This window comes from Amycolatopsis sp. NPDC049691 (assembly GCF_040675005.1).
Classification (GTDB): domain Bacteria; phylum Actinomycetota; class Actinomycetes; order Mycobacteriales; family Pseudonocardiaceae; genus Amycolatopsis.
This window is the reverse complement of the sequence record NZ_JBFANX010000037.1, coordinates 1-57671: the sequence shown is the minus strand read 5'-3', so window position 1 is coordinate 57671 and position 57671 is coordinate 1. Positions and strand designations below refer to the sequence as shown.

44 protein-coding genes and 1 riboswitch (1 of these 45 running past the window's edge) are annotated in these 57671 nt (G+C 71.5%); of the genes, 27 read left to right on the top strand and 17 right to left on the bottom strand.

Annotation, left to right across the window (positions count from 1 at the left end; genetic code table 11):
- Window positions 1–232 carry the 3' end of an LLM class F420-dependent oxidoreductase gene (locus tag AB0J40_RS45870; protein WP_364466703.1) on the top strand. The gene continues 731 nt to the left of window position 1, outside the view, so only the last 232 of its 963 coding nucleotides appear in the window; the start codon falls outside the window, past its left edge; the stop codon is at window positions 230–232.
- 83 nt (window positions 233–315) lie between these two features.
- Window positions 316–2088 carry a cytochrome c oxidase subunit I gene (ctaD, locus tag AB0J40_RS45865; RefSeq protein WP_364466701.1) on the top strand — a complete coding sequence of 591 codons (1773 nt, stop codon included), beginning with the start codon at window positions 316–318 and terminating at the stop codon, window positions 2086–2088.
- Between the two features lie 33 nt (window positions 2089–2121).
- Here the strand turns inward: ctaD and AB0J40_RS45860 are convergent, their stop codons facing one another.
- Window positions 2122–2850 (bottom strand): GAF and ANTAR domain-containing protein, encoded by a 729-nt coding sequence (locus tag AB0J40_RS45860; RefSeq protein WP_364466699.1) that lies wholly within the window; start codon window positions 2848–2850, stop codon window positions 2122–2124.
- 298 nt (window positions 2851–3148) lie between these two features.
- Here AB0J40_RS45860 and AB0J40_RS45855 point away from each other — a divergent pair, with 298 nt between their 5' ends.
- Entirely contained in the window at window positions 3149–3514 is a 366-nt protein-coding gene (locus AB0J40_RS45855; RefSeq protein ID WP_364466697.1) for an STAS domain-containing protein, read from the top strand.
- A gap of 143 nt (window positions 3515–3657) precedes the next feature.
- Here the strand turns inward: AB0J40_RS45855 and AB0J40_RS45850 are convergent, their stop codons facing one another.
- Window positions 3658–3864, bottom strand: coding sequence for a hypothetical protein (locus AB0J40_RS45850; RefSeq protein WP_364466695.1), 207 nt, complete (start codon window positions 3862–3864; stop codon window positions 3658–3660).
- 179 nt (window positions 3865–4043) lie between these two features.
- Between AB0J40_RS45850 and AB0J40_RS45845 the strand changes: the two genes are divergently transcribed.
- From AB0J40_RS45845 to ligD (AB0J40_RS45830), 4 genes are all read left to right on the top strand, one after another.
- Window positions 4044–4241 carry a hypothetical protein gene (locus AB0J40_RS45845; protein WP_364466693.1) on the top strand — a complete coding sequence of 66 codons (198 nt, stop codon included), beginning with the start codon at window positions 4044–4046 and terminating at the stop codon, window positions 4239–4241.
- A 125-nt stretch (window positions 4242–4366) separates the two neighbouring features.
- Window positions 4367–5305 carry a Ku protein gene (locus AB0J40_RS45840; protein ID WP_364466691.1) on the top strand — a complete coding sequence of 313 codons (939 nt, stop codon included), beginning with the start codon at window positions 4367–4369 and terminating at the stop codon, window positions 5303–5305.
- The gene (ligD, locus tag AB0J40_RS45835) at window positions 5302–6252 is read left to right on the top strand and encodes a non-homologous end-joining DNA ligase (RefSeq protein WP_364466689.1); all 951 of its coding nucleotides are present in this window, start codon (window positions 5302–5304) and stop codon (window positions 6250–6252) included. Before AB0J40_RS45840 ends, ligD (AB0J40_RS45835) begins: the two co-directional genes overlap by 4 nt.
- Entirely contained in the window at window positions 6249–7112 is an 864-nt protein-coding gene (gene ligD, locus AB0J40_RS45830; RefSeq protein ID WP_364466687.1) for a non-homologous end-joining DNA ligase, read from the top strand. The genes ligD (AB0J40_RS45835) and ligD (AB0J40_RS45830) overlap by 4 nt, the downstream gene beginning before the upstream one ends.
- On the opposite strand, the gene AB0J40_RS45825 is transcribed toward ligD (AB0J40_RS45830), so the two are convergent.
- Entirely contained in the window at window positions 7105–7737 is a 633-nt protein-coding gene (locus AB0J40_RS45825) for a UdgX family uracil-DNA binding protein (RefSeq protein WP_364466685.1), read from the bottom strand. The two genes, ligD (AB0J40_RS45830) and AB0J40_RS45825, sit on opposite strands and share 8 nt — an antisense overlap.
- Window positions 7738–7826: 89 nt before the next feature.
- On the opposite strand from AB0J40_RS45825, the gene AB0J40_RS45820 reads away from it, so the two are divergent.
- Complete coding sequence (locus tag AB0J40_RS45820) at window positions 7827–8243, top strand: CBS domain-containing protein (RefSeq protein WP_364466683.1); 417 nt, start codon at window positions 7827–7829, stop codon at window positions 8241–8243.
- Window positions 8244–8286: 43 nt separating this feature from the next.
- Window positions 8287–9414: a malic enzyme-like NAD(P)-binding protein gene (locus AB0J40_RS45815; RefSeq protein WP_364466681.1), complete on the top strand. Its 1128-nt coding sequence runs from the start codon at window positions 8287–8289 to the stop codon at window positions 9412–9414.
- Here AB0J40_RS45815 and AB0J40_RS45810 read toward each other — a convergent pair.
- The 6 genes from AB0J40_RS45810 to AB0J40_RS45785 all read right to left on the bottom strand — a co-directional run bounded on the left by AB0J40_RS45810 (window position 9411) and on the right by AB0J40_RS45785 (window position 16547).
- Window positions 9411–9719, bottom strand: a complete 309-nt coding sequence (locus AB0J40_RS45810; protein WP_364466679.1) for a DUF3040 domain-containing protein — start codon at window positions 9717–9719, stop codon at window positions 9411–9413. The two genes, AB0J40_RS45815 and AB0J40_RS45810, sit on opposite strands and share 4 nt — an antisense overlap.
- A gap of 80 nt (window positions 9720–9799) precedes the next feature.
- Entirely contained in the window at window positions 9800–11566 is a 1767-nt protein-coding gene (locus AB0J40_RS45805) for an IlvD/Edd family dehydratase (protein ID WP_364466677.1), read from the bottom strand.
- A gap of 407 nt (window positions 11567–11973) precedes the next feature.
- A complete protein-coding gene (locus AB0J40_RS45800) occupies window positions 11974–13386 on the bottom strand; it encodes a GH1 family beta-glucosidase (RefSeq protein ID WP_364466675.1) in 1413 nt (470 codons plus the stop codon).
- Window positions 13383–14255 (bottom strand): carbohydrate ABC transporter permease, encoded by an 873-nt coding sequence (locus tag AB0J40_RS45795; RefSeq protein WP_364466673.1) that lies wholly within the window; start codon window positions 14253–14255, stop codon window positions 13383–13385. The genes AB0J40_RS45800 and AB0J40_RS45795 overlap by 4 nt, the downstream gene beginning before the upstream one ends.
- Window positions 14252–15241: a sugar ABC transporter permease gene (locus AB0J40_RS45790; RefSeq protein ID WP_364466671.1), complete on the bottom strand. Its 990-nt coding sequence runs from the start codon at window positions 15239–15241 to the stop codon at window positions 14252–14254. Before AB0J40_RS45790 ends, AB0J40_RS45795 begins: the two co-directional genes overlap by 4 nt.
- 4 nt (window positions 15242–15245) lie before the next feature.
- On the bottom strand, window positions 15246–16547 hold the full coding sequence (locus tag AB0J40_RS45785; protein ID WP_364466669.1) for an extracellular solute-binding protein: 1302 nt from the start codon (window positions 16545–16547) through the stop codon (window positions 15246–15248).
- Window positions 16548–16797: 250 nt separating this feature from the next.
- Here AB0J40_RS45785 and AB0J40_RS45780 point away from each other — a divergent pair, with 250 nt between their 5' ends.
- The 4 genes from AB0J40_RS45780 (at window position 16798) to AB0J40_RS45765 (ending at window position 24447) form a co-directional block, all read left to right on the top strand.
- Complete coding sequence (locus AB0J40_RS45780) at window positions 16798–17793, top strand: LacI family DNA-binding transcriptional regulator (RefSeq protein WP_364466711.1); 996 nt, start codon at window positions 16798–16800, stop codon at window positions 17791–17793.
- Between the two features lie 355 nt (window positions 17794–18148).
- Complete coding sequence (locus tag AB0J40_RS45775) at window positions 18149–21076, top strand: glycoside hydrolase family 48 protein (protein ID WP_364466666.1); 2928 nt, start codon at window positions 18149–18151, stop codon at window positions 21074–21076.
- A gap of 10 nt (window positions 21077–21086) precedes the next feature.
- Complete coding sequence (locus AB0J40_RS45770; protein ID WP_364466664.1) at window positions 21087–22607, top strand: cellulase family glycosylhydrolase; 1521 nt, start codon at window positions 21087–21089, stop codon at window positions 22605–22607.
- A gap of 31 nt (window positions 22608–22638) precedes the next feature.
- The gene (locus AB0J40_RS45765; protein WP_364466662.1) at window positions 22639–24447 is read left to right on the top strand and encodes a glycoside hydrolase family 6 protein; all 1809 of its coding nucleotides are present in this window, start codon (window positions 22639–22641) and stop codon (window positions 24445–24447) included.
- A 57-nt stretch (window positions 24448–24504) separates the two neighbouring features.
- On the opposite strand, the gene AB0J40_RS45760 is transcribed toward AB0J40_RS45765, so the two are convergent.
- Both AB0J40_RS45760 and AB0J40_RS45755 read right to left on the bottom strand, forming a co-directional pair.
- On the bottom strand, window positions 24505–25026 hold the full coding sequence (locus AB0J40_RS45760) for a GNAT family N-acetyltransferase (protein WP_364466660.1): 522 nt from the start codon (window positions 25024–25026) through the stop codon (window positions 24505–24507).
- A gap of 54 nt (window positions 25027–25080) precedes the next feature.
- Window positions 25081–26352, bottom strand: a complete 1272-nt coding sequence (locus tag AB0J40_RS45755) for an ABC transporter substrate-binding protein (RefSeq protein WP_364466658.1) — start codon at window positions 26350–26352, stop codon at window positions 25081–25083.
- A 116-nt stretch (window positions 26353–26468) separates the two neighbouring features.
- Here AB0J40_RS45755 and AB0J40_RS45750 point away from each other — a divergent pair, with 116 nt between their 5' ends.
- Window positions 26469–27683: a LacI family DNA-binding transcriptional regulator gene (locus AB0J40_RS45750; protein WP_364466656.1), complete on the top strand. Its 1215-nt coding sequence runs from the start codon at window positions 26469–26471 to the stop codon at window positions 27681–27683.
- Between the two features lie 29 nt (window positions 27684–27712).
- Here the strand turns inward: AB0J40_RS45750 and AB0J40_RS45745 are convergent, their stop codons facing one another.
- Window positions 27713–28741: a lytic polysaccharide monooxygenase gene (locus tag AB0J40_RS45745; RefSeq protein ID WP_364466654.1), complete on the bottom strand. Its 1029-nt coding sequence runs from the start codon at window positions 28739–28741 to the stop codon at window positions 27713–27715.
- A gap of 191 nt (window positions 28742–28932) precedes the next feature.
- Here AB0J40_RS45745 and AB0J40_RS45740 point away from each other — a divergent pair, with 191 nt between their 5' ends.
- Together AB0J40_RS45740 and mgrA are read left to right on the top strand one after the other, a co-directional pair.
- Window positions 28933–30126 carry an AGE family epimerase/isomerase gene (locus AB0J40_RS45740; RefSeq protein WP_364466652.1) on the top strand — a complete coding sequence of 398 codons (1194 nt, stop codon included), beginning with the start codon at window positions 28933–28935 and terminating at the stop codon, window positions 30124–30126.
- Window positions 30127–30157: 31 nt separating this feature from the next.
- Window positions 30158–31153 carry an L-glyceraldehyde 3-phosphate reductase gene (gene mgrA, locus AB0J40_RS45735; protein WP_364466650.1) on the top strand — a complete coding sequence of 332 codons (996 nt, stop codon included), beginning with the start codon at window positions 30158–30160 and terminating at the stop codon, window positions 31151–31153.
- Here mgrA and AB0J40_RS45730 read toward each other — a convergent pair.
- Entirely contained in the window at window positions 31150–32286 is a 1137-nt protein-coding gene (locus tag AB0J40_RS45730) for a cellulose-binding domain-containing protein (protein WP_364466648.1), read from the bottom strand. The two genes, mgrA and AB0J40_RS45730, sit on opposite strands and share 4 nt — an antisense overlap.
- Window positions 32287–32709: 423 nt before the next feature.
- On the opposite strand from AB0J40_RS45730, the gene AB0J40_RS45725 reads away from it, so the two are divergent.
- A complete protein-coding gene (locus AB0J40_RS45725; RefSeq protein WP_364466646.1) occupies window positions 32710–34203 on the top strand; it encodes a cellulase family glycosylhydrolase in 1494 nt (497 codons plus the stop codon).
- Window positions 34204–34261: 58 nt separating this feature from the next.
- Here AB0J40_RS45725 and AB0J40_RS45720 read toward each other — a convergent pair whose 3' ends face one another.
- On the bottom strand, window positions 34262–36958 hold the full coding sequence (locus AB0J40_RS45720) for a cellulose binding domain-containing protein (protein WP_364466644.1): 2697 nt from the start codon (window positions 36956–36958) through the stop codon (window positions 34262–34264).
- 346 nt (window positions 36959–37304) lie between these two features.
- On the opposite strand from AB0J40_RS45720, the gene AB0J40_RS45715 reads away from it, so the two are divergent.
- A complete protein-coding gene (locus AB0J40_RS45715; protein WP_364466642.1) occupies window positions 37305–38690 on the top strand; it encodes a sugar porter family MFS transporter in 1386 nt (461 codons plus the stop codon).
- A 90-nt stretch (window positions 38691–38780) separates the two neighbouring features.
- Window positions 38781–39965 carry a GNAT family N-acetyltransferase gene (locus AB0J40_RS45710; protein WP_364466640.1) on the top strand — a complete coding sequence of 395 codons (1185 nt, stop codon included), beginning with the start codon at window positions 38781–38783 and terminating at the stop codon, window positions 39963–39965.
- An 8-nt stretch (window positions 39966–39973) separates the two neighbouring features.
- Here the strand turns inward: AB0J40_RS45710 and AB0J40_RS45705 are convergent, their stop codons facing one another.
- Window positions 39974–40828, bottom strand: a complete 855-nt coding sequence (locus AB0J40_RS45705; protein WP_364466638.1) for a TIGR03619 family F420-dependent LLM class oxidoreductase — start codon at window positions 40826–40828, stop codon at window positions 39974–39976.
- Between the two features lie 205 nt (window positions 40829–41033).
- A riboswitch (S-adenosyl-L-homocysteine riboswitch) is annotated at window positions 41034–41112 on the top strand.
- Between the two features lie 14 nt (window positions 41113–41126).
- On the opposite strand from AB0J40_RS45705, the gene metH reads away from it, so the two are divergent.
- Entirely contained in the window at window positions 41127–44750 is a 3624-nt protein-coding gene (gene metH / locus AB0J40_RS45700) for a methionine synthase (RefSeq protein ID WP_364466636.1), read from the top strand.
- On the opposite strand, the gene AB0J40_RS45695 is transcribed toward metH, so the two are convergent.
- Window positions 44732–45883 (bottom strand): FAD-dependent monooxygenase, encoded by a 1152-nt coding sequence (locus AB0J40_RS45695; RefSeq protein WP_364466634.1) that lies wholly within the window; start codon window positions 45881–45883, stop codon window positions 44732–44734. The two genes, metH and AB0J40_RS45695, sit on opposite strands and share 19 nt — an antisense overlap.
- A 199-nt stretch (window positions 45884–46082) precedes the next feature.
- Here AB0J40_RS45695 and AB0J40_RS45690 point away from each other — a divergent pair, with 199 nt between their 5' ends.
- Window positions 46083–47966, top strand: coding sequence for a hypothetical protein (locus tag AB0J40_RS45690; RefSeq protein ID WP_364466632.1), 1884 nt, complete (start codon window positions 46083–46085; stop codon window positions 47964–47966).
- Between the two features lie 18 nt (window positions 47967–47984).
- Here the strand turns inward: AB0J40_RS45690 and AB0J40_RS45685 are convergent, their stop codons facing one another.
- Window positions 47985–49391, bottom strand: a complete 1407-nt coding sequence (locus AB0J40_RS45685; RefSeq protein ID WP_364466630.1) for a hypothetical protein — start codon at window positions 49389–49391, stop codon at window positions 47985–47987.
- Window positions 49392–49520: 129 nt separating this feature from the next.
- Here AB0J40_RS45685 and AB0J40_RS45680 point away from each other — a divergent pair, with 129 nt between their 5' ends.
- From AB0J40_RS45680 to AB0J40_RS45655, 6 genes are all read left to right on the top strand, one after another.
- Entirely contained in the window at window positions 49521–49943 is a 423-nt protein-coding gene (locus tag AB0J40_RS45680) for a hypothetical protein (protein WP_364466628.1), read from the top strand.
- A 4-nt stretch (window positions 49944–49947) separates the two neighbouring features.
- Window positions 49948–50553 (top strand): hypothetical protein, encoded by a 606-nt coding sequence (locus AB0J40_RS45675; protein ID WP_364466626.1) that lies wholly within the window; start codon window positions 49948–49950, stop codon window positions 50551–50553.
- Between the two features lie 135 nt (window positions 50554–50688).
- Window positions 50689–53253, top strand: a complete 2565-nt coding sequence (locus AB0J40_RS45670; RefSeq protein ID WP_364466624.1) for an AAA family ATPase — start codon at window positions 50689–50691, stop codon at window positions 53251–53253.
- 130 nt (window positions 53254–53383) lie between these two features.
- Complete coding sequence (locus AB0J40_RS45665) at window positions 53384–54373, top strand: glycoprotein (protein ID WP_364466622.1); 990 nt, start codon at window positions 53384–53386, stop codon at window positions 54371–54373.
- A gap of 47 nt (window positions 54374–54420) precedes the next feature.
- Window positions 54421–56262, top strand: a complete 1842-nt coding sequence (locus AB0J40_RS45660; RefSeq protein WP_364466620.1) for a dynamin family protein — start codon at window positions 54421–54423, stop codon at window positions 56260–56262.
- The coding region (locus AB0J40_RS45655; protein WP_364466618.1) for a dynamin family protein at window positions 56259–57671 on the top strand (1413 nt) is incomplete at its 3' end. The genes AB0J40_RS45660 and AB0J40_RS45655, both read left to right, overlap by 4 nt.

Below are 57671 nucleotides of genomic sequence, written 5' to 3'. Positions count from 1 at the left end.
CGCCGAGCTGCCCGGCCCGGCCGGGTTCGCCGGGGCCACGCAGTTCGTCCGCGAGGACGACGTCGCCGGCTCGATCCCGTGCGGCGCGGACGTCGAGCCGATCGTCGAGGGCCTGCGCGAGTTCGAGCGGGCCGGTTTCACCGACGTCGCCCTGGTCCAGATCGGCGGCGACCAGCAGGACGGCTTCCTCGACTTCGCCGAAAAGGAGCTGCTCCCGGCACTGCGGGAGTAATTGCACCCGTTCGGGGGAACGCGGCGCGTGGTCATCAGGAGTAGTACGCGGGTACGGGACAGTCCGGCGACAAGGAGTTGCGGATGACCGAGGTGAAGCCGGCGCCGAGCCTGCGGGCGGTGCCGCTGGCGGTGGCGCGGCGGGGACCGAAGGGCGGGACGCTGCTCGCCCTGTTCCGGACCACCGACCCGAAGACGATCGGGCTGCTGTACCTGACGACGTCGTTCGCCTTCTTCATGGCGGGCGGCGCGATGGCGCTGCTGATGCGGGGCGAGCTGGCCCGGCCGGGACTGCAGTTCCTTTCCCCGGAGCAGTACAACCAGCTGTTCACCATGCACGGCACGATCATGCTGCTGCTCTACGCCACCCCGAACCTGTTCGGGTTCGCCAACTACATCCTGCCGCTGCAGATCGGCGCGCCGGACGTCGCGTTCCCCCGGCTCAACGCGTTCGCCTACTGGCTCTACCTGTTCGGCGGGCTGATCGTGATCAGCTCGTTCCTCACCCCGGGCGGCGCGCCCGACTTCGGCTGGACGGCCTACACGCCGCTGTCCAACGCGATCCACTCGCCGGGCGTCGGCGGGGACCTGTGGATCATGGGCCTGATCGTGTCCGGGCTGGGCACGATCCTGGGCGGGGTCAACATGGTCACCACGATCGTGACCCTGCGCGCGCCCGGGATGACCATGTGGCGGATGCCGATCTTCACCTGGAACATCCTGTTCACCGCCGTGCTGATCCTGCTGGCGTTCCCGATCCTCACGGCCGCGCTGTTCGGCCTGGAGGCGGATCGCCGGCTCGGGGCGCACGTGTTCGACCCCGAGAACGGCGGGGCGATCATGTTCCAGCACCTGTTCTGGTTCTTCGGGCACCCCGAGGTCTACATCGTGGCGCTGCCGTACTTCGGGATCGTCACCGAGATCGTCCCGGTGTTCAGCCGCAAACCGCTCTACGGCTACCGGCTGATGGTGTTCGCGACCGTCGGGATCACCGGGCTGTCGGCGGTCGTGTGGGCGCACCACATGTTCGCCACCGGCGCGGTGCTGCTGCCGTTCTTCTCGATCATGACGTTCTTCATCGCGGTGCCCACCGGGATCAAGTTCTTCAACTGGATCGGCACGATGTGGAAGGGGCACCTGACCTTCGAGACCCCGATGCTGTGGTCGGTCGGGTTCATGGTGACGTTCCTGTTCGGCGGCCTCACCGGCGTCATCCTGGCTTCGCCGCCGCTGGACTTCCACGTCACCGACTCCTACTTCGTCGTCGCCCACTTCCATTACGTCCTGTTCGGCACGATCGTGTTCGCGACGTTCGCCGGCATCTACTTCTGGTTCCCGAAGATGACCGGCCGGATGCTCGACGAAGGCCTCGGCAAGTGGCACTTCTGGACGACGTTCATCGGGTTCCACACGACGTTCCTGATCCAGCACTGGCTGGGCGACATGGGTATGCCGCGCCGGTACGCGGACTACCTGACCTCGGACGGCTTCACGACGCTGAACACGATCTCGACGATCGGCGCGTTCATCCTGGGCGCGTCGACGCTGCCGTTCATCTGGAACGTCGTGAAGAGCTACCGCTACGGCGAGCAGGTGCTGGTCGACGACCCGTGGGGTTACGGCAACAGCCTCGAATGGGCGACGACGTGCCCGCCGCCGCGGCACAACTTCGTGGACCTGCCGCGGATCCGGTCGGAGCGGCCCGCCTTCGAGCTGCACCACCCGGAGGCGGTGGAGCGCATGAAGGAGGAGCGCTACATCCGGTCGAAGCGGGCCAAGACCAAGGCGCTCGACCCGGGCGCGGAGCCTGCCGGGTCGAGGGAAGGCCACGCGGGCTCGGCGGGCTCGTCCCGCTGACGGGGCACGCCGGCCGGAGCGCGCGGACCCGGCCTAGTTCGTCGTCGCGACCGCCGCGACGAATTCCGCCGCCACTTCGTGGAGCTTCCGGTTGCCGTCCTGGGACCGCTTCACCAGGCGCTGGAACGCCTCCTCCGCGGTGATCCGGTGCGCGGCCATCAGGATCCCCTTGGCCTGGTCGATCACCGCGCGCGTTTCGAGGGCCCGGTTCAGCTGGTCGATCAGCTCGCGGGCCGCGAAGTACCGGCGGGCGCTGCGCAGCCCGATCACCACCGTCGCCGTGTACAGCTCGAGGATCTTCGTGCCCAGCTCACTGAACCCGTGCTCGCCGAAGCCGAAGAGGTTCACCGCGCCCGACATGTCGTCGTCCACGGTCAGCGGCGCGGCCAGGAAGCTGGCCACCCCGAGCTGTTCGGCCGCGGACACGAACTGCGGCCACACGTCCCCGACCGCCCCGATGCCGACGCGGACCGGCTGCCCGGTCTCGGCGGCGCGCAGGCACGGCCCGTCCCCGATCCGGTACTGCTCGCGGTCGAAGTTCACCGCCCGCTGGTCGGTGCTGGCCACCGTTTCGGGCACGCCGTCGCGGACCAGCGTGATGCTCGCCATGTCGGCCCCCGGCACGACCTGCACGGCGTGGTCGCACACCGCCTGCAGCATCTGCCCGAGGTCGAGCTCGGTGTCCAGCATCGCGGTCAGCGACTCCATCGCGACCGTGACCTCGTCCAACCGCGCGGTGAGCTGCTCATCGCCGCCCGTCATCCTGGTGACGCCCCTCTTCTCGCTTCTCCGGGCGCTCTCAACCAGGGAGGACCCGGGCGCGCGCCACTAGTGGGCCGCTAGCGCTTTAACGGGTCCGGCGCGAGATTACTGCATCCCGGTCACCGCGGGCACAAGCGGTCACCGCCGCGGCGCGGCACGCCCCCGTTCGGAGCAACGCCGGTTGCGAGTGGTCCAAACGGAGTTAGGCTCGGTTCACGGTTCAGCACAGCAGCCGGCCCCGGCAGACCTCGAGCGCGGCGCTGCGGCCCGCGCACCCCCAGGACGGCGGCGAACCGGCATGGAAGTCCCCCGACCCCGCAATCCCGCACTCCGGCTGCGCACGACGTGGCCCGCCCCGCACGCGGTGCTGATCACCGCGAGCGGCGCCCTCGACACGGCGACGGCACCGGACCTCGCCACGCTGCTTTCCGACCGCCTGCGCGCGGTCCCGGCCCGGCTGGTCCTCGATCTGTCCGAAGTGGACTTCCTCGGCGTCGCGGGGGTCCGGGTGCTGCTGCACGCGGCCCTGCAGGCCGAGCAGAACGGCACCGAACTGCTGGTGATCGCCGGCGAGAGCCCGATGGTCCGGCGCGCCCTCGAGGTGACCGGCGCCCGTGGGCGGCTGGCGGTCGCGACCACGAGGCCCGAGCCCGCACCGGCCTGAGGCGCGGTTGGTTGGCGGCCTGCTGTTCCGCATTGGCCTGATGCGCGGTTGCCTGGCGGCGGCCTGTTGTTCCCCGCCGGATGCTCGGCGCCTCGGCCTGACGTCGGCCGGCGCGCGAAGCTTTGGCGCGCGGGCCACCGTGGCTAACCGGCCGGGACCTCGTCCGGTGGTGCCTCCGTCTCGGTGGCCGGCTCGCGGTGCCGGCCGCGCTGGCACGTCGTGCAGATCAGCGTGCGGCCGAGGACGCTCCCGTCGTCGGCCACCACCTGGGCGACGTGCATCGTCGGGAAGCCGCACACTTCGCAGGGCAGCGACCCGTCCTCGCGGCTGATGCGGAGCTGGGTGCCCATCCGGCCTCCTGTGTGACGTGGGTCTCACCTACCTTGCCGGTTCCCTCGGCGGAACCGGGTGAATTCACTCGTTCGGCCTAGCGAACGCCGTCTCCGGGAACCCGATCGGTGCCTCTTGTGTTGGGTGGGATGAGACCGGGTAATCGGCCGGCGACCGGGATTGCCGGAGGGGAGCGAACATGCGAGACAAGCGGAACGACCTGCGACCGGTGGCGGACCTCCTCCTCGAGGGCGGGGACTCGCCGGCGCAGGCGGACACCCGGCGCAAGGCGGCGCTGGCCGTCGCGGCCCGGGCGAAGAGCCCCGAGGACTGCGCGCAGCTGCTCGACATGCTGGGCCTGCACCGGTCCGGCGGCCGCAGCAGCGAAGTCGCCTGACGCACGACCACGGAGCCCGCCGCGACCAGCCGGTCGCGGTGGGCTCCCGTGCGTCACCCTCCGCTACGGCACGGCGTTTCGGGCCGCGGCCACGCGGGTATCGCTGCCGGTGAGGAGGTCGAGACATGGCCAGACCGGTCTGGAGCGGTGCACTGAGCCTGGGGCTGGTCACCGTCCCGGTGGAGCTGTACCCGGCGGTGGCGGACCACACGATCCACTTCCACCAGTTCGAACGCGGGACGTCGGACCGGATCCGCAACCGGCGGGTCAACGAGCGGACCGGCGACGAGGTCACCCAGGACGAGATCGTCAAGGGCTACGACCTCGGCGGCGGCGACCACGTGCTCGTCGAACCCGACGAACTGGACGAGATCGCGCCCGAGCGGTCGCGGCGGATCGACATCGAGCAGTTCGTCGAACTCGACGAGATCGACCCGTGGTTCTTCGACCGCACCTACTGGCTGAAGCCGGCGAAGGAGGACTTCGCCAAGGCGTACGGCCTGCTGCTGCAGGCGATGGACCGCAGCGAGAAGGCCGGGATCGCGAAGTTCGTGCTGCGCGGCAAGGAATACCTGTCGGCGATCCGCGCCGGCGAGGACGTCATGGTGCTCAACACCCTGCACTTCGTGGCCGACCTGCGGAAGCCGAAGGACGTCATGGGCAGCCTGCCCAGCCTGCCCAAGCCGCGGCCCAAGGAGCTCGACATGGCGCTCGCGCTCGTCGACGAGATGACCGCGCCGTGGAAGCCCGAGGACTACCGCGACGAATACTCCGAACGCGTCGAGGAGCTCATCAAGGCCAAGAAGCAGGGCAAGGAGATCGCCCACGAAGAGGAGCCGGAGCCCTCGGCCGACGTCGTCGACCTGTTCGAGGCGCTGTCGCGCAGCGTCAAGAACCGCAAGAGCGGCGGCAAGAAGCCCGAGAAGAAGCCGGCGAAGAAGAAGGAACCCGACCTCGCGGAGCTGTCCAAGTCCGATTTGGACAAGCTCGCCCGCGAGCAGGGCGTGAAGGGCCGGTCGAAGATGACGCGCGCCGAGCTGGAGAAGGCGCTGAAGGCCTCGTGACCGGGACCGGACCCGGCTGGCGCGAACCGACGCTGGCCACGCTCACCGACCGCCGGTTCTCCGGCGACGGCTGGATCTTCGAGCGCAAGCTGGACGGCGTGCGGGCGATCTGCGTGCGCGACTCCGGCACGCCGACGCTCTACTCGCGCAACCACAAGGTGATGGACAACGCCTACCCGGAGCTCGTCGAAGCGCTGGCGGCCCAGGGCGGGCCGCGGTTCGTCGCGGACGGCGAGATCGTCGCGTTCGACGGCGCCAACACCAGTTTCGCGGCGCTGCAGCCCCGGATCCACGTGAGCGACCCGGACCGCGCGCGGGCCACCGGCGTGCGCGTCTACTACTACCTGTTCGACCTGCTGTACTACGACGACCACGACACGACGGCCTTGCCCCTGCGGCAGCGGAAGGCGTTGCTGCGCGACGCGTTCGACTTCGAGGACCCGCTCCGGCTTTCGGCCCACCGCAACACCGAAGGCGAGGCGTTCTACGCGGAGGCCTGCCGACGCGGCTGGGAGGGCGTCATCGCGAAGCGGGCGGACTCGCCGTACCACCACGGACGGTCCCCCGACTGGCTGAAGTTCAAGTGCGCCCAGGGGCAGGAGCTCGTCATCGGCGGCTTCACCGACCCGCAGGGCGCGCGCCACGGCTTCGGCGCGCTGCTGCTCGGCTACCACGAGGACGGCGGCCTGAAGTACGCCGGCAAGGTCGGCACCGGGTTCGACGAACGGCTCCTCGCGTCCCTGCACGCCCGGCTGCGGGAGCGCGAAACGCGAAAGTCGCCGTTCTCCGGGACGGTCCGGGAAAAGGGTGCGCACTGGGTCCGGCCGGACCTCGTCGCGCAGATCGACTTCTCCGAATGGACGCGCGACGGGCGGCTGCGGCACCCGCGGTTCGCCGGGCTGCGCGAGGACAAGAAGGCGGCGGACGTCGTGCGGGAGCGCGCATGAAGATTTCCCACGCGGACAAGGTGTACTACCCCGGCGACGGGCTGACGAAGGGCGACGTCGTCGAGTACTACCGGGCGGTCGCCGACGTCATAGTGCCGCACCTGCGCGGCCGCCCGCTGACGCTGCGGCGCTACCCCGACGGCATCGACGGCCAGGGCTGGTTCCAGAAGCACCCGGGAGAGCACTTCCCGGACTCGATCCGCGTCGAGAGCGTCCCGCGGCGAGGTGGCGGCACCGACGACTACGTCGTCTGCGACGACGCCGAAACCCTGGAGTACCTGGCCGGCCAGGGCACGCTGGAATTCCACGTCTGGCTGTCCACTGTGGACGCGCCGGAGCGGCCGGACCGGCTGGTGCTCGACCTCGACCCGCCGGACGGCACGCCGGTCGCCGAGCTGCGCGCGGTCGCGCGGCGGATCCGGGACCACTACGAGCGGGTGGGGCTGACGGCGTTCGTCCAGGCGACGGGCGGTCGCGGCTTCCACGTGCTGGCGCCGCTGGACGCGAAAGCGGACACCGAGACCGTGCTCGAGCTGTCCCGCGCGCTGGCCGAGCGCGTCGCCGCGGACGACCCGGACCGCCTGACGACGGCCCAGCGCAAGGACAAGCGCGGCGACCGGATCTTCCTGGACGCCAACCGCAACGGCTACGCGCAGACGTTCGTCGCGCCCTACTCGCTGCGCGCCCGCCCCGGCGCGGCGGCGGCCACCCCGCTGGACTGGCGCGAGCTGGGCAAGGCGGACCCGGCCGGGTGGAGCCTGGCCAAGGAGAAGCAGCGCCTGGCGCGCAAGGACGATCCGTGGCGCGACCTGGACGCGCACGCGGCGTCGGCCGAAGCGGCGCTGAAGCAGCTCACTTGAGAAGCTTGTTCGCGGCCTTGAGGTCTTCGACGAACGCCGCGTAGGCCTCGTCGCGGTCGGGCGCCCGCAGGATCGCCGACGGGTGCACGGTCGCGATCGCGGAGGGGACCAGCTCGGCGACGTCCTCAGGTGCTGCCACCGGCTCGCCGCGGTGGGCCGTCAGCTTGAACTTCGTGCCCAGCAGCGACTGCGCGGCCGTCGCGCCCAGCAGCAGCACCAGCTCCGGGCGCACCGCGCGCAGCTCCGCCAGCAGCCACGGCCGGCAGGCGACCACCTCGGTGCGGCCGGGCTTCTGGTGGATGCGGCGCTTCCCGCGTTCGTCGCGCTTGAACTTGAAGTGCTTGACCGCGTTGGTGACGTAGAGCGCCTTCCGGTCGAAACCGGCCTCTGCGAAGGCGCGGTCGAGGAGCTTCCCGGCCGGCCCGACGAACGGCTCGCCCGCGAGGTCCTCCTTGTCGCCCGGCTGTTCGCCGACGACGAGGACCTTCGCCTGCTTCGTGCCTTCGCCGAAGACGGTCTGCGTGGCGTCCTGGTACAGGTGACAGCCGTGGCAGCCGGACGCCGCCGACCGCAACCGGTCGAGGTCGGTGGTGTCCGGCGGCTCGGCACCGCGGGTGTCCGGCATGTGCCGGGAAATTCCCGCCGCGGCGTCCGAGTAAACCCGCGTCCCCCGGGTAGCCGCGCAGTACCGCCCGAGAACGGAAGGAGTTCACGATGACCACCGCACGCGAGATCATGACGTCGGACGCGACCTGCGCCCGGGAGTCGGACACCGTGCACGACGCGGCGCAGACCATGGCGCGGCTGAACGTCGGCGCCCTGCCCATCTGCGGCGAGGACAACCGGCTGAAGGGTATGATCACCGACCGCGACATCGTGGTGAAGGTACTGGCCGAGGGCAAGGACCCGCGCGCGGTCCACGTCGGCGAGCTGGCCCAGGGCGAGGTCGTGACGATCGGCGCGGACGACGGCGCCGAGGAGATCCTGCGCACCATGTCCGAGCACCGCGTCCGCCGGCTCCCGGTGATCGACGGGCACGACCTCGTCGGCATCGTCGCGCAGGCCGACGTCGCGAGGGCCCTGTCGAACCCGACCGCCGGCGAACTCGTCGAGGCCCTGTCCTACGACTGAGCGACGGTGATTCCTCCCCGCGCGGTCCGGGTACCCCGCGGGTATGTCACGCAGCCGAGGAAAAGTCGAAGTCGCGGCCCGCGTCGCCCTGGACACCCCCGGTGACCTGGCCGAGCACTACACGCCGGGCGTCGCGGACCAGGCGAAGCGGGTCGGCGACGACCCGGCGCTCCTCGCCCGGGAGACGGTCAAGGGCAACTCGGTCGCCATCGTGTCCGACGGGTCCGCCCTGCTCGGGCTCGGCGACCGGGGCCCGGCCGCCGCGCTGCCCGTGATGGAAGGCAAGGCGGCGCTGCTCAAGCGCTTCGCCGACGTCGACGCGTGGCCGATCTGCCCGGTGAGCCGCGAACCCGACGACCTCGTCCGCACCGTGCGGGACCTGGCGACGTCGTTCGGCGCGATCAACCTCGAGGACATCGCCGCGCCGCGGTGCTTCACCGTCGAACGGCGGCTGCACGACGAACTCGACATCCCGGTGTTCCACGACGACCAGCACGGCACGGCGGTCGTCGTGCTCGGCGCGTTGCACAACGCGCTGAAGCTGACCGGCCGCGAGCCGGGGGACACGTCGGTCGTCATCGCCGGCGCGGGGGCGGCGGGCAGCGCGATCGCGCGGCTGCTGCTGCGCGCCGGCTACCCGGCCGAGGGCATCGTCGTCTGCGACAGCGGCGGCGTCCTGCACCCGGACCGGGACCTGGTGGGGGAGAAGCACTGGCTGGCGGAGAACACCAACTCCGCGCACGCCACCGGCAGTGTCCAGGACGCCCTGCGGGACGCGGACGTGTTCGTCGGCGTCAGCGCGGGCGGCCTCCTCGACCCCGGCGACCTCGCCGCGATGGCGGACCGCGCGATCGTCTTCGCACTGGCCAACCCCGACCCGGAAGTCGACCCGGAGGCGGCGGGCAAGCACGCGGAGATCGTGGCCACGGGCCGCAGCGACTTCCCCAACCAGATCAACAACGTGCTGGCGTTCCCGGGGATGTTCCGCGGCCTGCTCGACTCGGGCGCGCCGCGGGTCACCGGGGAGATGCTGCTGGCGGCGGCGCACGCGCTGGCGGACGTGGTCGGCGAGGACCTGGACGCCGGGCGCATCGTGCCGAGCGTGTTCGACGAGGCACTCGTGCCGGCCATGGCGGAGGCGGTGGCCGGCGCGGCGCGGGCGGCGGGCTAGTCCACAGTGGACCCGGCCGCGCTGCCGTCCGGAGTGGACTTCGGGGACGTCTCGGTGCGGGCGATGTGCCACGCCACCAGTGCCCCGGCGCCCACGGTGCCCCAGAGCACGAGCGCCGCGTCGCGGGCGAACAGGCCGACCACGAGCATGACGACCGCGGTGACGTCGCACAGCACGAGCAGCAGGTTCCAGCGCCTGGCCTCGCGCAGGGTCCGGCCGGTGAAGGCGGCGGCGAACGCGGGGTCGCTCGCCCGCAGTTCCGCTTCGATTTCGCGCAGGGCGTGGCGTTCTCGCTCCGGCAGCATGGTGGCCTCCTCGCCTCGGGCTACCGCAGGAATACCCCTTCCCGGCGCGTCCGAAGCGGCACTTTCGCGGGAAACTGCCGCTAGTGGTTGTCGCGGGGGATGCCCTTCGTCGTCGCGATCCGCTGGTAGGCCACCGCCGGGCGCAGCACCATGCCGTCGCAGAGCTGGTCGACCATCGACCGCTGGATCTCCTGCCACGGCGTCTGCGCGTCGGGCACCGGGTACCCGCCCGCCTCGGCCAGCTCCTTGTGGCGCAGCGCGAGCTCTTCGTCGGGGATCAGGACGTCCGCGGTGCCGGCGGTGAGGTCGATCCGCACCCGGTCGCCGGTGCGCAGCACCGCGAGCCCGCCGCCCGCGGCGGCTTCGGGAGAGGCGTTGAGGATCGACGGCGACCCGGACGTACCGGACTGGCGGCCGTCGCCGAGGCAGGGCAGCTCGTGGATCCCCCGCTTGATCAGTTCCGCCGGCGGCCGCATGTTCACCACCTCCGCGGAGCCGGGGTAGCCGAGCGGGCCGGTGCCGCGCATGACGAGCAGCGAGTGCTCGTCGACGCCGAGGTCCGGGTCGTCGATGCGGGCGTGGTAGTCCTCGGGGCCGTCGAACACGACGGCGGTGCCCTCGTAGACGCCGCCGGCCAGGTAGCGGCGCCGGAACTCCGGCGAGATCACGCTGGACTTCATGATCGCCGCGTCGAACAGGTTGCCCTTGAGGACCAGGAACCCGGCGTCTTCGGTGAGGGCGGTGGCGAACGTGCGGATGACGTCGCGGTCGCCGGCTTCGGCGTCGCGGCAGTTGTCGCCGAGCGTGCGGCCGTTGACCGTGCGGGCGCCTTCGTGGATCAGGTCGTGCCGCATCAGCTCGTGCACGACGGCGGGGACGCCGCCCGCCCGGTGGAACTCCTCGCCGAGGTACTTGCCCGCCGGCTGGAGGTCGACCAGCAGCGGGACGGCGTGGCCGAGGCGCTGCCAGTCTTCGAGGGGCAGGTCGACGCCGACGTGCCGGGCGATCGCGCCGATGTGGATGGGCGCGTTGGTCGAGCCGCCGATCGCCGAGCTGACGACGATGGCGTTCTCAAAGGCTTCGCGCGTGAGGATGTCCGACGGCTTGAGGTCCTCGCGCACCATCTCGACGATCCGCAGCCCGGTGCGGTAGGCCATCCGCGCCCGGTCGCGGTGCGGCGCGGGGATGGCGGCGCAGCCGGGCAGGCTCATCCCGAGCGCCTCCGCGAGCGCGTTCATCGTCGAGGCGGTGCCCATGGTGTTGCAGTGGCCGGGCGACGGGGCCGAGGACGCCACGAGCTCCATGAACCCGGCGTCGTCGATCTCGCCGGCGGCGAGCAGTTCCCGCGCCTTCCAGACGATGGTCCCGGACCCGGTGCGCTCGCCGTTGTGCCAGCCGTTGAGCATGGGGCCGCCGGACAGCACGATCGCCGGGATGTCCACGGTCGCGGCGGCCATCAGGCAGGCGGGGGTGGTCTTGTCGCACCCGGTGGTGAGGACGACGCCGTCGATGGGGTAGCCGTAGAGGGTCTCGACGAGCCCGAGGTAGGCCAGGTTCCGGTCCAGCGCGGCGGTCGGGCGCTTGCCGGTCTCCTGGATGGGGTGGACCGGGAACTCGATGGCGATCCCGCCGGCCTCGCGGATGCCTTCGCGGGTGCGGTCGGCGAGCTGCAGGTGGTGCCGGTTGCAGGGGGAGAGGTCGGAGCCGGTCTGCGCGATGCCGATGATCGGCTTGCCGGATTGGAGTTCTTCCCGGGTGAGTCCCCAGTTCATGTAGCGCTCGAGGTAGAGGGCGGTCATGCCGGGGTCGGCGGGGTTGTTGAACCAAGCTTCGCTGCGCAGTCCCATACCGGTCAGTCTGTCAATGGGATCGGCCGAATGCACGCCCCTGGTGCCGGGAAACGTTCAAGACGTTTCGGGTGGGGCGGGAGGTGCTGTCCCGTTGCGTCCTTCCGGCACCCCGAAGCTGTCATTGTGACTACGGCCGGCAGCACCGCGTCAAGGCGGGAAAGCGTGCCTTGACCCGGTGCTGCCGGCCGTGTTCTGGCTTCGGATCGGGGTGCGCGGGGGAGTCTGGGTTCTCGTCGGTGCCTGTTCTCGAGTTCCCCTTGCGTTCGGTGGCCGGCGTGGGCGGCTTGCCTTGGGGCCGGCCTCTGGGGCAGGCGGCCGGGCCCGGATCCCTCGGGCCCGGCCGCACCCTCCCCCGGTGGGGCGGTGGCGGCTACCCGCGCCGGTGGCCGCCACGCCCGTGCGTGTCAGCCGAGGCCGTTCAGCCCGATCACCCGGGAGTACCACTGCGCACTCCGCTTGGGCGTGCGCCGCTGCGTCTCGTAGTCCACGTGGACCAGGCCGAACCGCTTCGCGTACCCCTCGGCCCACTCGAAGTTGTCCAGCAGTGACCAGTAGAAGTACCCGCGCAGGTCTACCCCCGCCGCCAGTGCGTCGTGCGCTGCCCGCAGGTGGGAGTCCAGGAACGCCACCCGGTCGGTGTCGACGATCTCCCCGCCGTCGGCCACCACGTCCGGGTACGCCGCGCCGTTCTCCGTGATGTACAGCGGCACGCTCCGGTAGCCGCGGTGGACCTGCAGCAGCGACTCCGTCAGGCCGGCCGGCTGGACCTCCCAGCCGGAGTCCGTCCGGGGGGCCGCCGGGTCCGGGACGAAGTGGACGTCGCCCGCGCCGACCCACTCCGGGCCCGCCGGCTCGCTGCCCGCCACCGGGCGGCCCGCCACCCGGTAGTCGCGGTAGTAGTTCACGCCCAGCCAGTCGACGTGTGCGGCGATGACCGCCGCGTCCTCGTCGCGCACCACGTCGCCCAGCCCGAACGGCGCCAGGTCGGCGACCAGGTCGTCCGGGTAGCCGCCGCGCAGGACCGGGTCGAGGAACAGCCGGTTCTGCAGGCCGTCGATGCGCCGGGCCGCGGCGACGTCGGTGACGTTCGCCGGGTCGTGCGGGGCGACCGGGTACAGGTTGAGCGTGATCCCCGCCGGCGTGCCCGGCGCGTGCCGCCGGATGATGTCCATCGCCAGCCCGTGGCCCAGCAGCAGGTGGTGCGTGGCGGCGACGGCGGCCGGGTGGTCGGTGCGGCCGGGCGCGTGGATGCCGCCCGCGTAGCCGAGCATCGCCGCGCACCACGGCTCGTTCAGCGTCGACCAGCTGGCGACGCGGTCGCCGAGCCGGGCCAGCACCGTTTCGGTGTACTCGGCGAACCGGTACGCCGTGTCCCGGTTCGTCCAGCCCCCCTTCTCCTCCAGCGCCTGGGGCAGGTCCCAGTGGTAGAGCGTCGCCCACGGCTGGATCCCGGCCTCCAGGAGGCAGTCGACCAGCCGGTCGTAGAACGCGAGCCCGGCGACGTTCGGCGCGCCGCCGTCCGGGCGCACGCGCGGCCACGCGAGCGAGAAGCGGTACGCGCCGAGGCCCAGCTGGCGCATCAGGCCGACGTCGTCGGAGTACCGGCGGTAGTGGTCGGCCGCCGGGTCGCCGGTGTCGCCGCCCACGACCGCACCCGGACGGCGCGCGAAGACGTCCCAGACCGAGTCGGTGCGACCGTCGGCCGTGGTGGCCCCTTCCACCTGGAACGCCGCGGTGGCGGCGCCCCAGACGAACCCGGGCGGGAACATCAACGCGGTCTCCGCCCGAACGCTGTCGGGATGTACGGACATGTTCACCCTTTCACGGCACCTTGCATGATCCCGGCCACGATCTGGCGGCCGAGGAGGACGAAGACGATGAGGATGGGGATGGTGGCCAGGGTCGTGCCGGCCAGCACCAGCGAATAGTCGACGTAGTAGCCGCTCTGCAGCTTCTCCAGCGCGACCTGGACGGTCGGGTTGCCCGCGTCCAGGACCACCAGCGGCCACAGGAAGTCGTTCCACGACATCATGAACGTGAACATCGCCAGGATCGCCGCCGCCGGCCGGACCGCGGGCAGGCAGACGTTCCAGAAGATCCGGATCATGCTGCAGCCGTCGACGCGCGCGGCCTCGATCAGCTCGTACGGCAGCGCGTCCACTGTGTACTGACGCATCCAGAACACGCCGAACGCGGTGACCAGGTTGGGCACGATCACCGCCGTGAGGCTGCCCGTCCAGCCGAGTTCGGACATCGCGATGAACAGCGGGATGATGCCCAGCTGGGTGGGCACCGCGAGCGTGACGACGATGAACACGAACAGCTTGTTGCGCCCGCGGAACCGCAGTTTCGCGAAGGCGAACCCGGCCAGCGACGAGAACAGTACCGTCGTCAGCGTGACCGTGCCGGACACGATGACGCTGTTGGCCAGCGCCTTCCAGAACGGCACGGTGTCGAAGACCCGCGCGGCGTTGGCGAAGAAGTTGCCGCCGGGCACGAACGGCGGGATGCGTTCGGTGAGCATCCCGTTGTCGCGGCTGGCCACCAGGAACGACCAGTAGAACGGGAACAGCGAACCGAGCACGAAGATCGCCAGCACGACGTAGGTCGCCTTGCGTGGCTTGCCGAGCGTGGCGACCTTCCGGCGCAGATCTGTTTTGCGGCTGTCACTCTGGAGCGTCGTCATTTCGTCTTCACCGCCTGGGGACGGGCGATCCGGCCGGTGAGGAAGAAGTTCACCAGCGCGATGAGCACGATGATCACGAACAGCACCCAGGCGATCGCCGAGGCGTAGCCGAGATCGGCGTTCTGGAAGGCCGTCTGGTAGAGGTACAGCGTCACGGTCTGGAACTGGTTGGTGGAACCGCCGTTGTTCGACCCGGGCATGGCGTCGAACAGCTTCGGCTCGGTGAAGATCTGCAGGCCGCCGATCGTCGAGGTGATGGTGACGAAGACCAGCGTCGGCCGCAGCAGCGGCAGGGTGACGTTCCAGAAGCGGCGCCACGTGCCGGCGCCGTCGATCAGGGCGGCTTCGTGCAGCTCCTTCGGGATGGCCTGCATGGCCGCCAGCACGATCAGGGCGTTGTAGCCGGTCCAGCGCCAGTTGACCATGATCGCGATCGCGACGTGGCTGCCGAAGCGGCTGGCCTGCCAGTCGACCGGGTCCAGCCCGATGGTCTGCAGCACGCCGTTGATCAGCCCGTACTTCGGGCCGAAGAGGTTGGCGAAGATGATGCCGATGGCGACGAGGCTCGCCGCGTACGGCAGCAGGATGCCCACCCGCCAGCCGGTCGCACCGCGCAGCCGGGCCCCGAGCAGGGCCGCCAGCAGCACCGCGATGATGATCTGCGGAACGCTGGAGAGCAGGAAGATGCTGATCGTGTTCGTCAGCGCGTTCCAGAACTGCGCGTCGGCGAAGAGCTCCTTGAAGTTGTCGAGGCCGATGAAGTCGGGGTGGTCGGTCCCGGCCTCCCACTTGAACAGCGAGACGTACGCGGTGTAGAGCAGCGGGAACAGGCCGACGATCCCGAAGAGGATGAAGAACGGCGCAATGTAGAGGTACGGCGAGACCTTGACGTCCCACCGGCTCAACCGGTGACGGAAGGTGGGCCGGGGAGACGTGCGCTCCCCGGCCTTACTCCCTTCCGGCGCGACCTTGTCGAGGACGGTCATCGGCTCAGCGCGTGATCTTCTTCGCGGCTTCGACCATCTGGTTCCAGCCGTCCGCGGCCGACTTGCCCTGTTCGACCGCCTGCAGGGCCGGGCTGGACGCGTTCTCCTGGATCTGGCCGTCGCCCGGGCCCTTGTACTGCGGCTTCTGGACCTTCTTGGCCTGCTCGGCGAACAGCTCGCCGACCTTGGTGCCGCCGAAGTAGTCGTCGGTCTTGCTCAGCAGCGCGGGGTCGGTCAGCGCCTTGACCTGGCTCGGGAAGGTGCCCTTGGCCTGGAACGCCTTGATCTGCTGCTCCGGCGCGGTCAGCCAGGCCGCGAGCTCGGCGGCCTCCTTCGGGTGCTTCGACTGCGTCGGCACGGTCAGGTACGAGCCGCCCCAGTTCCCGCCGCCGCCGGGGAAGGCCGCGGTGACCGCCCACTTGCCGGCGTTCTCCGGGCCGGCCTGCTCCTTGATCACGCCGAGCATCCAGGCCGGGCACACCTTCGTGGCGAACGCGCCCTGCTTGAAGCCGGTGTTCCACTCGTTGCTGAACGCGGTCAGCTTGGCCGACTCGCCCTTGGCGACGGCGTCGGTGACCTTGGTCCAGGCGTCCTTGATGCCCTGGTTGCTCTCGACGGCGAGCTTGTCGTCGGTGCCGATGTAGCCCTCGGGGAGCTGGTTGACCATGGCGTTGAAGTTCTGCGCGGCCGAGTCGAACCACGCCTTGCCGCCCGACTTCTTCACGAAGTCCGCACCGGCGGCGAAGTAGCTGTCCCAGGTGGCGAACAGCGGCTTGACCGCTTCGGGGTCGTCCGGCAGGCCGGCGGCCTTGAACATGTCCTTGCGGTAGCACATGGCGAGCGGGCCGATGTCGGTGCCGTAGCCGATGACCTTGCCGTCCTTGGTCTTGGCGGCGTCGTACTTCCAGCTCAGCCAGCGGTCGGGGGAGGCGTCGGCGGGCCCGATCTTGCTCAGGTCGTTGAACTTCGAGCCCTTGTCGAGGACGTCGGACAGGTGGCCCTCTTCGACCGCGGTGACGTCGGCGAGGCCAGAGCCCGCGGCCAGCTTGGTGATGAGGTCCTCGTGGTACGGGCCGCCCTGGCCGGTCTTGCGGTGGGTGATCTTGATGTTCGGGTGCAGCCGCTCGTACTCCGGGATGAGTGCCTCGTAGCCGAACTCGGTGAACGTCGCCAGCGTCAGGTCCACGTGCTCGTTCGGACCCGCGGCGGGGGGCGTTTCGTCACCACCGCTGCCACAGGCCGTGGCGCCGAGCGCCGTCATCGTGATGCCCAGTGCGAGGACCAGGCCGTTCCGGATCGTTCTCACGTGTTCAACCACCTTGTTGACGGGAATGAGCGCTCTCACTGCTGGGAGCCCGACTGGGAGCGCTCCCAGGTGTCGCAGAGTCTGCTGGGGGCCTTCACCGGTGTCAAGGGGTCGTAACCGGAGCGTTTCCTGCGAGGAGCGCTCCCGGACGTGCGGGGGCACGAACGTTAAGCTGGGGCGGTCAGGGTGGTAGCGGGTGGATGAGGGCGGTGCCGTGGGGCCTCGAGCAGGGGATGAAGAACGGCCGACGCTGGAGGACGTCGCGGCGTTCGCCGGCGTGTCGCGGTCGACGGCGTCGCGTGCGTTGAACGACGACGCGTACGTCAGCGCGGCGGCGCGCGAGAAGGTGCTCGCCGCGGCGCGCGACCTGGGCTACTCCCCGAACCAGGCGGCCCGCTCGCTGGTCACGCGCCGCACCGGAGCCGTCGCGGTGGTGCTCTCCGAGCCGGAGTCCCGGCTGCTCGACGACCCGTACCGCGCCGCCGTCATGCGGGCGGGCTACCGGGAGCTCGCCGACGTCGGCCGCCAGATGGTGCTGATCTTCAGCGACATCCGCGAGGACCTGAGCCGGACGGTCCGCTTCCTCGAGGGCGGCCACGTCGACGGCGCGCTGGTGTTCGCGCCGCACCGGGCCGACCCGCTGCCCAAGGCACTGCGGCTGCTGCGGATCCCGGTGGTGTTCGGCGGGCAGGCGGCCGGCATCCGGCGCGGGGTCCATGTCGTCGACTTCGACAACGAGGGCGGCGCCCGGCTGGCGGTCGAGCACCTGGTCGCGGCCGGGCGGCGGCGGATCGCCACGATCGCGGGCCCGCAGGACCAGAGCGCCCCGATCGACCGGCTCGCCGGCTGGCGCAAGACCCTGCTCGACGCCGGGCTCGACCCCGCCGACCTGGCCGAAGAAGCCGACTTCACGCTGTCCGGCGGCGCGACCGCGATGACCGCGCTGCTGAACCGGCACCCCGACCTCGACGCGGTCTTCGTCGCCAGCGACATGATGGCGGTGGGCGCACTGCGGTCGCTGGACGCGGCCGGCCGCCGCATCCCGGACGACGTGGCGGTGGTCAGCTTCGACGACAACGCCACCCTGGCCCCGGCGATGGACCCGCCGCTGACGTCGGTCCACCAGGACCCGCGCGAGCAGGTCCACGCGATGGTCGAGACGCTGATGCAGCTGCTCGACGACCAGGGCCTCAAGCCGCGCCAGCACATCCTGCCGGTTTCGCTGGCGGTCCGTGCCTCGAGCTGAACTTTCACCCGTACCGGCCCTTCGAGCACCCGTGCTCGGAGGGCCGGTGTGTTCCCGGGTGCCGGTGGCCGGGAGCGCTCCCGGTTCAGATCAACGCGTTCGGCGCTAAACGCCGTTTCCGTGGCACTCCGCGTAACCGTCGCGCTAGGCCGTTCGAGTGAGGGAGCGACCATCGGCGGCGGCTGTTCAGGAGTGTTCAGCGGGCCGTCGTTCGCCGGGCGCGCCGATGTGACGTTCGCGGCCGCGGTGTCCTTCTGACTCGATTCTTTACATCCAGGTTTCCGGCTGGCTACCGTCTGCGCCTGGAAGCGCTCCCAGATCGCTGGCTCCCTACGGACAAAGGAGTTCCGCAGCCATGCGTTCCTCTCCCCGAATGCGCCGGTTGCGCGGCCGCACCCTGGCCCTGGTCTCGGCCACGGTCGCGGTCGCCGCCGCGCTGGTCGCCCCACCGCCCGCGCTCGGCGCGGACATCGCCTGCTCCGTCACCTACACCACCAACGACTGGGACACCGGGTTCACCGCGAACGTCTCGCTGCGCAACGACGGCGCGCCACTCGACAGCTGGCAGGTCGGCTGGACCTTCCTGGACGGCCAGAAGGTCCAGCAGGGCTGGAGCGCCACCTTCGCCCAGACCGGCGCCGCGGTCACCGCCACGAACCTCTCCTACAACGGCCACCTCGGCACCGGCGCGAGCACGTCGTTCGGCTTCAACGGGTCCAAGGGCTCCACCAACCGCCCGCCGACCGACTTCTCCGTCAACGGCAGCGCGTGCACCGGCGCCAACAAGGCACCGACGGTCACCCTGACCTCGCCCACGTCGACCGGCACGTACTACGCCCCCGCCACGATCCCGCTTGCCGCGACGGCCGCCGACAGCGACGGGACGATCAGCAAGGTCGAGTTCTACGCCGGCGACACGCTGCTGGCCACCGACACGGCCGCGCCGTTCGAGGGCAACTGGGGCAACGTCCCGGCCGGGACGTATTCGATCACGGCGAAGGCCTACGACAACAAGAACGCGTCGACGACGTCGGCCCCGGTCAACGTGAAGGTGCTGTCCGGGCCCACGATCGTCGCCACCCCGGCGACCGCGCAGGTCAAGCAGGGCGGGACGACGACGTTCGCGGTCAGCCTCGCCGGGGCGCCCACCGCGCCGGTCACGGTCGCCGTCGCCCGGACGGCGGGCAGCACCGACCTCACCGCGACGCCCACGAGCCTCACCTTCTCGACGACGAACTGGAACACCCCGCAGAACGTCACGGTGAGCAGTGCCGACAACGGGGGAGACCTGGGCAGCGCGACGTTCACCGCGAGCAGCAGCGGGTACACCGCCGCGACGGTGACGGTGAACGAGATCTCGTCGTCCACTTCGGACTACCAGGTCGCGTTCCTGACCCAGTACAACAAGATCAAGGACCCGAACAACGGCTACTTCCGCAAGTTCGGGAACATCCTGGTGCCCTACCACTCGATCGAGACGCTCATCGTCGAGGCCCCGGACCACGGCCACGAGACGACGTCGGAGGCGTTCAGCTACTACCTGTGGCTGGAGGCGTCCTACGGGCGGATCACCGGTGACTGGGCCCCGTTCAACCAGGCCTGGACGTCGATCGAGACGTACGCGATCCCGTCCGCGGCCGACCAGCCCGGTAACTCGGGCTACAACGCGAGCAAGCCGGCGACCTACGCGGCGGAGTACCCGAGCCCGAAGCAGTACCCGTCCCAGCTGCAGTCGAACGTCTCGGTCGGGGCCGACCCGATCGCGGCGGAGCTGAAGGCGGCCTACGGTTCGGCGGACGTCTACGGCATGCACTGGCTGCTCGACGTGGACAACATCTACAAGTTCGGCCACTGCGAGGACGGCACGAACACCGCGCCGGCGTTCATCAACACCTTCCAGCGCGGCTCCCAGGAGTCGGTCTGGGAAACGGTCACCCAGCCCAGCTGCGACCTCCTGAAGTTCGGCGGCAAGAACGGCTACCTCGACCTGTTCACCGGCGACTCGTCGTACGCGAAGCAGTGGAAGTACACCGACGCGCCCGACGCGGACGCCCGCGCCGTGCAGGTGGCCTTCCAGGCCGAGAAGTGGGCCGCCGCGCAGGGCAAGAGCTCCGACGTCGCCGCCGTCGTCAAGAAGGCGTCGAAGATGGGCGACTACCTGCGGTACTCGCTGTTCGACAAGTACTTCAAGAAGATCGGCAACTGCGTCGGCGCGTCCACCTGCGCCGCGGGCACCGGCAAGGACAGCGAGCACTACCTCGTCTCCTGGTACTACGCCTGGGGCGGTTCGATGGACTCGTCCAGTGCCTGGGCGTGGCGCATCGGTGACGGCGCGGCCCACCAGGGCTACCAGAACCCGCTGGCCGCGTACGCGTTGTCGGCCGACCCGGGGCTGAAGGTCACCTCGGCGACCGGTGCGAGCGACTGGGCGACCAGCCTCGGCCGGCAGCTGGAGTTCCTGCAGTGGCTGCAGTCGTCCGAAGGCGGGCTCGCCGGCGGCGCGACCAACAGCTGGGACGGCCAGTACGGCACCCCGCCGTCGGGCACGCCGACCTTCTACGGGATGTTCTACGACCAGCAGCCGGTCTGGCACGACCCGCCGAGCAACCAGTGGTTCGGCTTCCAGACCTGGGGCATGGAGCGGATCGCCGAGTACTACCAGGCGACGAACGACGCCCGGGCGAAGAAGATCCTCGACAAGTGGGTCCCGTGGGCCATCGCCAACACCACGGTCGGCGCGGGCGGCAGCTTCCAGATCCCGGCCGACCTGACCTGGAGCGGTGCGCCGGACACCTGGAACGCCACCAGCCCCGGCTCGAACACGGGCCTGCACGTCACGGTGAAGAACTTCAGCCAGGACGTCGGGGTCGCCGCCTCGCTGGCCAAGACGCTGCTCTACTACGCGTCGGGGTCGAGCAACGCCCAGGCGAAGACGGTCGGGGAGCAGCTGCTCACGGCGCTGTCGGCCAACACCGACAGCAAGGGCATCGCGGTGCCGGAGACCCGGACCGACTACAACCGGTTCGACGACACCTACAACGCCACCACCGACCAGGGTCTCTACGTCCCGAGCGGCTGGACCGGCACGATGCCGAACGGCGACGCGATCAACTCGAACTCGACGTTCCTGTCGATCCGCTCCTTCTACAAGAGCGACCCGCAGTGGCCGAAGGTCCAGTCCTACCTGGACGGTGGCGCCGCGCCGACGTTCACCTACCACCGGTTCTGGGCGCAGTCGGAGATCGCCACGGCGTTCGCCGCGCACGTCGCCCTGTTCGGCTGAAAGGCACTCGATGAAGCGACTGCTCGCCTTCGCGGTCGCCGCACTGGCCGGGGCCGCCGTTCTCACGGCGTCCCCGGCCACCGCGGCCCCCGCGGCCTCCGGGACCGGCACGGGTTACTGGCACACCGTCGGCTCCCAGCTCGTCGACTCCACCGGCGCGCCGGTCCGGATGACCGGCATCAACTGGTTCGGCGCCGAGACCGGCAACTACTCGCCGCACGGCCTGTGGAGCCGCAACTACAAGGACATGCTCGACCAGATGGCGAGCCTCGGCTACAACACGCTGCGGCTGCCGTACTCCAACCAGCTGTTCGACAGCGGATCGAAGCCGACCAGCATCGACGCCGTCCAGAACCCGGACCTGCAGGGGCTTTCCGGGTTGCAGGTGCTCGACAAGATCATCGCGTACGCCGGCACCAAGGGCATGCGCGTCATCCTCGACCAGCACCGGCCGGACTCCGGTGCGCAGTCCCCGCTCTGGTACACCAGCGCCTACCCCGAGAGCCGGTGGCTGTCGGACTGGACGATGCTCGCCCAGCACTACAAGGGCAACCCCACGGTGATCGGCGCCGACCTGCACAACGAACCGCACTCGATCCAGGGCGGCGGGGGAGCGTGCTGGGGCTGCGGCGACACCGCGACCGACTGGCGCCTGGCCGCCGAACGCGGTGGCAACGCCGTGCTGGCGGCCAATCCCGACTGGCTGGTCATCGTCGAGGGCGTCGACTGCGTCAGCGGCACCGGCGACCCGCAGTGCGGCTGGTGGGGCGGCAACCTGTCCGGGGCGAGGCAGTTCCCGGTGCGGCTGTCCAAACCGGACAAGCTCGTCTACTCGGCGCACGAGTACGCGACTTCCGTGTTCGCCCAGCCGTGGTTCTCCGACCCGTCCTTCCCGGCGAACCTGCCCGCGCTGTGGGACCACTTCTTCGGCTACCTGCAGAAGCAGAACATCGCGCCGGTGCTGCTCGGCGAGTTCGGCACGACGCTCGCCGACCCGCGCGACAAGACGTGGCTGCAGGAGCTGATGAAGTACGCCGGCACCGGCGCGACCGGGATGAGCTTCACGTACTGGTCGTGGAACCCCAACTCCGGCGACACCGGCGGCATCCTCAACGACGACTGGACGACGGTCAACCAGGCCAAGCAGTCCATCCTGCAGCCCTACCTGATCCCACCGGTGGGCTCGGGTGGCGGGACGACCGACCCGCCGCCCGCGGTGAGCTGCGCGGTCACCTACCACGTCGACAACACGTGGCAGGGCGGGTTCGTCGCCTCGGTGACGCTCAAGAACACCGGCAGCTCGCCGCTCAAGGCGTGGACGCTCGGCTGGACCGAGCCTTCGGGGGTGCAGATCACCGGCGGCTGGGGCGCGACCGTCACCCAGACCGGGCAGCAGGCGAGCGCCAAGGCGCCGTCGTGGGCGCCCGACCTCGCCGGCGGCGCCTCGACGTCGATCGGCTTCCAGGCGACCGGCGCCTCGACCGGCACCCCCGGCGGCTTCGCCGTGGGCGCGACCGCCTGCACCACCTGACCCACCCACCGAACACGAAGGAGCACACTCGATGAAGAGTGAATTCTGGTCCGCGAGGAGGAAGTCACGGCTCGCCGTGGCGTCCTCGCTGACGGCCGCGGCCGTCGTCTCGGGGCTCCTGGTGGCCGGCGGCAGCCCGGCGACCGCCGCCACGGGCTGCAAGGTCACCTACACCGTCAACCAGTGGGACACCGGGTTCACCGCGAACGTCGCGGTGACCAACCTCGGCGACGCCGTCTCCAGCTGGGACGTCCAGTGGGACTTCGCCGGCAACCAGCAGGTGCAGCAGGGCTGGAGCGCCACGTTCAGCCAGTCCGGCAAGCACGTGAGCGCGAAGAACCCGTCGTGGGGCGGCAGCCTCGCGTCGAACGCGACGGCGAGCTTCGGCTTCAACGGCTCGTACTCCGGCACGAACGCCGTGCCCACGTCGTTCACGCTGAACGGCGTCGTCTGCGACGGCACCACGGGCGGGCCGTCCACCACGCCGACGACGCCCACCACGCCGACCACCCCGACGACGCCGACGACCCCGACCGGGCCGACCACGACGCCCCAACCCGGGACGCACGTGGACAACCCGTACGCCGGCGCCAAGGGGTACGTGAACCCGGACTGGTCGTCGGAGGTGTCCACCGCGGCCGCGGCCAAGGGCGGCACGCTCGGCGCCCAGATGGCCAAGGTGGCGAACACCTCGACGGCGGTCTGGCTCGACCGGATCGCCGCGATCGCGGGCACGTCGAGCGCCCGCGGCCTGCGCGGCCACCTCGACGCGGCGCTGGCCCAGGCGAGCGGCGGCACGCCGGTGACGATCCAGATCGTCGTCTACGACCTGCCCAACCGCGACTGCGCGGCGCTGGCGTCCAACGGCGAGCTGCAGGCCGGCACGGACGGCCTGGCCCGCTACAAGAGCGAGTACATCGACCCGATCGCCTCGATCCTGTCCGACGCCAAGTACGCGCCGCTGCGGGTCGTGGCGGTCGTCGAACCCGACTCGCTGCCCAACCTGATCACCAACACCGCGACGGCCAAGTGCGCCGAAGCGCAGTCCACCGGCGCCTACACCCAGGGCATCCAGTACGCGCTGAACAAGCTGCACGCGATCTCCAACGTCTACAACTACCTGGACATCGCGCACTCGGCGTGGCTGGGCTGGGACAGCAACTTCGGCCCGTTCGTCAACCTGGTCAAGCAGGTGCTGCAGGGCACGACGGCGGGGGTGAACAGCATCGACGGCTTCATCAGCGACACGGCGAACTACACCCCGCTGACCGAGCCGAACCTGCCGGACCCGAACCTGACCGTCGGCGGGCAGCAGCTCAAGTCGGCGACGTTCTACCAGTGGAACCCGTACTTCGCCGAAGTCCCGTTCGCGACGGCGATGTACAACGCGTTCGTCGCCGCGGGCCTGCCGAGCGGGATCGGCATGCTGATCGACACCTCGCGCAACGGCTGGGGCGGCGCGGCCCGGCCGAGCGGCGCGTCGGGGTCCACTGTGGACAGCTACGTCAACTCGGGCCGGATCGACCGGCGGCTGCACCGCGGCAACTGGTGCAACCAGAGCGGCGCGGGGCTGGGCGTGCGGCCGACGGCGTCGCCGGCGGCGCACTTCGACGCCTACGTCTGGATCAAGCCGCCGGGTGAGTCCGACGGCGCGAGCTCGCAGATCCCGAACGACGAGGGCAAGGGCTTCGACCAGATGTGCGACCCGACGTTCCACGGCAGCCAGCAGGCCAACGGCGGCAACCTGACCGGTGCCCTGCCGAACGCCCCGCTGTCGGGCAAGTGGTTCGAGGCCCAGTTCGAAGAGCTGGTCCAGAACGCCTACCCGCCGGTGTCCTAGCAAGACTCCCGGGCCGGGCGGTGCCGCGCAGCCGCCGTCCGGCCCGGGTCTCCACCCTCACGCGAGATCCTTGCGGAAACTGAGCCGGTCCAGTCCCGGCCCGTCGTAGTCGGGCTGGACCGGCAACCCCTCGAACTCCTTCGGCCCTGGTTCGGTGACGAACCCCATCCGGGTGTGGAACGCGTGCGAATCCTTGTTCACCGGCGACGTGATCGCCCGTACCACCGACCGGCCGTTTTCGCGGCTGTAGGCGAAGAAGCGCTCGTACAGCGCCGCGCCGAGGCCCTTCCCGCGCTCGGCGGGGTCGACGCCGACGAAGTGGATGTAGCTCTCGGCGGGCCGCGACGGCGACAGGAAGCCGATCAGGAACGCGATGATCCGCTCGTCCGCCGTCACCAGGAAGCTGCTGCCGGAGAAGTGCTGGAACATCAGCTTCGGCAGCAGCAGCGCCCGTTGCCGGCTGCCTTCTTCGCCGCCCAGGCCACCCCACCAGCGGTCGAGGACGGCGAGCACCGGCAGGTGGTCGTCCGGCCCGGGACGACGGACGGGGTGGCCGAGGAGCGGGGGAAGCGTGGTCATGCCGGCCACTCTGCCCGGTGGGCCGGCCCGGGACGACCGGATTTCGCCCCGGGCTCAGGGCACCACCCGGCGCACCCCGATCAGCACCTGCTGCCAGACGGCGTCCGGGTCGGCGCCTCGTTCGACCGACTTCAACGCGGGCGCGACCACGTCCTCCTGGATCTTGCCGTCGCCCGGGCCCTTGTACTGCGGCTTTCCGACCTTCCGCGCCTGCGCGACGAAGACCTGCCCGCTCAGCGCGCCGCCGAAGTAGCCGTTCATCTCGCTGAGCAGGTCGGGGGAGGTGAACGCCTCGACCTGGCTGGGGAACGTCCCGCTCACCCGGAACGCGTGCAGCTGCTGCTCCGGCGCGGTCAGCCAGGCGGCGAGCGCCGCGGCCTCACGCTGGTGCGGGCTCGCGGCCGGGACCGTGAGGTAGGAGCCGCCCCAGTTGCCGCCGCCGTCCGGGAACGCGTCGGTGATCGCCCACTTGCCCGCGTTGCCCAGCCCGGCCTGCTGCTCGATGACGCCCAGCATCCACGCGGGACAGACCTTCGTCGCGAACGAGCCCAGGCGCAGGCCGTTGTTGCCGTCGTCGGCGAAGGCGGTGAGGCCGGCCGACTGCCCCTGCTTCACGGCGGTCGTGACCTGGTCCCACGCGGCGCGCAGCGCGGTGTTCGTCTCGAGCGTCGGGTGGTCGTCGCGGTCGAGGTAGCCGACCGGCAGCTGGTTGACCATCGCGTTGAAGTTCTGCGCCGCGGAGTCGAACCAGGCCTTGCCCTTCGTGCGCTTGACGTACTTCTCGCCGGCCGTGAAGTAGCTGTCCCAGGTGGCGAACATCGTCTTCACCGAGCCGGGGTCGGTCGGCAGCCCGGCGGCCTCGAGGAAGTCCTTGCGGTAGCACATGGCCAGCGGGCCGATGTCCGTGCCGTAGCCGACGAGCTTGCCGTCCTTGCTGCGGCCGGCTTCGTACTTCCACTCCAGCCAGCGGCCGGGCTTCACGTCGGGCGGCCCGACCTCGGCGAGGTCGGCGAACTTCCCGGACTGCGCGAGGACGTCGGCGAGGTGGCCTTCCTCGACGGCTTGGACGTCCGCGAGGCCCTGTCCGCTTTGGAGCTTGGCCAGCAGGTCCTGGTGGTACGGACCGCCCTGCTCGGTCCGGACCTGGGTGACGGTGATCCCGGGGTGGGTGAACTCGTAGCCGGGGATCAGGTCGTCGTAGCCGAACTCGCCGAACGTCGCGAGCGTCAGCGTGATGCGCTCCGGCGTGCCGGGGCCGCAGCCACCGGTCAGGACGAGCAGGACCACGGTGACGGCGAAGGCCAGCCGTCTTCGGATGGATTTCATGCGCACTCCTCACTCCCTCGTGATTGGGAGCGCTCCCGGACGGAGTCTCGGTTCCGGGTGCGGCGGGTGTCAAGGTGCGCGACGGCGGGTGTCCGCGCGGACACGGAAGGGGTCCGATGAAGCGTCCGACGATCACCGACATCGCGCGGGAGGCCGGCGTGTCCAAGGGCGCGGTGTCCTACGCGCTCAACGGCAGGCCGGGGGTGTCCGAGGAGACCCGCCACCGGATCACGCGCATCGCCCGCGAACTGGGCTGGTCGCCGAGCAGCGCGGCGCGCGCGTTGTCCGGCGGTCGCTCCGGGACGATCGGCCTGGTGCTCGACGGGCCGGCGGAGGTGTTCTTCCCGGCCCTGCTCGACGGGTTCTCGCAGGAGCTGCTGCTGCGGGTCGCGGTCGGGCACGAAGCAGCGGTGGCGGTGTACCGCCGCTGGCGGGCGGAGCGGAAGGTGGACGGCGTGCTGCTGACGGGTCCGGACTGCGCGGCGGAGGTGGCGCGGATCGGGTTGCCGGCGGTGGTGCTGGGCGGACCGGGCGGGTTGCCGGAGGCACCGTCGGTCCGGGTGGACGACCTGGCGGGAGCGGCGGAGGCCCTGGAGTACCTGGCGGCGCTGGGACACCGGCACGTGGTCCGCATCCCGGGGGCGCCGGCGTTCGCGGACGCGGGGGAGAGGGAGGAGGCGTTCACCGCGGTGGCCCGCCGGCTCGGGTTGCGCGGTGCGCGGACCGCGGGGGTGCGGGGGATGGCGCAGCTCGGTTGCGGTGGGGGTACGGGGGAGGGGGAAACCTGGGCTGTCGGGTCGCGAGGCCTCGGTGCGGCGCGACGTGGTGGAGGTGCTGGGCAGGCGGCAACTCCGATCAGCGGCTGGGTCGACGATCCTTGGCGCCCCGGTGTCTGGACCGGGCCTGCGAGCGGCCAGGTCCGCGGCACCCGGCTGCCGGCCGGGATGTGGTCTGTCGGTCCCGAACCCCTCGCCCGTCCCGTCGCCCTCCCCGCCGAACCCTCCGCCGAAGCCGTCCGTCGCCTCCTCCTCGCCGACCCCCGGCCCACCGCCCTCCTCTGCGACACCGACTCCCTCGCCGTCGCCGCGCTCGTCGCCGCGCGGGAGCTGGGCCTCTCCGTCCCCCGGGACCTCTCCGTCGTCTCCTGGGACGACTCCGACCTCTGCCGGCTCGTCCGGCCCGCCCTCTCCGCCGTCCGGCGGCCGCTCGCCGAACTCGGTGCGCTCGCCGCGGCCATGCTGCGGGACCTCGTCGCCGGGGACGACGTCGCCGATGTCTGTGCCTCGCGGCCACGGCTGATCACGCGCGGCAGCACCGGCCCCGTCCGGTGAACGCGGAACGGGGCCGGTGCCGCGGCGCCTCAGCTGCCCTGGCAGGTCACCGACGGCTGGGCCGGGTTCGACCCCGACGCGTTCACCACCAACCCGAACGTGGTGGACCCGTCCGGGGCGACGCGGCCGTTCCAGTCGGCGTTGCGGACCGTCACCGTCGACCCCGACTGGCTCAGCGTCCCGTTCCACACGCTGCCGATCGTCTGACCCGACGGCAGCGTCCAGCCCGCCTGCCAGCCGCTGTAGGCCGCGGTGCCGTGGTTCATCACCGTCACCGTCGCCTGGTAGCCGCCGCTCCAGGTGTTCGTCACCTCGTACATCGCCATGCACGAGCCGTCCGGCGGGGGCGGGCTCGTGGGCGTCGTCGGCGTGGTCGTCGGGCTGCCCGGCTGGTGCACCCCGGTGACTTCGCCGTGCCCGCCGTCGAACGTCACGTCCGAGCAGCCGTAGAACGTCTCGGCGCTGTCGGAGCGCTTCCACACCGAGTAGATGATGTGCCGCCCGGACTTGTTCGACGGCAGCGCGCCGGTCCACTTGTACTGCCCGTCGACCGTGCCGACCTGGCCGGTCACCGCCGGGTGGTCCACGGTCAGGAAGGGCTGGTCCTCCAGGGAGTCCCAGGTGAGCGGCTTCGACGGATCCCAGCCGTCCTTCGTCACGTACGTGTAGAACCAGCCCGGGTGCGCGGCCCACGCGTTGTACGAGAAGTCGAACGACGCCCCGGCGGTCAGGTGCGTCAGCGGCCAGTCGCCGACCTGGTCGAAGCCGGCGTAGCCGGGGTTGCCGCCCGAGCACAGCTTCCCGTCCGGGATGAACCCACGCGTGCGGCCGGCGCCGTCGGAGCGCAGCACGGCGAACCAGTTGTACAGCGAGTTGGCGCCGCTGGTGTTCACCGCGGCCGCGCAGGCCGGGTTCTGCGGGATGATCTGGCCGGTCGAGCTGAGCCCGTCCTGCCAGCACAGGAACGTCCGGCTGCCCGGTTTCATCATGGCGCCGTGCGCTTCGGCGGTGCCGGTGTTCAGCAGGACGGCGGTCAAGCTCGCCAGCAGCACGGTCACGGCGGCGAGGATCGTACTTCGTCTCCTGGTCACGTCAGTCCCTTCGTCGGGTAGCGTGCGTCGAAGACTGGGAGCGCTCTCACGATCAGGATACGCGGCGGTGGTCACTTCCGGAACATCCCGCGGTGACCGGGGCCGGCGCCGTGGCCTACGTTGGCGCAAGGCCGCCGGATCACCGAGAAAGGCAGAGAGTGGACATTCCCTCATCGGTTCCCGCGTGGGTGCGCGCCGAGCCCGCCCGGCTGCTCGGGTTCGCCGCCCGCGCGGCTCGTCCCGGCGGCGGTTTCGCCTGGCTCGACGACGCCGGTGGCCCCGTGCTCGACCGGCCCGCCGAAACCTGGATCACCTGCCGCATGACGCACGTCTTCGCGCTCGCGCAGCTCCAGGGGGCCGGCACCGAGGCGCAGGTCGCCCACGGCGTCGAAGCGCTGACCGGGCTCCTGCGCGACCCGGACCACGGCGGCTGGTATGCGTCGACAACGTTGTCAGAGAAGCGCGCCTACGAGCATGCCTTCGTCGTCCTCGCCGCCTCGAGTGCCGTGGCCGCCGGCGCCGAGGGTGCGGGAGCACTGCTGGCCGACGCCCTCGACGTCGTGGAGCGCCGGTTCTGGGAACCGGGTCCCGGCCGCGTCGCCGACGTCTGGGACCGCGGCTGGACGCACCTGGAGGACTACCGCGGCGCCAACGCCAACATGCACACCGTCGAGGCGTTCCTGGCCGCCGCCGACGTCACCGGCGACGGCGGGTGGGCCGGCCGCGCACTGTCCATTGTGGAACACCTGGTGCACGGCGAGGCCCGCGCCCACGGCTGGCTGCTCCCGGAGCACTACGACGCCGGCTGGCACGTGCGCCTGGACCACAACCGCGCCGAGCCCGCCCACCCGTTCCGGCCCTTCGGTGCCACGATCGGTCACCTCTTCGAGTGGGCCCGGCTGGCCGTGCACCTCAAGCGCGCGCTGGGGACGGGCGCGCCGGAGTGGCTGGTGCCGGACGCGGAGGCGTTGTTCGCGACCGCGGTCCGGCACGGCTGGGCCGTCGACGGGCACCCGGGATTCGTCTACACCACCGACTTCGCCGGGACGCCGGTCGTGCGCACCCGCCTGCACTGGGTCGTGGCGGAGGCGATCGCCGCCGCGTGGACACTGCACCAGGAGACCGGCGAGCCGGCCTATCTCGACCGGTTCCGGGAGTGGTGCGACCACGCCGAGGCGTGTTTCGTCGACCGCGAGCTCGGTTCGTGGCACCACGAGCTGGACCCGGAGAACCGCCCCGCGGCGGCCGTCTGGGCCGGCAAACCGGACGTCTACCACGCCTACCAGGCGACGCTCCTGCCCGCGTTGCCGCCCGCCGCGTCGTTCGCCGGCGCGCTGATCACCCGTCGCTAGACTGCGCGGACCCCTGCCGACGAGGAGAACCATGTCGCCTTACGCCGCCGCCGAAGCCCGGTACGCGGACATGCCGTACCGGCGCGCCGGGCGCAGCGGGCTGAAGCTGCCCGCCGTGTCGCTCGGCCTGTGGCACAACTTCGGGGACGACAAGCCCCTCGACGTCCAGCGCGCGGTGCTGCGCCGGGCGTTCGACCTCGGCGTGACGCACTTCGACCTGGCCAACAACTACGGCCCGCCGCCCGGCGCGGCCGAGGCGAACTTCGGCAGGCACTACGCCGCCGACTTCCGCCCGTACCGCGACGAGATCCTGGTGTCGTCGAAGGCCGGCTACCTGATGTGGGACGGCCCGTACGGCGAGTGGGGCTCGCGCAAGAACCTCCTGGCCAGCCTGGACCGGAGCCTCGCCCGCACCGGACTGGACCACTTCGACATCTTCTACTCCCACCGCCCGGACCCCGAAACGCCGATCGAGGAGACGATGGGCGCCCTCGACACCGCGGTCCGCTCGGGGAAGGCGCTTTACGCGGGCATCTCGAACTACTCGCCGGAACAGACGACGGCCGCGCTGGCCGCGCTCGAGGAACTCGGCACACCGCTGCTGATCCACCAGCCGTCGTACTCGATCCTGAACCGCTGGGTCGAGGACGGCCTGCTGGACACCCTGGACGAGCACGGCGTCGGCTCGATCGCGTACTCGCCGCTGAGCCAGGGCCTGCTGACCGACCGCTACCTCGACGGCGTCCCCGCCGACTCGCGGGCCGCCGGCGCCAGCCCGTTCCTCACGACCGACCGGCTCACCGAGGACACTCTCTCCACGATCCGAGCGCTGAACGACGTCGCGAAGCGGCGCGGCCAAACGCTGGCCCAATTGGCCATCGCGTGGGTGCTGCGCCGCGGCCGCGTCACCTCCGCGCTGATCGGGGCCAGCAGCGTCGCCCAGCTCGAGAACACCGTCGCCGCCACGAAGAACCTCGAGTTCACCGACGACGAGCTGGCCGAGATCGACCGGCTCGTCGCCGGCTAGCAGCCGATCCGGGCGGAGCCCAGGGCCACGTCGTCGAACCACAGCGTGTCGGCGTCCCCGCCGTAGCTCTCCCAGCCCAGCCGGAAGTCGGTGACCGCCGGGTGCCAGGCCCGGGCGAGCCACTGCTGGTCGACGTCCGGGGTCGGGACGCCGTCGACGACGAGCCCGGGCACCTCGGCGGAGCCGAGCCACGTCCGCAGCTGCCCGGCGGCGCCGTCGATCGCGAACTCGAAGCAGGACCAGGTGCCGGTCGGCAGCGGAACGCTCTGGGCGACGCCGGCCGGGCTCTGCGCGGGCAGCGTCGCGTCGTCGGACTCCCGGTTCCACTGCAGCGCCCGGTTCTGGCCGCCGGCCCGCAGGTCGCGGCCGCCGTCCGCGCTGTCGCGCAGGGCCATGAAGGTGACGTGCCCGGCGGGCAGCGCGGTGGTGTGGCGGACCCAGAAGCGGCCGTACAGCACACCGGAACCGGGCACGCTCGTGCCGAAGAAGGCGTGGTTGCAGTAGCCGCCCCCGCCGGTGACCTTCACCGAGCGGGCGCCGGAGTGCGCGACCGCGGTGTCGACGCCGACCGTGCCGGTGCCCTGGCAGTTCGCCGCGCCGACGGTCCAGCGGCCGCCCGGCGCGCTGCCGGTCTGCTGCTCGAAGTCGTCGCAGATCGCCGCGTCCGCGCACCCGGCGGGCGGCGGCGTGGACGTCGTGGTGGTCGGCGTGGAGGGGGTCGTCGTGGCCGGGGGAGCGTTGTCGCCGCAGGCGACGCCGTTGAGGGCGAAGTCCGTGGGATCCGGGCCGCTGGACGTCCCCTGGAGGCCGAACGAGACGGTGCCGCCGGCGGGCAGCGAAGCGTTGTAGGGCAGGCTCTCCGCGGTCACGGCGGTGCCGGACTGGCGGACGGTGGCGTTCCAGGCGGACGTGACGGACTGGCTCCCGGCGTAGTGCCAGGTGAGCGTCCAGGACGAGAGCGCGGTGGCGCCGTTGGTCACGGTGATCTCGGCGGTGAACCCGGTCTGCCACTGGTTGACGCGGTAGCCGACCGAGCAGGCCGGTGCGGCGGTGGCCGGGCCGGCGGCGACGACCGCCGTGGTGCCGGCCGCGGCGAGGCAGAATCCGGCGAGGGCGGCGGCGAACCTGTGCATCGGGGCCTCCCGGGACGCGGAAAGGGGCGCCGTGGCTCGCACCACGGCGCCCCTGGGTGGTGGCCGCGTTCTGTCGAGGCGACCTGGCATGGGAGCGCTTCCAGCCGCCGGAAAGGTAACCCCGGTGTGTCTTCGTTGTAAAGCGCGACCCGGACGCGGGCCGATCCGGTGGTCCGTTTCCGCGATCTTCGGGGTGCCGGCCGGGAACTGAACGCTCCTGAACGGCCGAAGCCGTTGGGCGGCAACGGCTCTTCGTCGTCGCGCTGTGCCACCCGCCGGTACTGCCCGATGCCGCCGTTCGAGTGGAATCCGGGAATCCGGGCCGAAGATCGCCGCGGGGTTTACAGCGGTGGGACGGCCCGGGTACTGTCCACCGCTGCTGGGAGCGCTCTCACGGATTGTCCTGTCCCAAGGGAGTGATCGATGCGTTCCGGACCAGCACTGCTCGGCGCCCTCGGTGCGCTCGCCGTCGTCGGCGCGACGACCGCGTTCACGCTCGGCACGCCTTCGCCCGCAGCGGCGGCGACGGCCTGCGAAGTCGGCTACACGGTGAACGACTGGGGAAGCGGTTTCACCGCGAACCTCACGCTGAAGAACCTCGGCACGGCGCCGCTGTCCGGGTGGCGGATCAGCTACACCTACGCCGGGAACCAGCAGCTGCAGCAAGGCTGGAACGCCACCTGGGCGCAGTCCGGCCAGACCGTCACGGTCACCCCGGCGACCTGGAACGGCACCATCGCCCCGAACGCGTCGGTCAGCGCCGGGGCGAACTTCGGCTACAGCGGGGCCAACGCGGCGCCGGCGTCGTTCAGCGTCAACGGCGAACCCTGCGGCGGCACCCAGCCGCCGACGACCACGCCCACGCTGCCGACGACCACCACGACGCCGACACCGCCGCCCGGCGGCGCGCCGCAGCTGCACGTCTCCGGCAACCGGCTGGCCGACGCCGCGGGCACGCCGGTGACGCTGCGCGGGGTCAACCGTTCCGGCGGCGAGTTCGCGTGCGTGCAGGGCAACGGACTCTTCGACGGCCCGATGGACGCGGCCTCGGTGGCCGCGATCAAGAGCTGGCACGCCAACGCCGTGCGGGTGCCCTTCAACGAGGACTGCTGGCTGGGGCTGTCCGACGTGGACCCGCGGTACGCCGGTGCCACCTACCGCGCGGCCATCAAGTCCTATGTGGACCTGCTGCACCAGAACGGACTCGTGGCGATCCTCGACCTGCACTGGACCCACGGGGTCTACACGGGCAACTCCTCGGCGTGCGGCGACGTGAACGCCACCTGCCAGAAGCCGATGACCGGCACCGAGCACTCGGTCGACGTGTGGACGTCGGTCGCGAACACGTTCAAGGGCGACAACGCGACGATCCTCGACCTGTTCAACGAGCCCTACCTCGACCGCGCGGTGTCCGGCTCGGCACAGGCGTGGACGTGCTGGCGTGACGGCGGTTCGGCGTGCCCCGGCATCGGCTACCCGGTGGCCGGCATGCAGACCCTGGTGAACGCGGTGCGCGCGACCGGCGCGACGAACGTCGTCATGCTCGGTGGTCTCGCCTACTCCAACGACCTCACCGGCTGGCTGCAGTACCAGCCGAGCGACCCGGTGGGCAACCTGGTCGCGTCCTGGCACTCGTACAACTTCAACACGTGCAGCTCGTCGTCCTGCTGGGACAGCCGGCTCGCGCCGGTCGCGGCGGCCGTCCCGCTGGTGGCCGGGGAGATCGGCGAGAACGACTGCGCGAGCGGGTACGTCACCGGCCTGATGGACTGGCTCGACCGGCACCAGGCGTCCTACCTCGGCTGGACGTGGAACACCTGGAACTGCAGCACGGGGCCGGCGCTGATCACGTCCTACGACGGCACCCCGACGGCGTTCGGCGCGGGCATCCGCGCGCACTTCCTCGCCGCGGGCTGACGGACCGGCGGTGAGGACGGGGCGGCGGTTCCTCCGCCGCCCCGTTCCCGTTCCGCCGTCAGGTGGTCGCGCAGACCTTGCCGTTGAGGCTGATCGCGGCGGGCTTCCCGTTGGTGGCGCCGGAGGTGCCGGTGAAACCGAACTCGGCGCTGCCGCCCGCCGGGATCGTCCTGTTCCACCCCGCGTCCACCGCGGACACCGCCGCGCCGGTCTGCGTCACCTGCGCGTTCCAGGCCTGGGTCACGCGCTGGCCGTCGGCGAAGGACCACGTGACCGTCCAGCCGGACACCGGCGCCGTCCCGGTGTTCCCGATCTTCACCCCGGCCTGGAAACCGCCCTGCCACTGGTTCGTGACGGTGTAGGCCGCCGTGCACGACGACGGCACCGGAGTGGTCGTGGTCGTCGGAGGAGCAGACGTGGTGGTGGTCGTGGGCGGCGGCTGGTCACCGCCGGAGTCGCCCACGATCACGCCTCGCCCGTTCGTGCCCACGTACACCCGGCCGTACACCCGTGGATCCCCGCTCAGCGCCGCCCCGATGTTGCCGTACTGGTGCTGGTCGTCGTTGATCCGCGTCCACGACGCCCCGGCGTCGTCCGACCGGAAGATCCCGCGCACCCCGCCGATCTTCGCGATGGTGTATAACGCCGGATACGTCCGGCCGGAAGCGGCTTTGCCGAACCCGATGTTGTCGGCTTCGGTGACGCCGGTCAGTTTCGTGAAGGACGCTCCGGAGTCCGTGGAGTGCCACAGACCGTACGTCGACCCGGATCCGCCGGCCAGCCAGACGTCCCCGGCCGCGCCCGGTACCGCCTTGAAGTGCACCGAGCCGCTGGGCAGCCCGGTCGCCGCGGTGGCGGTGAACGTCGCGCCGCCGTCGGTGCTGACGTAGAACCGGCCGGAAGCGAACCCGTAGAACCGCTTCGGGTCCACGCGGTCGGCCTCGACCACCGCGCCGGCGGGGATGCCCGCGGACGCCGTCCACGACGAGCCGAAGCCCACGGAATAGCTGACCCCCGCGCCGTCCGGGCTCCACACGAAGCGGCTGCCGTCAGCGGCCGCGGCCACCGTCCCGCCGCTCGCGCCGCCGCCCGGTTCGGCACCCTGGAACCAGTTCCTGCCACCGTCGGTGGAGAAGGCGACGCGGTTGTCGTTCGGCCGGGCGCCGCGGTCGAGGGTGCCGACGCGCACGATCGTCGCCGGGGTCAGCTCGGCGTAGTCGAGGCTGGTGGTCGTCGTGAACACCGGCGAGGTGAACATCGTCGACGGGACCGCGTCCAGGCTGTCGTGCCGGAACCCGCCGATGTCGCCGAGCCCGGAGAGCAGCGGCGCGCCCGACGGCGGGCTGATCAGGTCCAGCACCGCGGTCTCCTCGAGGCCGCCGACGACCGGCTTGAGCGTGATCTTCCCCCCGCTGTCCCACTTGGTCAGGTCGGACGTGCCGTAGATGGTCGCGCCGGTGCCGTAGAGCAGGTGGTTCGAGTCGAACGGGTCGATCTCGACCGACTCGGTCATCCAGCCGAGCTTCGGAGACGGCACCGGGGGAGCGGGCTGGGTGCCGAAAGTCAGCCACGGCACCGAAGAGATGTCCTGCGTGTACCTCAGCGATCGGTCGGGGTAGCTCGTGAAGTCCCAGATCCGCGTCCACGACGCGCCGCCGTCGGTGCTGCGGAAGAAGATGACGTCGGGCCACCACGACACCTGCGTGGCGACCATCAGCGTGTTCGGGTGCTGCCGGTCGATCGTCAGGCCGCTGTAGCCGAAGTAGTCGTCGGTGCTGTCGGACGGGATCGGGCTGATCCGCGTCCACGCGCCGGTCTTCGTGGCGTACTTCCAGACGTCGCCCTTCGCGCCGTCGTAGGGGCCGCCGGTGTCGCTGGTCGCGAGGTAGAGGTAGCCGCCGACCGGGTCGAGGACGCCCTTGTGCGCCAGGAACCCGGTGGGCTGGCCGGCCAGCCGCGCCCACGTCGTGCCGCCGTCGGTGCTGCGGTAGACGGTGTTCGCCTTGTCCGCGACGCCGACGTAGATGGTTTGCGTGGTGCTGCCGCGGGTGCCGGTCGACGGGTCGAACGTCACCCAGGTGACGCCCTCGTTGTCGCTCTGGTAACCCGTCGTGTCGCTGGGATCGGGCGCGTAGTTGCCGGGGTTCGGGAACGCCGTCACCTTCGCCCACGTGACGCCGGAGTCCGTGCTGCGCCAGAGCCCGTTGCCGCTGGGCGCGCCGAGGTAGAGGACGCTGTCGCGGTTCGGGTCGATCGCGAGCCGCTCGCCCATGCCGCGGCCCGGCATGTTGCCGCCGAGCTTGAACGGCAGCGCCGAGGCCTGCCAGGTGGCGCCGCGGTCGGCCGAGCGCAGGACGGCGCCGGTGTTCGGGTCCCAGCTGTTGGTGTACATCCCGGCCGCCGCGTAGACCCGGTTCGGGTCGACGGGGTCGGTGGCCAGGCTGACCACGCCGTTGTGGCCCCAGTCGGTCCAGCCGACCGAGTCCAGCAGCGGGATCCAGCGCCCGGTGGCGGGGTTCCAGCGGTACGCGCCGCCGATGTCGGTGCGGGCGTAGGCGAGGCCGGGTTCGGCCTGGTTGAAGACGATGCCGGGGACGAACCCGCCGCCGCCGATCTCCGCGTTGCGCCACGTGTACGCCGCGGGCGCGGCCGGGGAAGCCGGTGCGCCGACGGTGACCGCGACGGCGACCGGCATCAGGGCGGCCAGCGTGTACGCGAGCAATTGTCTCGGTGATCGGGAACGCGTGCTTCGCACGTTTGCCTCCATGGGTGGACCGGTAGGAGGCTGGGAGCGCTTTGCGAAAAACCGTAAACCAGGGCCGCGACCAGGTCAAACCCTTCGACGATTTCGCCCCGGCGATCCGTCCACAATGGATTTCGTGAACCGGTGGAACCGGCCGGGCGTGTCCATTGTGTACCGATTCGGGGCCGGAAAGGAGGGTGCGGCGGACGGAGCAACGTTGTGCGCCAACCGGTATCACATATGTGAACGACGATCAGGTTTCTGAATCGTTATCAACGACTGTCTTGCCCGGCTTTTTCCGGCGTGTGAGTGTGGTGGCCGCTGGCTGGACTGGACCTACGAAAGAGGCGACCCGGCAATGACGCAGACAGCCCCGGCGCGGCACATCAGCCGAACCACCCTGTACTTCTTCGGCGCGCTCGGCGGCATCCTCTTCGGCTACGACCTCGGCGTGATTTCCGGGGTGCTCCCGTTCATCGGGAAACTCTGGGCGCTGACCAGCTGGGACAAGGGCGTGATCACCGCCAGCCTGTCGGTCGGTGCCATCGTCGGTGCGCTGTTCTCCAGCCGCACCAACGAAGCCCTCGGCCGCCGCCGCACGATCATGGTCGCCGCGGCGATCGTCATCGCCGGCACGCTCGCCGCGACGTTCTCGCCGACGTTCGCGCTGCTGGTGATCTCGCGGCTGATCATCGGCCTCGGCATCGGCCTGTCGTCCTCGACGGTGCCGACGTACCTGTCCGAGCTGGCACCGGCGCGGCTGCGTGGTGCGATGGGTGCCCTGAACCAGATCTTCATCGTGCTCGGCATCCTGATCGCGTTCCTGGTCAGCTACTGGCTCGGCCCGGTGTCGGCCTGGCGGTGGATGTTCGCCGGTGCCATCGTGCCCGCCGCCATCCTGCTCGTCGGGCTGGTGTTCCTGCCGGAAACCCCGCGCTGGCTGGTGAAGAACGGCCGCGAGGAGGAAGCCCGGCGGGTGCTCGCGAGCGCGCACGGCAACACCGTGAACCTCGACGAGGAGATCGCGACCATCAACGAGGTCATCCGGCTCGACACCGAGGACAAGCCGCGGCTGCGCGACCTGTTCTCCGGCTTCGTGCGCCCGATGCTCGTGGTGGCCCTGCTGCTCGCGATCGGCCAGCAGTTCAGCGGCGTCAACGCGATCAACGCCTACTTCCCGACGATGCTGATCGGCCTCGGCTTCGCGACGCAGGCCGCGCTGCTGTCCGGTGTCCTGCTGGGCGTGACGAAGTTCCTGTTCACCGCGTGGGTCGTGTTCGTGGTGGACCGCTGGGGCCGCAAGCCGCTGCTGCTCATCGGCAACGTCATCATGGTGATCACGCTGGTGGCGGCCGGACTCGTCGTGCTCAACGTCCACGACACCGGCACCCGCGGCATCCTGATGCTGGTGATGATGGTGCTGTACCTGGTGGGCTACGAGCTCGGCTGGGGCGCGGTGGTCTGGGTGATGATGTCCGAGGTGTTCCCGCTGAAGTTCCGCGCGGCGGGCATGGGCGTCAGCAGCGTCGTCCTCTGGGCCGCCACGGGCATCGTGAGCGCGGTGTTCCCGATCATCTCCGACCCGAAGTCGCTCGGCATCGGCGGCTCGATGTTCCTGTTCGCCGGCATCAACGTGGTGCTGTTCGTGCTCACCAAGTGGCTCGTGCCGGAGACCAAGGGGCGCACGCTCGAGCAGATCGAGCTCGACCTCCGCGCGCGGCAGGGGGTCGCGGCGAAGAGCTGACCCGGGGGTCGGCGCGGCGGGGCACGGGTTCGCCCGTGCCCCGCCGTAATTCGCTTGCCCGGCACCGCGTCCGCGCGAGACGGTGCCCCGATGGAGATCCGTTCCGCGGCCGAGCAGGACCGCGCCGCCTTCGTCGACACGCTCTTCGCCGCGTTCGGGCGCTTCCCGGCCGAAGGCGACCGGGTCTGGTCGGCGCTGGAAATGGACCGCGCCCTGTTCGCCGTGCCGCCGGACGGCCGGCCCGTCGGCACCGCGGCCGCGTACTCCTTCGAGCTGACCCTGCCCGGGGAGGTCGTCGTCCCGGCCGGGGGCGTGACCGCCGTCGGCGTCCTGCCGTCGCACCGTCGCCGGGGCGTGCTCACCGCGATGATGCGCCACCAGCTCGCCGACGCGCGGGCACGCGGGGAGTTCCTGTCCGTGCTGCTGGCCAGCGAGGCCGTGATCTACCGCCGGTTCGGCTACGGGCCGGCGACCACCACGCACCGGCTGACGGTGCCGCGGCATCGAGCCGCCCCGCGGAGCACCGCCGTCCCGGCGGCGGGCACGATCGAGGTGCTGCGGCGCGCCGAGTGCGGCGACCTCTTGGAGGAGGTCTACGACCGCTACCGCCGGGCTCGGCCGGGCGCGCTGTCCCGGCCGCCGCACTGGTGGGCCCGAGGTGCGGGGCAGCCGCCGATCTCCGCGGCCCCGCGGTACGTCGCCCTGCACCGCGATCCGGGCGGTGTCCCGGACGGGTACGCGACCTACCTGCTCGACGGGACGTTGACGGTCGACGAGACGATCGCCGCCGACGACGCCGTGGCGACGGCGCTGGCCCGGTTCCTGCTCGACCACGACCTGGCCACCCGCGTCGTGTTCAAGCAGTGTCCGCCGGACCACCCGTTGCGCTGGCAGCTCGCGGACTTCCGCGCGGCCGAGGTGAGCGACGAGACGGACTGGCTGTGGGTGCGGTTGCTGGACGTCCCGCGCGCGTTGACGGCACGCGGCTGGTCGGCCGACGGCGATCTCGTGCTGGACGTCGAGGACCCATTCCTCGGCGAGGACGGGCGTTATCTGCTGACGGTCCGCGACGGCAAGGCCGAGTGCGTCCCGACGGACCGGACACCCGACCTGTCCCTGGACGTCAGCGACCTGGGATCGGTGTACCTCGGCGGGGTCGCGCCGAGCACGCTGGTGCGGGCCGGGCACGTCCGGGCCCACCACCCGGACGCGGCCGCGCGCGCCGACGCGCTCTTCCGCACCGAGCGCGCCCCGCACTGCCTGCACTGGTTCTGAAGCGGTCCTCAGAGGGTGACGGCGAGCCCGAGCTTCCCCGCCAGCCGTCCGATCCACGCATCGACCTCGTCCGGCGACCGGTCCGGCAGGCCGAAGACCGTCTCGGTGACGCCGAGGGAATCCAGGTGCGCCAGCCGGTCCGGGTCCGGGCGTTCCCCGAGCGCGCAGATCCGCGGCGCGCCCGTCCGTCCTTCGGCGGACCAGATCTCCCTCAGCAGCGCCACGTGCCCGTCCAGGTCGGAGTCGGCCGGGGTGGTGATCCAGCCGTCCGCGTGGCGGGCGATCCAGCGGAACGTCTTCTCCGTCGGACCCGCGCCCAGCAGCACCGGGATGTGCGCCTGGACCGGCTTCGGCCACGCCCAGCTCGGCCCGAAGGAGACGAACTCCCCGGCGTAGGAGGCCTCTTCTTCCGTCCACAGTGCACTCATCGCTTCGAGGTACTCGCGCAGGGCCGTGCGGCGCCGGTTGCCCGGCACGCCGTGGTCGGTCAGCTCGTCGACGTTCCAGCCGAAGCCCGTCCCGAGCGTGACGCGCCCGCCGGAGAGGTGGTCGAGGCTCGCGATCGTCTTCGCCAGCGTGATCGGATCGCTCTCCACCGGCAGGGCCACCGCGGTGGACAGCCGGATCCGCGACGTCACCGCGGCCGCCGTCGCCAGCGCGACCCAGGGGTCGAGGGTGCGGCTGTAGCGGTCGTCGGGCAGGGACGCGTCACCGGTGCGCGGGTGCGGCGACTCGCGCTTCACCGGGATGTGCGTGTGCTCGGGGACGTAGAAGGTGGCGAACCCGGCGGCCTCCGCGGCGCGCGCCGCGGCCGCCGGGGTGATGCCCCGGTCGCTGGTGAACAGCACGATTCCGTAGTCCACGCGAGGAGCGTATTAGAACGTGTTTCAGTTTTCAAGGTGGGCAGCCGATGAGGTGAGCGCCGCCGCCGGCGCGGGGAGGATGGGGGCCGGAGGTGCAGGTGGACGCAGTGTTCCTTTGTGGACGGTCACGGCCGGTGTCCCAGATCGTGGACGCCGGGCCGGGGCGGGATGGCCAGCCGGGTGCCGGTTCCACTATCCTCGTCCGCGGGCCGAGAGGCGCTGCAACGGACCACGGGGTCCGCCACGCTCGGCCCGATCCACCGGACCAAGGGCGCCTCCCGGACGAGGGAGGGCGCCGATGAGTCAAGATCCCACCAGCCGGCTGCGTGAGCTGCTGGGCCGCCGCGTGGCGGTCCTCGACGGTGCCTGGGGCACCATGCTGCAGGGCGCCGGGCTCACCCCGGCCGACTACCGCGGCGACCGCTTCGGCGAGCACACCCACGACGTCACCGGCGACCCCGACCTGCTGAACCTCACCCGCCCGGACGTCATCCTCGACGTCCACCGCCAGTACCTCGCGGCCGGTGCGGACATCACCACGACGAACACCTTCACGGCCACCAGCATCGGCCAGGCCGACTACGGGCTGCAGGCGTACGTCCACGAGATGAACGTCCGCGGCGCGCAGCTGGCCCGCCAGGCCGCCGACGAGTTCGGAGACCGGTTCGTCGCCGGCTCGATCGGCCCGCTCAACGTCACGCTCAGCCTGTCGCCGAAGGTCGAGGACCCGGCGTACCGCGCCGTGACGTTCGAGCAGGTCAAGGCGTCCTACGCGGAGCAGATCGCCGGGCTCGCCGAGGGCGGCGTCGACCTGCTGCTGATCGAGACGATCTTCGACACGCTCAACTGCAAGGCCGCGATCGCCGCCGCCCGCGAGGTCGCGCCGCACCTGCCGCTGTGGATCTCGGTCACCATCGTCGACCTGAGCGGCCGCACGCTCTCGGGGCAGACGGTCGAGGCGTTCTGGAGCTCGATCGAGCACGCGAAACCGCTGGTCGTCGGGGTGAACTGCTCGCTGGGCGCGGAGGAGATGCGCCCGCACGTCGAGGAGCTCTCGCGGATCGCCGACACCTACGTCGCCTGCCACCCGAACGCCGGCCTCCCGAACGCGTTCGGCGGCTACGACGAGACGCCGGCGGAGACGGCCGGGCTGGTCGGCGGGTTCGCCCGCGACGGACTGGTCAACCTGGTCGGCGGCTGCTGCGGCACCAGCCCCGCGCACATCGAGAAGATCGCCGAAGCCGCGAAGGGCGTCACGCCCCGCGAGGTGCCGGCGCCGCGCACGCACACCCGGTTCAGCGGGCTCGAGCCGTTCGGCATCGGCGCCGACACCGGGTTCGTGATGATCGGCGAGCGCACCAACGTCACCGGCTCCAAGCGGTTCCGCCGGCTCATCGAGTCCGGTGACCACCAGGGCGCCGTCGACGTCGCGCTGGAGCAGGTCCGCGGCGGGGCCAACCTGCTCGACGTCAACATGGACGCCGACCTGCTCGACTCCGAGCAGGCGATGACGACGTTCCTCAACCTGATCGCCACCGAGCCCGAGGTCGCGCGGATCCCGGTGATGGTCGACAGCTCCAAGTGGAGCGTGCTCGAAGCCGGGCTGCGCTGCCTGCAGGGCAAGGGCGTGGTCAACTCGATCAGCCTCAAGGAGGGCGAGGAGCCGTTCCTGGCCCAGGCCCGCACGATCCGCAACTACGGCGCCGGCGTCGTCGTGATGGCCTTCGACGAGCAGGGCCAGGCCGACACCGCCGACCGCAAGGTCGAGATCTGCGCCCGCGCCTACGACCTGCTCACGCGGAAGGCGGGCTTCGCGGGCGAGGACATCATCTTCGACCCGAACGTCCTGGCCGTCGCCACCGGCATCGCCGAGCACAACGGCTACGCGAAGGCGTTCATCGACGCGCTGCCCCGGATCAAGCAGCGCTGTCCGGGCGTGCACATCTCGGGCGGCATCTCGAACCTGTCGTTCTCCTTCCGCGGCAACGACGTCGTCCGCGAGGCGATGCACTCGGCGTTCCTCTTCCACGCCGTGCGGGCCGGCCTGGACATGGGCATCGTCAACGCGGGCCAGCTCGCGGTCTACGAAGACATCCCGAAGGACCTGCTCGAACTGGTCGAGGACGTGCTGTTCGACCGCCGCGAGGACGCCACCGACCGGCTGGTGAGCTTCGCCGAGAACGTCAAGGGCAGCGGCACCAAGCGCGTCGTGGACCTCTCCTGGCGCGAAGGCACGGTCGGGGAGCGGCTGTCGCACGCGCTGGTGCACGGCATCGTCGACTACATCGAAGACGACACCGAAGAGGCCCGGCAGCAGCTGGCGCGGCCCCTCGACGTCATCGAGGGCCCGCTGATGGACGGCATGAAGATCGTCGGCGACCTGTTCGGCTCCGGCAAGATGTTCCTGCCGCAGGTCGTGAAGAGCGCCCGCGTGATGAAGCGGTCCGTCGCCTACCTCGAGCCGTTCATGGAGGCGGAGAAGGAGAAGGCGCGCCAGGAGGGCAGGCTCGCCACGTCGGGCGGCCAGGGCAAGATCGTGCTCGCCACGGTGAAGGGCGACGTCCACGACATCGGCAAGAACATCGTCGGCGTCGTGCTCGGCTGCAACAACTACGAGGTGATCGACCTCGGCGTGATGGTGCCCGCCGGGAAGATCCTCGACACCGCGGTCACCGAAGGCGCCGACGCCGTCGGGCTGTCCGGGCTGATCACGCCGTCGCTGGACGAGATGGTCGCCGTCGCCACCGAGATGCAGCGGCGCGGGCTGAAGCTGCCGCTGCTGATCGGCGGCGCGACGACGTCCCGCCAGCACACCGCGGTGAAGATCGCGCCCGTCTACGACAACGCGACGGTCCACGTGCTCGACGCGTCGCGCGTGGTCGGCGTGGTGTCCGACCTGCTCGACCCGGACCGCTCGATCGCGCTCGCCGAGAAGAACCGCGCCGACCAGGAGGTGCTGCGCGAGCAGCACGCGAGCAAGCAGCGCCGCCCGATGCTCACGCTCGAGCAGGCGCGGCTCAACCGCGAGCAGGTGGTGTTCGCCGACCTGCCGACGCCGCTGTTCACCGGCACCCGGGTCGTCGAGCCGTCCATCGCCGAGCTGCGCGAGATGATCGACTGGCAGTTCCTGTTCCTGGCCTGGCAGCTCAAGGGCAAGTACCCGGCGATCCTGGAGCAGCCGGTCGCCCGCGAGCTGTTCGACGACGCGAACAAGCTGCTCGACCAGATCATCGCCGAAGGCAGCTTCACCGCGAAGGGCGCGTACGCGTTCTGGCCGGCGCACAGCGAGGGCGACGACATCCGGCTCGACGGCGAGTTCGCGCACGTCGGGTTCCCGATGCTGCGCCAGCAGACGTCGAAGCCGGAGGACCGCGCCAACCGCTGCCTCGCCGACTACATCGCTCCGGAAGGCGACCACCTCGGCGGCTTCGCGGTCGCGATCCACGGCGCGGAGAAACTGGCGGCGAAGTACGAAGCCGAGCAGGACGACTACCGCGCGATCATGGTCAAGGCGCTGGCCGACCGGCTCGCCGAGGCCTTCGCCGAGCACATCCACCTGCGGGCCCGCCGCGACTGGTTCGAGCCGGACGCCGAGCCGGTGCTGGCCGACCTGCACGCGGAGCGGTTCCGCGGCATCCGCCCGGCGCTGGGCTACCCGGCCAGCCCCGACCACAGCCAGAAGCGTGAGCTGTTCGAACTGCTCGAAGCCGATCGGCTGGGGATGGACCTGACCGAGTCGTTCGCGATGACGCCGGCGGCGAGCGTGTCCGGGCTGATCTTCGCGCACCCGGACTCGCGGTACTTCACCGTCGGGCGGCTCGGCCGCGACCAGATCGAGGACTACGCGCGCCGCAAGGGCGTCGCGGTCGCCGAGGTCGAGCAGTGGCTGCGGCCGAACCTGGCCTACGAGCCCGAGGCGTAGTCCTTCAGCTCGATGTCGGTGGCGAACCTGTCGGTCGCCTTGAGCATCAGGCCGAGCAGGAAGCGGGACTTGAACGTCCAGTCCCGCAGCTTGATCCGCAGCGGCGACGGCGGCGCGAGGAACGGACCCGCGCTGCCGCGCTGCGCGACCTTGGCGTAGCCGCGCAGCTGTTCTTCGTAGCGGGCGAAGGCGATGCGGTGGTCGCCGTTCGCTTCGAGGAGCTCGCCGGCGAGCACGTAGGCGCCGACGATCGCGAGGCCGGTGCCGAAGCCGCCGAGGGTGTTGCCGTAGGCGGCGTCGCCGAGCAGGACGACCCGGCCGCGGGAGTAGTGGTCGATCGTGACGCGGGCGAGGGAGTCCAGGTAGAACTCGCGGGCGTCCGGCAGCTTCGCGATCAGTTCGGGCACCCGCCAGGCCGCCCCGCGGTAGGCCTCGGCCACCAGCTTCCGCTGCGTGCCGGTGTCGCCGCGGTCGTAGTCCAGCTCGGGTGAGGCGAAGACCAGGAACGCCGAGGCCTTCGGCCCGCCGACGGCGGCCATCCGGCCCGGCTCGTTGTACATCACGGCCTCACCGCCGCCGACCTGTTCGCCCAGTTCGGCGAGGGCGTAGTAGTGGCCGAGGAACCGGACGTAGTCGCGTTCGGGACCGAAGGCCAGCCGCCGGACGTTCGAGTGGATACCGTCGGCGCCGACGACGAGGTCGAACCGGCGGGGTGCGGCGGTGGCGAAGGTGACGTCGACGCCGTCGGCCGTCTCGATCAGCGCCGTGATGGTGTCGCCGAAGAGGTACTCGCAGTCCGTGTGCTCGTACAGGATGTCCGCGAGGTCGCCGCGGCGGATCTCGATGTCGCCGCCGGTGAACTCGCCGGGGATCACGGCCCGCGGGCGGCCGGCGGCGTCGACGATGGTCTGGTCGGTGCCACCGGTCTGCCGGGCCAGGACGTCGTCGAGGATGCCCATGCGCTCGAGCACGGTCCGGTGGGTGGCGCCCTTGAAGTCGACGGACTGGCCGCCGGGCCGCACCGAAGGAGCGCGCTCGACGACCGTGACGTCGTAGCCGTAGCGGGTCAGCCAGAGGGCGAGGGCGGGGCCGGCGATGCTCGCGCCGGAGATCAGGACGGTCGGCTTTTTCATGCCGCCGAGCATCACCGGGACGGCTGACCGGTCTCTGGCGAAGCGCTGACGGCGGCCGTCAGCGACTGTCGCGAGTGGACCGCGCGCGGACCGTGACGACGGAAAATTCCCGGCCACGGCCACGGTTTTCCCGCCGGTTTTCGCACGTTGACCCCGGCCGGTCGCGCGGGCACCATTTGCCGGGGGAGAGGGGGCGGCGATGCTGGACAGCGAAACGCGACCGGCGGCCACCGCGCTCGGCGAGCTGCTGCGCAACGGGGAGCGCGCACTCGAGGCCGACGGCGACCTGCGTGCCGGCCGGGAGTGGTTCGACCGGGCGTACCGGGCCGCGGAGGCCGCGTGCGACGGGGAGGGGATGGCCCGCGCCGCACTGGGGCTGGCCGGGCTGTGGGTGCACGAACTTCGGAGCGCGCCCGCCGCCGCGCTGCTGCAGGCCCGGTTGCGCAGCGCGCGGACCGCCGTCTCCCCGGGGTCGTCGCTGGCCCTGCGGCTCAAGGCCCGGCTCGCGGGCGAAGCCGACTACGTGGCGGGGGAGAGCAACGAGATCCTCGCGGTGCTCGAGGAGGCCAAGCGCGCGGGCGACCCGGTCGCCTGGGCCGAGGCCGCGAGCCTGGCCCACCACTGCCTGCTCGGGCCCGGCCACGGCGGCCAGCGCCGGGCGCTCGCGCAGGAGCTGATCACCGAGGGCTTCCGCACCGATCGCCGCAGCGACCTGCTGATGGGCCTGCTCTGGCGCACGGTCGACCTGTTCCTCGACGCCGACCCGCACGCCCAGCGCGGGCTCGCGGACCTGCGTGGCCTGCTGGCCGAGCGCGACCACCTCGCGGTCGGGTTCGTGCTCGACGCGATCGACGTCATGCTCAGCATCCGGGCCGGCCGGTTCGACGAGGCCGAAAACCGCGCGGCGGCCTGCGCGCTGCGCGGCGAGCAGGCCGGCGACGCCGACGCGATCGGCTGGTACACCGCGCAGGTCGGGGCCGTGCGCTGGTACCAGGGCCGCGTCGCCGAGCTGCTGCCGGTGCTGCGGGAAACCGTGCACTCGCCGACGCTCAGCGCGGTGGACAACGCGCTGATCGCCGGGCTGGCCGTCGCCGCCGCGGCGGCCGGGGACGAGCGCGAGGCCGCCGGGGCGCTGGCCCGGCTGCGCGGCCGGGACCTGGCGCTGCTGCCGCGGTCGAGCAGCTGGCTCGTGTCGATGTACGGGATCGTCGAGTCCGCCTACCTGCTCTCGGACGTCGACTCCGCGCTCGCCGCGTACGCGCTGCTCACGCCCTTCGCACGGCTGCCCATGACGGCCAGTCTCGGCGTCGCCTGCTTCGGCTCGGTGCAGCACGCGCTGGGCGTCGCGATGCTGACCGCGGGCGAGACCGCACGGGCCACCGAGCACTTCCGGGCGGCGGTGCGCGACAACCTCGCGCTGGCGCACTGGCCGGCCGCGGCGCTGTCGCGCGCCCGGCTCGCGCAGGCGCTGGGACCCGCTTCGGCGGAAGGCGCGCGGGAGCTGGCCGCGGCGACCCGGGAGGCGGAGCAGCTCGGGATGGTGCTGCCCGGTTTCGCGTCCGGTGGCGGGAACCGGCGCGTCACGTGCCGTCGCCAGGGCAGCCACTGGCTCTTCGTCCTGGACGGGCGGTCCGCGCTGGTCGAGCACAGCGTCGGCATGGGCTACCTCGCGACACTGCTGGACAACCCCGGCCACGAGCTGACCGCGGTCGAGCTGGCGCACGGGGTGGTCGCCGAGGCGACGTCGGCGCAGCCGGTGCTCGACCAGGAGGCGACCGGGCACTACCGGCGCTGGCTCGCGAACCTCGAGGCCGAGCTCGACGAGCACGAGGCCAACCACGACACCGGCCGGGCCGAGCAGGTCCGCACCGAGCGCGACTGGCTGCTGGGCGAGCTGTCGGCCGCCGCGGGGCTGGCCGGCCGCGTCCGCGAGTTCGCGGGCGCGGAGGAGAAGGCCCGGGTCGCGGTGGGCAAGGCGATCCGCCGCGCGCTGACCCGGATCGCCGCGGCGGACGCCGTGATCGGCGACGTCCTGCGCGACGGCGTCCGCACCGGCACCCGCTGCAGCTACGACCCGGGCTGACCGGCCGCGGGAGACGGCTTACTCGACGGCGCCGTTCTGGGTCAGCAACGTCTGGTACCAGGCGTCGTACGGGTGGTTGGTCGCCGGGTAGTTCGCGAGCGGCGTCGTCGCGTCGCCCGCCGAGTCGAAGTCCCAGCCGCGGACCAGCTTGCCCGACTGGCGGGCCGAGGTGATGAACGCCGACTCCGTCGCGGGCGCCCCGTAGAACAGCGCGCCCTGCTGCAGCTCCGCGCTGTCGCCCTGCTGGAACTCGTCGAAGGCGACCTGCCGGTAGCGGACCCGGTCACCGGTGACGCTCGCGGTGTCCGCGCGCAGGGTGTTCGACGGCGTCGGGCCGTCCGCGCCGGTCCACACCTTCATCCGGCGGGTGCCGTTGGTGGCGGTGTCCTTGGCGTACCGCGCGTCCGAGGTCTTGGCGTTGCCGGTCCACGTCACCGCCGTGCCGGTGAGGGTCCCGGTCCAGGTCCAGTTCTGGCTGCTGCTCTGGCTCTGGTGGATCTCCCGCAGGTGCGTCGCGTCGGTGAAGGCGACCGTCGGCTGGACGCCGTTGTCGTACTGGTGGCTGGCCTGCCAGGTGATCTCGCCGTCGGCGCCGAGCTTGCCGACGTGGTACCAGAGCGTCGTCGCGGACTGGGACTGGTGGACCTCGACGAGGTCACCGTCGTCGTCGAGCGCGACGGCCGGGGTCTGGCCGCTGTCGTACTTGCCGTGCCGCAGCCAGGTGACGCGGCCGTCGGCGCCGTAGGTCCCGGTCCAGTACCAGAGCGCGCCGCCGCCGGAGTCGTGCACCTCGACGACCTGGCCGCGGCCGTTGAGCGCGACCGCCGGGTGGTACCCGACGTCCCGCTTGTATTCGCTGCGGCTGCCGCCGTCGCCCGAGAGCAGCGGCAGCACGCGCCCGCGCAGCGCGTCCACGGCCGGCGAGCCGGCCGGGTAGTCCTGCGCCCGCAGCAGCCGGCCGCCGAACACCGATTCCAGTTCCTGGTTGACCGCGGCCAGGTTGCCCGCCGCGAAGTTCGCGTTGTCGGTCAGGTCGTCCTTGAGGTCGAGCATGACGACGATCGGCGCGGCCGAAGGGTGGGCGGCCGACCAGGTGTTCACCACCGACAGCCAGTCGCGCAGGTTGTTCGACGCCGGGTTGCCGCCGCTGTGGTCGACGGCGTTGCCGGGCGAGTCGTGGCCGACCCCGTAGTCGTGGTTCGTGGCGTAGCCGTTGTCGTGGATGTCGTACTCGATGAACCGGACGCCGTGGTCGAGCTGGTAGGTGATCGAGCTCTTCGCGCCGTCGACGTCGCCCGAATAGCTGTTGTGCGTGGCGCGGAAGACCGAGGCCGTGAACGGCGGGCTCGCGGCTTCGGCGGTCCCGCCGGTCAGGAGCGCGGCGGTGGTCAGCGCGGAGACGGCCAAAGCGGGCAGTCGGGTCATCCTCGGGTCCTCACGTCGGCGAACGGGGCGGTCCCATCCTGGCCCGGCCGCCGGAACAACGGGTGGAACAGCGTGGAACACGGGTGGAACGCCTAGAAGGGGACAGCAGGACATCGAGGGAGGAACGTCATGACCTACGCGGGAGGACCCCAGTTCCCGGAACCGACCGGACCCGTGCCGCCGCCGCAGGCCGGTCCGCCGCAGCCGCCGGCCGCGCCGAAGAAGTCCAAGCGGCGGCAGAAGATCGTGCTCACCGTGTTCCTGATCCTGGTCGCCGCGGTCCTCGCGCTGGTCTGGGTGGCCACCCGGTCCAACGGCGAGAACGCCCAGGTCGGCAACTGCGTCACCGAAAGCGGCGAGAACTACGTGAAGATCGTCGACTGCGGGACGCCGGAGGCGACGCTCAAGGTCGTCGCGCGGGTCGAGGACAAGACGCAGATCGAGGCGCAGATCAGCGCGTGCACCCCGTACCCGGACGCCGACCAGGTGTTCTGGGAGGGCAAGGAGGGCGAGACCGGCGTCGTGCTCTGCCTGGCGAAGACCGGCAAGTAGCCCGATGGCCGCCGGGAAGTTCTCGTTCACCGGCTCCGGCGAGGTCCTGGTCCGCAGCGGCGGGCGGACGCTCGCCGCGGCGGGCGACGTGATCGTGATCGGTGACCGGGTCTTCCGGCTGGCCGAGGTGGACCGGGTCGCCTACGACGCGGCGGCCCGGCCGCACCAGGCGAGCTATGCGCTGGGCCTGGCCCACGGCCCGGTGCGGAGCCGGTTCGTGTTCGACGCCTTCGGCCGCGACGAGCTCGAAGACGCGCGCGAAACGTGGCGGCGGCTGGTCGAGCTGGTCGAGTCGGCGGCCTGCCCGCGGATCGCGCGGGCGGCGGTCGACGCGATCACCGCCGGTGCCACCGCCCGGTTCGGCGGGGGCGGGCACCGGCGGATCGACGCGGACGCCGAAGGACTGCGCCGGCGGCGGTGGTTCGCGCCGAAGGTGCCGTGGGCCGACGTGCTGGGCACCGACCTGCGCGCCGGTCAGGTGCGCGTGTGGACCGGCGGGCCGGAGCCGGAACTCGTCACCGCCATGGCCGGCTGGAACGCGGTGGTGCTGCCGCGCGTCATAGGAATGATGGTGGCGCAGGAAAAAGAATCACCGTCCGATCGGAAATGACGGTATTCCCGATCGCGATTCTTACGAAATTGTCGCGTGGATTCGGTACTCCGCCGGGCTCCGCGCGCTCATTATCCGAGGAACGAAGTGTGCGCGGGCGCGGAAAGCCCGTGAGGGGTTGGGGAGGCAGTGGGTGTGGCGAACGACTGGCCGCTGGTCGGCCGCGAACAGGAGCTGGCGTTCGCGCGCCGGGCGATGGCCGATCCCGAGGTGTGCGGACTGCTGCTGACCGGCCGCGCCGGCGCGGGCAAGACCCGCCTGGCGAAGGTGCTGCTGGCCGAGCTGGCCGGTGACGGCGCGCGCACGCACTGGGTGCGCGCGATGTCTTCGGCGTCGACGATCCCGTTCGGCGCGTTCGCCCACCTCCTGCCCGGCAGCGCGGACGGCTCGGGCGACCGCGCGCACCGGCTCAACCAGGTCGCCGGCCACCTCACCCGCGGCGCGGAGGGGCGCCGGCTGGTGCTGTGCGTCGACGACGCGCACCTGCTCGACGACCTGTCCGCGACGCTGGTGCACCAGCTGGCCGCGACGGCGTCGGCGTTCGTGGTCGTCATCGCGCCGCACGGCGTGAGCGTGCCCGACCCGGTGTTCGCGATGTGGAAGGACCGCGTCGCCGAGCGGCTCGACATCGGGGAGCTGAGCCGCCCGCAGACCACCGAGCTGATCACCGCGGTCCTCGGCGGACGGCTCGACGACGGCGCGGAGCACCGGCTGTGGGGCCTGACGCTGGGCAACCCGCTGTTCCTGCGCGAGCTCGTGCAGGGCGGGCTCGACAGCGGTTCGCTGTCGGCCGAGGACGGCGTGTGGCGGTGGAGCGGGGCGCTCTCGGCGACCCCGCGGCTGGTCGAGCTGATCGAGACCCGCACCGACCGGGTCGACGCCGACGAGCGGCGGCTGCTGGAGCTGCTCGCCTTCGGGGAGCCGCTGGGCAGCGAACCGCTGGTGCGGCTCGGCGCCGCCCGCGTCCTCGCCACGACCGAGCAGGCCGGGCTGGTCGTGTCCGAACGGACCGGGCGGCGGCTGAACGTCCGGCTGGCGCACCCGCTCTACGCCGAGGTGATCCGCCGCCGGACGTCGCCGCTGCGCCAGCGCGACACCTACCGGATCCTCGCCCAGACCCTGGACCTGACCGGCGCGCGGCGCGCGGAAGACAAGCCGCGGCTGGTGCGGTGGCGGCTGGCCGCCGGGCTGCCGGTCGACCCGCAGCTGGTGCGGGCCGCGGCGGAGACGTTGCTGCGCAAGGATTTCCCGCAGGCCGAGCAGCTGGCGGCCGAGGCGGTCCGGATGGGCGGCGGGTTCGGCGCGAAGTTCCTGCTCGCCCAGGTCCGGATCGCCGGCGGCCGGCCCGCCGACGCGGACGCGCTGCTTTCCGAGCTGGCGGGCGAAACGGTGTCCGACGCGCAGCACGCGCGCGTCGCGGCCACGCGGGCGCGGAACCTGGCGTTCGGCCTGAACCGGTTCGAGGAGGCATCGGCGGTCTTGGACACCGCCGAAACGGCGGTGTCCGGGACCCAGGACGACCTCGTGACCGCCCGCGCGGCGCTCTTGGCGGCTTCGGGCGCGTCGCGGGCGGCTTTGGAGCTGCTCGGCCCGGTGCTGGACCGCAACCGGCGCGGCGACGCGCTGCGGCTGGCGGCGCTGGTCGTCGCGGCCGGGGCCTTGGCGACGACCGGGCGGACGGAGGCGTGCCTGGGCGTCGTCGGCGAGGGGCTGGAGATCGCGTCGCGGATCTCGGACGCTTTTGCGCCGGGGGCGCGGGTGCGGCTGGAGCACGCGCGGATCGTCGCGCTGTGCCGGGCCGGCCGGCTCGAGGAGGCCGAGGACCTGGCGGGCGACGACTACCGCGACGCGGTCCGGGACCGGTGGGGCCCGGCGGTGGCGGGCGCGGCGGCGTCGCTCGGGACGGTCGCGCTGGCGTACGGCAACGTCCGCGGCGCGATCCGCTGGCTGCGCGAGGCCTTGGCGGCGGACGCGCACGACCAGCCGCACGAGTTCCGCCCGGCGGTCGCCGCGGCACTGGTCCGCGCGACGGCGATGAGCGGCCGGATCGCGGAGCCACTGGGCGACTGGGACGGCGCGTGGGTGGCGGCGGCGCGGGGCGAGCTGTCACGGGCGGCGGAGCTGGCCGCGTCCGCCGCGGCCGCGGCGTTGTCGGACGGCAGGCTCGCGGTCGCGGCGGAGATCCGCTACGACCTGCTCAGGTTCGGGGCCGACCCGGGGGAGATCCCCTCGTCGGGCGGAATGGCGGCGCTGTATTCGGCACACGCGGCGGCCCGCTCGGACCCGGCGGCGTTGGACGAGGTGGCGGCTTCGTTCGCCGACGCCGGCGCGCGACTGCTGGCGGCGGAGGCATCGGCCCAGGCGGCCCGGGCGTACCGCGCGGAGGGCAAGAACGGCAGCGCGGCGACGTCGGCGCAGCGGGCGAGGTCGTGGCTGGCGTCCTGTGAGGACGCCGCGACGCCTGCGTTGTCGCTTTTGGAGACGCCGCTCGACTTGACGGTCCGGGAGCTGGAGATCGCCCGCCTGGTGGCGACGGGCCTGACGAGCCGCGCGGTGGCGGACCGGCTGGTCGTGTCGGTCCGGACGGTCGACAACGTGCTGCACGGGGTCTACGCGAAATTGGGTATTTCCGGGCGCCGCGAGCTGGCATCGGTGGTGGGGCCACTGGCATCGGGGAGTAGTCCCGCCGACGGTCCATAGGTAGATCACGTCCGCGGCAGGGCGGAAGCCGAGTAGGGCGCTACTCATGACCGGGGCTGCTTCCGGCTCAAGACTGGATGACAACGGAGGGGCACGGGCTTCACCGATCCGAATGTCAGGAGTGCACACGATGACGACTTCATCGGGCGACGTTTTCCAGAACGAGCAGGGTTCCGGTAGCGGCCGGAACCAGTTCAACGAGCAGGCCGCGACGGGCGGCTCGGGGAACATTTTCCAGAACGAGCAGGGTTCGGGTGGTTCCGGTGGGAACCAGTTCAACGAGCAGGCGTCGACGGGTGGTCGCGGGGACATCTTCCAGAACGAGCAAGGCTCCGGCCGCGGCGGCAACCAGTTCAACGAGCAGGCCTCGGCCGGCCACCACGGTGACGTGTTCCAGAACGAGCAGGGTTCCGGCGGTCACGGCGGCAACCAGTTCAACGAGCAGGCCTCGACCGGTGGCGGCGTGGGAGACATTTTCCAGAACGAGCAGGGTTCCGGCGGTCACGGTGAGAACCAGTTCAACGAGCAGGCCTCGACCGGTGGCGGCGTGGGAGACATCTTCCAGAACGAGCAGGGCTCGGGTGGGCACGGTGGGAACCAGTTCAACGAGCAGGCGTCGACGGGTGGTCGTGGGGACATCTTCCAGAACGAGCAGGGCTCGGGTGGGCACGGTGGGAACCAGTTCAACGAGCAGGCGTCCACGGGCGGCCGTGGGGACATCTTCCAGAACGAGCAGGGCTCGGGCGGTCACGGTGGGAACCAGTTCAACGAGCAGGCGTCCACGGGCGGCCGTGGGGACATCTTCCAGAACGAGCAGGGTTCCGGCGGTCACGGTGGGAACCAGTTCAACGAGCAGGCCTCGACCGGCGGCCACGGCAACATCTTCCAGAACGAACAGGGCCAAGGCCACGGCGGCAACCAGTTCAACGAGCAGGCCTCCACGGGCGGTCACGGCAACATCTTCCAGAACGAACAGGCCCACCACGGCCACGGCGGCGACCAGTTCAACGAGCAGGCGTCGCACGAGCACCACGGCCACGAGCACGAGCACCACGGCGGCGAGCACCACGACTACCACGCCGACCACGTCGACCACCACCACGACGTCGACCACTACTGAGCCGGCGAAGACGAGCAAGGCAAGCACGTAAGCAAGAGGGAGCGGTCATGCAGGAGCCGAGCGGCGGGGGGCGCATCGCCCTCGACACCCTCGACCTCGCCGTCAAGGGAGCGAAGGCCTACGGGCGGGACGATCTCGTCCAGCGCCTCACCGACGCCCGGCGCCTGCTGTCCGAACCGGACATCACCGTCTACGTCGTCGGGGAGTTCAAGCAGGGCAAGAGCTCGCTCATCAACGCCCTGCTGACCGCGAAGATCTGCCCGGTCGACGACGACATCGCGACCGCGGTGCCGACCGTCGTCCGGTACGCGCCGGAGTCCGGGGCTCTGGCGACCTACGAGCCGGCCGACCCGTCGTCGCCGCCGTGGACCGAGCGGATCTCCCTCGAAGACCTTCCCACCCACGTGAGCGAAGCCGGGAACCCCGGCAACGTCCGCAAGCTCAAGTCGGTCACCGCGTCGATCAGCCGCCAGCTGCTCTCCGGCGGGCTGGCGCTGGTCGACACCCCCGGCGTCGGCGGGCTCGGCTCGCTGCACAACGCCGTCACGGTCAGCTCGCTGCCGCGCGCCCACGCCGTTCTCTTCCTTTCCGACGCCTCGCAGGAACTCACCGGCGCCGAGCTGCGGTTCCTCCGGACCGTCAAGGAACTCTGCCCGACGGTCTTCTTCGTCCTCACCAAGATCGACCTCTACCCGCACTGGCGGCGCATCCTCGAGCTCAACGCCGGCCACCTCGAAGCGTGCGGGATCACCATCGAGACCGTCGCCGTCTCCTCGGAGCTGCGCACCGTCGCGGCGCGCTCCGCCGACCAGGAGATGAACGTCGAATCCGGCTTCCCCCAGCTGGTCAAGTGCCTGCAGGGCGTGGTCGGCGACGCCGAGCGGTCCGCGCTCAACGCCGTGGGCCTGCACGTCGGGTCCGCCGTCGGGCAGCTGCACGCCTCCCTGCGCGCCCGCCGGACCGCGCTCGCCCACCCCGAGCAGTCCGCCGCGCTCGTCGCGGAGCTGGGCCGGGTCAACGACCGCGTCGACGCGCTGCGCAGCCAGTCCGCGAAGTGGCAGCAGCTGCTCTTCGACGGCTTCGCCGACATTTCGTCCGATGTGGACTACGACCTGCGCGCCCGTTCCCGTGGGGTACTGCACGAGGCGGAAGAGGCCATCGAGGACGGCGACCCGGCCAAGAACTGGGACGAGTTCGAGAAGTGGCTGCGCCAGCGCCTCGCGAACGAGACCCTCGAGAACTACGCGACCTTCGTCAAGGACGCGCGCGGCCTGGCGTCCCGCGTCGCCGAGCACTTCGAGCTCGCCGAGTCACAGGCCGTGCTGCCGCGCGAGGTCCAGGCGCCCGTCAAGGTCGTCGAGGAGATCGACATCGACTCCTCGTTCACCGGTGTCAAGACCCGCGGCGCCACCGGGATGGCCGCGTTCCAGAAGGCCTACAGCGGCTTCCTCATGTTCTCCATGCTCACGAAGATGGCCGCGCTCGCCATCCCCACGCCGTTCGGGGTCGCGGCCGGCCTGCTCATGGGCCGCTCCGGCTTCGTCGACGAACGCAAGCGGCAGCTGGAAAAGCGCCGCAGCCTGGCGAAGACCGCCGTGCGCCGGTTCGTCGACGAGTTCAACCTCCAGGTGGGCAAGGACTCCCGCGACGCGATGCGGACCGTCCAAAGAGAACTCCGCGACGCCTACAGCGCCCGCGTCGAAGAACTCCAGCGGTCCCTCACCGAGGCACTCGCGAACGCCAAGAAGGCCGTCGTCGACGACGACGCCGAGGCCGCCGAGCTCAAGCGCCTCGAAGCCGACATCGAAGCCCTCGAAGTGCTCGGCCGCCGCGCCGACGAGCTCACCCTGCGCAGTGCGCCCAAACCCGTCCCGGCGGTGACGCGATGACCCCGCTCTACGTCCAGGTCCGCGGGTTCGTCGCCCGCGCGTGCGCCGGGTACGCCGGCACGCCGGCCGAGCCGCAGCTGCGGCAGATCGCCGGCCGGCTCGCCGAGCCGCTGCGCGTCGCCATCGCCGGCCGCGTGAAGGCGGGCAAGTCGACGCTGCTCAACGCCCTCGTCGGCCAGGAGCTGGCGGCGACGGACGCGGGGGAGTGCACCCGGGTCGTCACCTGGTACCGCAACGGCCCGACCTACCGGATCATGCTGCACCCCGTCCGCGGGATGCCGCGCCAGCTGCCGTTCGGCCGCCTGTCCGGGACGCTCGGCCTGGAGCTCGGCATGGCGCCCGAGGACGTCGACCGGCTCGTCGTCGACTGGCCGTCGCCCGCCCTGCGCGCGATGACGTTGATCGACACGCCCGGCCTCGGCTCGGCGCGCTCCGAGGTCTCCGGACGCACCGAGGCGGCGCTGGTGCCCGAAGGTGACGGCGTCGGGACCGCGGACGCGGTCGTGTACCTGATGCGCCACGTCCACGGCGACGACGTCCGCTTCCTCGACGCTTTCCACGACGACCCGGCGCAGCGCCGCCCGGTGAACACGATCGGCGTGCTGTCCAAGGCCGACGAGGTCGGGCACGCCCGCGTCGACGCGCTCGACTCGGCGGAGAAGATCGCCGCCCGCTACGCCCGCGACCCCCGCGTGCGGGGGCTCTGCCAGACCGTCGTCCCGGTGGCCGGCCTGCTGGCCGGCTCCGCCGCGTCGCTGAAGGAGTCCGAGTACCGCGCCTTCCGGGTGCTGGCCGCGGGTCCGGAAGCCGAAGTGGCGCGGCTGCTGACCTCGGCCGACCGGTTCGCGCGCACCGAGTCCGAAGTGGACGTTCCGGTGGCCGCGCGTGCCGAACTGCTGTCCCGCTACGGACTTTTCGGCGTCCGCCTCGGGATCGAGCTGGTCGCCGGCGGCCACGTGACCGGCGCGCGGGCGCTGTCGGGCGAGCTGCTCGCCCGCAGCGGCCTGCACCGGCTGCGGTCGCTGCTGACGTCCCAGTTCGCCGCGCGCGCCGACGTCCTCAAGGCGCGGTCGGCGCTGCAGGCGGCGGAACTGGTGCTGCGGGCCTACCCGGACCGCACCGGCGGGCTGCTGCACGAGTGGGAGCGGATCGTCGCCGGCGCGCACGAGTTCGCCGAGATCCAGCTGATCGACTCGATCCGGCTCGGCGCCGTGCTGTTCACCACCGACGAGGCCCGCGACGCGGAACGGCTGCTCGGCGCGGCCGGGGTGGACGTGCCGAGCCGGCTGGGCCTGCCGGCGGACGCGGGCCGCGCCGCGGTCCGGCAGGCGCACCGCCCCGACCAGCTGAGGTGGGAGGCGCGGGCCGCGCCCCCCCCGTACCCCGGCGCCCGGCCGGGCCCGGGCCCG

Coding starts and splice junctions, on each gene's coding strand:
- AB0J40_RS45815 (WP_364466681.1), top strand. CDS start 8,287: ATGTCACGCAGCCGAGGAAAAGTCGAAGTCGCGGCCCGCGTCGCCCTG.
- AB0J40_RS45770 (WP_364466664.1), top strand. CDS start 21,087: ATGAAGCGACTGCTCGCCTTCGCGGTCGCCGCACTGGCCGGGGCCGCC.
- AB0J40_RS45710 (WP_364466640.1), top strand. CDS start 38,781: ATGGAGATCCGTTCCGCGGCCGAGCAGGACCGCGCCGCCTTCGTCGAC.
- AB0J40_RS45850 (WP_364466695.1), bottom strand. CDS start 3,864: ATGGGCACCCAGCTCCGCATCAGCCGCGAGGACGGGTCGCTGCCCTGC.
- AB0J40_RS45840 (WP_364466691.1), top strand. CDS start 4,367: ATGGCCAGACCGGTCTGGAGCGGTGCACTGAGCCTGGGGCTGGTCACC.
- AB0J40_RS45845 (WP_364466693.1), top strand. CDS start 4,044: ATGCGAGACAAGCGGAACGACCTGCGACCGGTGGCGGACCTCCTCCTC.
- AB0J40_RS45675 (WP_364466626.1), top strand. CDS start 49,948: ATGGCCGCCGGGAAGTTCTCGTTCACCGGCTCCGGCGAGGTCCTGGTC.
- AB0J40_RS45860 (WP_364466699.1), bottom strand. CDS start 2,850: ATGACGGGCGGCGATGAGCAGCTCACCGCGCGGTTGGACGAGGTCACG.
- AB0J40_RS45690 (WP_364466632.1), top strand. CDS start 46,083: ATGCTGGACAGCGAAACGCGACCGGCGGCCACCGCGCTCGGCGAGCTG.
- AB0J40_RS45685 (WP_364466630.1), bottom strand. CDS start 49,391: ATGACCCGACTGCCCGCTTTGGCCGTCTCCGCGCTGACCACCGCCGCG.
- AB0J40_RS45715 (WP_364466642.1), top strand. CDS start 37,305: ATGACGCAGACAGCCCCGGCGCGGCACATCAGCCGAACCACCCTGTAC.
- ctaD (WP_364466701.1), top strand. CDS start 316: ATGACCGAGGTGAAGCCGGCGCCGAGCCTGCGGGCGGTGCCGCTGGCG.
- AB0J40_RS45760 (WP_364466660.1), bottom strand. CDS start 25,026: ATGACCACGCTTCCCCCGCTCCTCGGCCACCCCGTCCGTCGTCCCGGG.
- AB0J40_RS45695 (WP_364466634.1), bottom strand. CDS start 45,883: ATGAAAAAGCCGACCGTCCTGATCTCCGGCGCGAGCATCGCCGGCCCC.
- AB0J40_RS45790 (WP_364466671.1), bottom strand. CDS start 15,241: ATGACCGTCCTCGACAAGGTCGCGCCGGAAGGGAGTAAGGCCGGGGAG.
- AB0J40_RS45680 (WP_364466628.1), top strand. CDS start 49,521: ATGACCTACGCGGGAGGACCCCAGTTCCCGGAACCGACCGGACCCGTG.
- AB0J40_RS45805 (WP_364466677.1), bottom strand. CDS start 11,566: ATGGGACTGCGCAGCGAAGCTTGGTTCAACAACCCCGCCGACCCCGGC.
- AB0J40_RS45750 (WP_364466656.1), top strand. CDS start 26,469: ATGAAGCGTCCGACGATCACCGACATCGCGCGGGAGGCCGGCGTGTCC.
- AB0J40_RS45825 (WP_364466685.1), bottom strand. CDS start 7,737: ATGCCGGACACCCGCGGTGCCGAGCCGCCGGACACCACCGACCTCGAC.
- mgrA (WP_364466650.1), top strand. CDS start 30,158: ATGTCGCCTTACGCCGCCGCCGAAGCCCGGTACGCGGACATGCCGTAC.
- metH (WP_364466636.1), top strand. CDS start 41,127: ATGAGTCAAGATCCCACCAGCCGGCTGCGTGAGCTGCTGGGCCGCCGC.
- AB0J40_RS45730 (WP_364466648.1), bottom strand. CDS start 32,286: ATGCACAGGTTCGCCGCCGCCCTCGCCGGATTCTGCCTCGCCGCGGCC.
- AB0J40_RS45660 (WP_364466620.1), top strand. CDS start 54,421: ATGCAGGAGCCGAGCGGCGGGGGGCGCATCGCCCTCGACACCCTCGAC.
- AB0J40_RS45725 (WP_364466646.1), top strand. CDS start 32,710: ATGCGTTCCGGACCAGCACTGCTCGGCGCCCTCGGTGCGCTCGCCGTC.
- AB0J40_RS45855 (WP_364466697.1), top strand. CDS start 3,149: ATGGAAGTCCCCCGACCCCGCAATCCCGCACTCCGGCTGCGCACGACG.
- AB0J40_RS45755 (WP_364466658.1), bottom strand. CDS start 26,352: ATGAAATCCATCCGAAGACGGCTGGCCTTCGCCGTCACCGTGGTCCTG.
- AB0J40_RS45775 (WP_364466666.1), top strand. CDS start 18,149: ATGCGTTCCTCTCCCCGAATGCGCCGGTTGCGCGGCCGCACCCTGGCC.
- ligD (WP_364466687.1), top strand. CDS start 6,249: ATGAAGATTTCCCACGCGGACAAGGTGTACTACCCCGGCGACGGGCTG.
- AB0J40_RS45820 (WP_364466683.1), top strand. CDS start 7,827: ATGACCACCGCACGCGAGATCATGACGTCGGACGCGACCTGCGCCCGG.
- AB0J40_RS45765 (WP_364466662.1), top strand. CDS start 22,639: ATGAAGAGTGAATTCTGGTCCGCGAGGAGGAAGTCACGGCTCGCCGTG.
- AB0J40_RS45795 (WP_364466673.1), bottom strand. CDS start 14,255: ATGACGACGCTCCAGAGTGACAGCCGCAAAACAGATCTGCGCCGGAAG.
- AB0J40_RS45810 (WP_364466679.1), bottom strand. CDS start 9,719: ATGCTGCCGGAGCGAGAACGCCACGCCCTGCGCGAAATCGAAGCGGAA.
- AB0J40_RS45665 (WP_364466622.1), top strand. CDS start 53,384: ATGACGACTTCATCGGGCGACGTTTTCCAGAACGAGCAGGGTTCCGGT.